The organism is Aquamicrobium terrae (genome assembly GCF_052978165.1).
This window is the reverse complement of the sequence record NZ_JBRKLZ010000001.1, coordinates 3,195,100-3,251,981: the sequence shown is the minus strand read 5'-3', so window position 1 is coordinate 3,251,981 and position 56,882 is coordinate 3,195,100. Positions and strand designations below refer to the sequence as shown.

The following is a 56,882-nucleotide window of genomic DNA, read 5'->3' as shown; positions in this document are numbered from 1 at the left end:
GCTGCACGCCCTCGCCCGACACGTCGCGGGTGATCGAGGGATTGTCGGACTTGCGCGAAATCTTGTCGATCTCGTCGATGTAGACGATGCCGCGCTGGGCGCGCTCGACATTGTAGTCGGCCGCCTGCAGCAGCTTCAGGATGATGTTCTCGACATCCTCGCCGACATAGCCCGCCTCGGTGAGCGTCGTGGCGTCGGCCATGGTGAAGGGAACGTCGATGATGCGGGCGAGTGTCTGGGCCAGCAGGGTCTTGCCGCAGCCGGTCGGGCCGATCAGCAGGATGTTGGACTTCGACAGCTCGACGTCGTTGCCCTTGCCGGCGTGAGCAAGGCGCTTGTAGTGGTTGTGGACGGCGACCGACAGTACGCGCTTGGCGTAGGGCTGGCCGATCACATAGTCGTCGAGAACCTTGATGATCTCCTGCGGCGTGGGCACGCCCTCGCGCGACTTCACCATCGAGGTCTTGTTCTCCTCGCGGATGATGTCCATGCACAGTTCGACGCACTCGTCGCAGATGAAGACGGTGGGCCCGGCGATCAGCTTGCGCACTTCGTGCTGGCTCTTGCCGCAGAACGAGCAATAGAGCGTGTTCTTGGAGTCACCGCCGCCGTTGCTGACCTTGCTCATCTTCCAGTCCTTTCATGACCGTCCGCCGGTGGCCTGGCCGGCGGGACGCACTCCCGGTGCTCCGAGGAAATTCGCCGCTGCCGGCTCCCCGGCTTCCCGCAACGCATTCCGTACGAAACACCAATCAGAAAACGTGGCAATGATTCCCGCAGCCCCATTTCGAAGCTAAGCCGTCGAAAATCAACATTGCCTTAACGTAGGCAATCGCGTGGGCTGTGGGAACAGCAAATTGTGGCCGAAATGCCGCAAACCTTCTCAAAAGCGTGTCATTTCCGCGCCTGGCACATATCAGGCCGAAGCAGTGTCCGCCTCGGCCGCCTCACGCGTGGAATGCACCTTGTCGATCAGCCCGAATGCCAGCGCCTCTTCCGCAGTCATGAAATGGTCGCGGTCGAGCGTTTTTTCAATGGTCTCGTAGTCCTTGCCGGTGTGCTTGACATAGACCTCGTTGAGACGGCGCTTGAGCTTGATGATGTCCTGCGCGTGGCGCTCGATGTCCGACGCCTGGCCCTGGAACCCCCCCGAAGGCTGGTGAACCATGATGCGCGCATTGGGCGTGGCGAAGCGCATGCTCGGCGCGCCGGCGCACAGGAGCAGCGAGCCCATCGAGGCGGCCTGGCCGATGCACAGCGTCGAAACGGCCGGCTTGATGAACTGCATGGTGTCGTAGATGGCCATGCCGCTCGTCACCACGCCGCCCGGCGAGTTGATGTAGAGCGAGATTTCCTTCTTCGGGTTCTCGGCCTCAAGGAACAGAAGCTGCGCGCAGACCAGCGTCGCCATGCCGTCCTCGACCGGACCGGTGATGAAAATGATGCGCTCCTTCAGGAGGCGCGAGAAGATGTCATAGGCCCGCTCGCCGCGATTGGTCTGCTCGACCACCATCGGAACGAGGTTCATGTAGGTTTCGATCGGGTCTTTCATGGATTGTCCTTGTCGAGAGGGGGACCGGGGCAAGGCCGGGATTGAATCGTTCTTCTTACTCATCCCGTAAATAGGATGGCGGCTCGCCCTTGCGCAAGGGCGAGACTGCGCCACAAGCCCGTTAAGGTTGCCGCTTAACGGGTCGGGCCGGCCAATCACCCCGCTTCGGCACGCAGCCAGCGCTTCAGGCCGTCGGTATCGCCGGTTTCCACCGCGCCCGCCACGCTTCGGCCGACGGCCGCGCCGAACTTGTAGCCATGGCCCGAACATGCCGACACGATCAGGCACCGGCCCTTTTCATGGGCATAGAAGGTTTCGTCCCCGGTGAAGGTGTAGGCGCAGGTCACGACATCGGTGACGCGGTATGCGCCGATCCGGGCGATGGGCGGGGAAAACAGGCTGAGGATCGCCTCGCCCTCCCCCTCGACAGGCTCACGGTTCCAGTCGGCGTCGCTGGTTTCGACCTTGTGCAGGCCGGAGCCGAATTTCAGGCCGGCCCCTCCCGTGGGCGGGACCATGTAGCCGTCGGTGTTGCCGCCGACATCGAGGATCACCGGGGCGGCGTCCCAGGCGGCCTTGAGATCGGCGGGCGGCTCGGCATAGGCGACCGCCGTGCGGTAGGTCGTCAGGTCCGCGCCCAGTTCGGGAAACAGTTTCAGCACCCAGGCGCCGGCGGTCACGACGACGCGGTCGGCCTGCGTGACGGACCCATCCGCCAGCGTCACGCGGCCGGCATCGGCCTCCACTTCGGTCACCTTGCTGTGCTCGTAGACATTGGCGCCCTTGCGGCGCAGCCAGGCCAGCAGGTCCGCCGCGATGCGGCGGCAATGCAGCGCGCCGCCCTCCTCGGAGAAGAAGGCGAAGCGGAACGTTCCGGCCTCCAGAAACGGCCAGCGCTCGACGGCGGCGCCGGGCTGGAGCAATTCGACCGGCCAGCCGCCCTGCTTCATCCCTTCGAGATAATCGTCGGCCTCGTCGCCCGGCTCGCGCGAGACGCACAGGAAACCGCGCGGATCGAGATGGCTGCGGCCGAGATCGGCCCACATTTCGTCCCACGCATCATAGGCTTCGGAAATCAGCCGCCCGTAGCCGGACTGGCTGCCATAGGCGCGGCGGATGATGCGGTGATGATCGCCGGAAGCGGCAAGCGGATTGGGAATGGGCCCCTGCTCGATCAGGGTCACGGCATGGCCGGCCTTGACCAGCGACCAGGCGCTCGACAGGCCCGCTATGCCCGCCCCGATGACAATGACCTGCATGTGCTTACCCTTCCAACGAAACCGGCCCGATGCCAGAACATACGGGCCGGCGTCGCTGCGGCAAGGGCGCAGGCGCGGGTTCAGATCTTCAGCGTGCGGTTTTCCTCGCGGCCGACCCCACGGACCTCGATGCGGTCGGCATATACCTCGACCACCGCATAGGCGGTGGTGTCGGGCGTATCGACCATGCCCTTGAAGTTGAGGAAATGCTTGCCGCCGGTCTCGCCGTAATTGCCGGCATGGTTGTGGCCGTTGAAATAGGCGACGAAATTATCGTAGCCGGTCAGCATCTCCACGATGCGCTCGGAATCCCACTGATTGTGCTCATTGGCCGGGTAGACCGGATAGTGGTTGAGCACGATCACCTTCTCGCCGGCGGCCTGCGCCTTCTTCATGGTCTCCTCGGCCCAGGCGAACTGCTCGTCGCTCAGCGAACCGTTCCAGGTCTGGGCATTGTCCGCCTCCCTGGCCTTCAGCTCTTCCAGCCTTTTCGCGGCCACTTCCCGGCGCGGGTCGCCTTCCGGCGGCGCGAAGGTGCTGACGTCGTTGCCGTCCAGCACGAGGAAGCGGTAGCCGCCGCCGGTGAAGTCATAATAGGCCTTTTCCATGCCCACGGTCCGGGTGACCGAGGTCAGGTATTCCTTGGCAATGTCATAGTCGTGGTTGCCGAGCACGAAGAAATGCTCGTGCCTGAGCTTGTCGTAAAGCGGCAGGATATGGTTGAAGCTTTCCCAGTGGCGGTCGATGATGTCGCCCAGCGTGGCCACGAACTGGAGGTCTTCCTTGTTGAACGCCTCGATGGCGTCGGAGAGCTTCCAAAGGCTGTTGGAATAGTAGCGGTTCATCTTCAGGTTCGGGACGACCGGCGCATATTGCGGGTCGGCGACGATGCCGAAGCGGAACAGTGGCGCCTCCTGCGCGACGGCGCGGGTGACGGTGAAGCCCGCGAAAGGCGTGAACAACGCGGCGGCAGCGCCGGCCTTGATGAGATTTCGACGAGTGACCATGACGGCCTCCTTGGCTTGTTGGAAGGACAAGCCGGAGCTAACCGCTGGCCATGACAGGCAGGTGACGCCGCCCGCCGTTTCAGAGGCGGATCACATATTCCTTGCGAGTCGTTTCAAGGACTTCCCAGCTTCCCTTGAAGCCGGGCCTGAGGACGAAGGAATCGCCGGCGCGCACGGTGCGCGCCTGACCGCCCTCCTCGGTGATCACCGAGACGCCGGACAGGATATGGCAGAACTCCCACTCGTCATAGGCGATGCGCCATTTGCCGGGCGTCGATTCCCAGATGCCGGCATAGAGGCCGCCATCGCGTTCCTCCACATTCCAGCTCCGGAATTGCGGATCGCCGGAAATGAGACGGTCCGGCGCGGGTGCGCCGGCCTCCGCCTCGATGCCGGCGATGTCGAGGGACAGGAACTTCGGCTCGCTCATGCCGACCGGGCTCCGGATTGCTGCGGAGCCCTGCCTGCATTTGGGCCTGTCCCTGGGCCTGCCATGAAGGTCAGGCCTTGGCCAGCGCCTGTTCGAGATCGGCGATGATGTCCTTGACGTCCTCGATGCCGACCGACAGGCGCACGACTTCGGGGCCGGCGCCGGCCGCCACCTTCTGCTCGTCGGAAAGCTGGCGGTGCGTGGTCGAGGCCGGATGGATGACCAGAGACTTGGTGTCGCCGATATTGGCCAGATGCGAGAACATCTCCAGCCCCTCGACGAATTTGACGCCGGATTCGTAGCCGCCCTTGAGGCCGAAGGTGAACACCGAGCCGGCGCCCTTGGGCGAATATCGCTGCTGAAGGGCGTGGTTCTTGTCGTCAGGCAGGCCCGGATAGGACACCCAGTCAATCTTCGGATGCTTCGACAGCCATTCCGCGACGGCCTGCGCATTGTCGCAATGCCGCTGCATGCGCAGCGGCAGCGTCTCCAGGCCGGTCAGGATCAGGAAGGCGTTGAACGGCGAGATCGCCGGGCCGAGATCGCGCAGGCCGAGCACGCGCGCGGCGATGGCGAAGGCGAAATTGCCGAAGGTCTGGTGCACGACGATGCCGCCATATTCGGGCCGCGGCTCCGACAACAGCGGATATTTGCCCGACTTCGACCAGTCGAAAGTGCCGCCGTCGACGATGATGCCGCCGATGGCGTTGCCATGGCCACCGATGAACTTGGTCAGCGAATGGACGACGATGTCGGCGCCATGCTCCAGCGGCCGCACCAGATAGGGCGAGGCCAATGTGTTGTCAACGATCAGCGGCAGGCCATGCTTGTGCGCGATATCGGCGATCGCCTGGATATCGACGAACTCGCCGCCGGGATTGGCAAGGCTCTCGATGTGGATCGCCTTGGTGCGCTCGTCGATCAGTTTCTCGAAGCTCGCCGGGTCATCGACATCCGCCCAGCGCACGTCCCAGCCGAAGCTCTGGAAGGAGGCGCCGAACTGGTTGATGGTGCCGCCGTAAAGCTTGCGGGCGGCGACGAAATTGTCACCCGATTGCAGCAGCGTGTGGAAGACGAGCAGGTGCGCGGCCTGGCCGGATGCCGTGGCAAGCGCGGCGGTGCCGCCTTCCAGCGCCGCGACGCGTTCCTCCAGAACCGCCTGGGTGGGGTTCATGATGCGAGTGTAGATGTTTCCGAACGCCTGCAAGCCGAACAGCGAGGCGGCATGGTCGGTGTTCTCGAAGACGAAAGAGGTGGTCTGGTAGATCGGAACGGCGCGCGCGCCGGTGGTCGGATCCGGCTTGGCGCCCGCATGGACGGCGAGCGTGTTGAAACCGGGGGCATTCTGCGACATTTCATTCCTCCAAGGCGGGCATATCGGAAACTCTTTGCTATCATTGTGAGCGGCAAGGCAAGTTGCAAAGCGCAAAACACCATACCCCCGAGCGCTTTGGAACGATAATCCCGATTTTCCGGAAAGTGTCGGAATAATATTCTTCATCCAGACACGGACGGGCCGATCCAGGCGTTACACGCCAGCGTTGAAAGTCTTTGCCCGAATGTGCTTCTCATAGGCGCCCATTCGAACGGAGCCGTGCCATGCCTGCCCAGACCACGCATCAACCGAGCCTGACCACGCAAGAAGCCAATGAGTTGCTGGGCTCCGTCTACCCGCAGCTCAACGAGGGCGGGCGCACATATGAGGTGCTCGATGTGTTCAGCGGCGGCTGCACGGTGCGGCTCAATGCCGACGAGCGTCATTTGCGGCCGGGCGGCACGGTGTCCGGCCCGACCCTGTTCACGCTGGCCGATATCGGCGGCTATGTGCTGGCGCTGACGCATGCCGGCGCCGACCCGCTGTCCGTCACCGTCAATCTCAACATCAACTTCATGCGCAAGGCCGGAATCGGGCCGATCGACGGCCACTGCCGCATCCTCAAGCTCGGCAGGAGCCTGATGGTGTTCGACATCGATATCGTGGCCGGTGCGGACGGACACAGCGTCTCCCATGCCACCGGCACCTATTCGATTCCGCCCAGCCGCAAAAACAACCCAGCATGAGCCGAGGCTGAACCGCCATGATATTCGACGTTCTGAACCTGATCGCCACGACCGTGCTGGCGGTCGCCGCTGTGTTCATAGCCCGCAACGCCAATTCCATTTCGCAGAACGCGAACGAGCTTGCCGACCATGCCAACGAGATTTCACGGCAGGCCGTAAAGCTGGAGGCCGACAAGCAACTCATCGAATGGGGCCAGCGCGTCTTGTGCTGCGCCTCCTCGCTCGTGGCGCTGCGGACCCTGAAAAAGGGCGAGATCGACAATGACGAATTCATCCAGAAGCGGCGGGAATTGCGGGCCACGCTGTTCGCGCTCAAGGAAGAGGGCCAGCTTTTCTTCCGCGTTTCCGGTGCGGTGGACGGCGCAGATATCCCGCCGGCCCTGAAAGCCGTCCACGAATTGACCGAACTGACGAACGGCAAGGTCTTCAGGCTCCCGTCCCAGGATTACGACGCCGACAGCGTCAGGGAACTGCGCACCGAGGTGCGGACGGTTATCGGGGACATCCAATCGCGCGTATCGGATCATTGGGTGAGGTAAAATAATACCTTAATTTCAACATACTGTTTTTGTTATAGTTTTTAAAATGGAAGGCAGTTTCGGTGGCTTGACGCCACCCTGCCCCTTCCCTATAAGCACGATGTAGACAGCGGCCTCGATCGGCCGCCGTTTTGTTATTGGCGGCCGCAGGCTTCCAATCCAAGCAACAAGAAACGCCGTGCAGGCCGCAAGGCAGGCAGGGTCCCAACTGGAAACAGAACCATGACAACCTTTTCGCAGAAGCCTGCGGACGTGGTGAAGAAGTGGGTGCTGATCGACGCCGAAGGTCTCGTCGTCGGCCGCCTCGCCTCTCTCGTCGCCAACCGTCTGCGCGGCAAGCACAAGCCCACCTTCACCCCCCATGTCGATGACGGCGACAACGTCATCATCATCAATGCCGACAAGGTGGTGTTCACGGGCAAGAAGTACACCGACAAGAAGTACTACTGGCACACCGGCCACCCCGGCGGCATCAAGGAGCGCACCGCGCGCCAGATCATCGAGGGCCGCTTCCCCGAGCGCGTCGTCGAGAAGGCTGTCGAGCGCATGATCCCGCGCGGCCCGCTCGGCCGTCGCCAGATGAAGAACCTGCGCGTCTATGCAGGCACCGAACACCCCCACACGGCCCAGCAGCCCGAGACGCTCGACGTCGGCGCGCTGAACGCCAAGAACAAGAAGGTCAAGTAATGGCTGAGCAGCTTTCCTCGCTCGCGGAACTGGGCTCCGTCGCCCAGACCTCGCAGCCCGCCGCGCCGGTCCATGTCCAGAAGCTCGACAAGTCGGGCCGCGCCTATGCCACCGGCAAGCGCAAGGACGCCATCGCCCGCGTCTGGGTCAAGCCCGGCTCCGGCAAGGTCGTCATCAACGGCAAGGAGTACGACAAGTACTTCGCGCGTCCGGTCCTGCAGATGATCCTGAACCAGCCGATCGTCGCGGCCAACCGCGTCGGCCAGTACGACGTCATCGCCACCGTTGCCGGCGGCGGCCTGTCCGGCCAGGCGGGCGCCGTGCGCCACGGCATTTCCAAGGCTCTGACCTATTACGAGCCGGAACTGCGCGGCGTGCTCAAGAAGGGCGGCTTCCTGACCCGCGACAGCCGCGTGGTCGAGCGCAAGAAGTACGGCAAGGCCAAGGCCCGTCGTTCCTTCCAGTTCTCGAAGCGCTAAGCAGCACGCTTTTCACTTCATCGAAAAGGCCGCCTTTCGGGCGGCCTTTTTGCTTTGGCGGCTCAAGCCACGCGCTCAGTTGATGCTCGCCGTTCGCCCGGCCATCTCGATGTCGCTTCCCTCATAGGGAACGCGGTAGCCGTTGGCGGCCAGCCAGTTTATGGCGGCACCCGGCTCGTCGGTCTGGATGATGGTGGCGCCCCGCTCCGCCCAGAACCCCCAGCTTTCCGCCGGCAGGCTGGCCAGCGTCGCAAGCTCGTCACCGCGCCCGCCGGCCAGGAAGCCGCCCGGCTTGTTGACGATGGCGTAGGTGTTGGCCCAGATATGCCAGTTGCCACGCACCGCGGCGGCGCGCATGCGTGTGGAAAACAGCGGCCCGCCGGTCTTCGTCAGGAACTCGGCGCCATCGCGCCAGTTGATCAGTTCCATGGCGCGCGAGGGCAAGGCGGACTGCACGGTCTCGACGAAACCGACATCGCGCACCGCATCGTCGGCGATGATGGGCATGAAATGCACGCCATCGCCCGTCGTGCGCAGCATGTCGCGTGCGCCGGCAAGGCGCTGCTCGTTCCATAGATTCTCCTTGATGACGACCTGCCTTACCATGCCGAGATTGCGCGCGACGGCGATCATGGCGGGAAACTCGTCCCTGCCCAGCTTGTTGTCGATGTTGACGAGGATACGCCCCTTGGCGGCGGACAGGAACTCCACCAGCGTGGGCACGAACTCGCCGGTGGCAACGCCGGTGCCTTCGACAACGAGGCGGCATTCCTTCAGTTCCACCAGCGTCCGGGGCGCCACCTCGCCCTTGCAGGTGGTGGTGCGGTCGAGCCAGCTATCGTGCATCACCACGAGGACGCCATCGGCGCTGCGGCGCACGTCCACCTCGACCATTTCCGCGCCGTCGGCGATCGAGGCCCGCAGCGCGGCCAGCGAATTCTCGGGATAGAGCGTCTTTCCGGCCCGCAGGCCGCCTGCCCTGTGCGCGACGATCATGACGTGATCGCGCCAGCGATTGGCCTGCTCGAACCGTTCCAGTATCTGGTCGACGCGATTCTCGCCGGCCATTGCCGCGCCGCCGGGCAGCAGGCAGATGAAGGCAAGCAGCAGGCGCATCCAGGACATTCGCATCAGAATCACTCCGCCGGACGTGTCGGGGTGTGATCTATGGGCTGGCCATGACGGGCGCGTGAACGAAGCCGGCTTATGCGGATATGAAAAAGGCCCCGTCGAGCGGGGCCTTCTTGCGAAATTCCGGGAATGAAACCGGGATCAGTTTCCGGCCTTGGCCTTTTCCTGCTCTTCCTTGAGCTTCTTGGCGAAGTCCTCGTTGTTCTTGGAAACGAACTCCTGGAGCTTCTTCTGGCGATCTTCCAGGTCCGACGCCTGCAGCGCCGGGCCTTCGAAGGCACCGGTGAAGCCCTCGAGCGAAATCTTGATCGGGTTCGGCTGATTCTGGAAGTTGATCGAGGTCAGCTGAATCTCGGAGCCCTTCTTGAACGAGGCGACGAGCTGGTCGGTCATCGGCACCTCAGCCACGCAACGGTCCGGGAAGCAGATGACATAGTCGAGCTTCTGGGCCTTGCCGCCGTCAACCTGGAGGGCGATGCCCGGAGGCACGAGGCGGCCGCTGGGCACGGTGACCTGGAAGACCTTGCGATTGACCTTGCCGCGCAGGTCGATCATGCTCACGCCGGTGACGAGCTGGCCATTGCCGGCGGTGACGATGTTCTGCACGTTGCAGATATCGACGTCTTCCTGCTTCGAACAGGCCTTGAACCAGCCCTGCGGAATCTGCTGGGCCGAAGCCTGCGGCAACCCGGTTGCGAGGAACCCGGCCACGCCAGCGGCCATGACCGACAGACGGTACGCTTTGGATTTCAGGCTGGACATAAGGTGCGCTTCCTCTCGACTTTGTGCCCGCGGCGCAAGCCCGACGCCGCACCGCAACGCTACCTGTTGCGTAAATGAGGCAACAGGATGGCTCGCGCGGCGTGTTACACTGCAAGCGTCGGCGAATCCAGCCCGCGGGGTGCATTTCTTGACTGTGACCACCGCATTTGCGCGCCACGTGGTAACTTCGCCACCGAATCACCACGCCGTGCACCGGAACCCGTCATGAGCCGAACCGCTTTCTGGCTGACCGCCGCCCTTTCGCTGCTGTCCATCGCACCCCAGAATGCCGCGGCGGAACCCCGCCACGCCCTCGCCATGCAGGGCGAGCCGGCGCTTCCGGCCGGTTTCACCCATTTCGGCTACGCCAACCCCGACGCGCCCAAGGGCGGCGAGGTCACCTATTGCGTGGTCGGCACCTTCGACAATCTCAATCCCTTCATCCTGAAAAGCCTGCGCACCACCGCGCGCGGCGTCATCGACACGATCTTCGGCAACCTCGTCTTCGAGCCGCTCATGCAGCGCAACATGGACGAGGCCTTCAGCCTCTACGGGCTGCTGGCCGAAAGCGTGGAGATGGACGAGGACCGCAAATGGATCGAATTCCATCTCGACCCGAATGCGAAATGGTCCGACGGGCAGCCGGTGACGCCGGAAGACGTGCTGTTCACCTACGACGTCTATACCGAGAAGGGCCGCCCCCCCTATTCCGACCGCATGAAGCGGGTGGAGAAGCTGGAGAAGACCGGCGAGCACAGCGTGCGCTTCACCTTCAACGAGCATGCCGACCGCGAATTTCCGCTCATCATCGCCGCAACGCCCATCGTGCCGAAGCATTTCTTCGACAAGGAAACCTTCGACCGCGGCACACTGAAGCCGGTTATCGGCTCCGGACCCTACATCATCGACCAGGTGGTGCCGGGGCAGCGCATCGTGTTTCGCCGCAACGCCGACTACTGGGGCAAGGACATCCCCACCAAGCGCGGCTTCGACAATTTCGACAAGATCACCATCGAATATTTCCTGAACGCCACCGCCCAGTTCGAAGCGTTCAAGAAAGGCATCTGCACCGCCTATGCCGGCCCGCTCTACACCGGCATGGGGCCGTTGCAGGTGGAGCGCGAGTTCGACTTTCCCGCCGCCAAGGACGGGCGGATCATCGTCAAGGCCTACGACCTCGGCATTCCGCCGGTGGTGACGGGTTTCCTGTTCAACACGCGGCTGTACAAATTCGCCGACCCGACCGTGCGGCGCGCGCTGGGCATGCTCTACGACTTCGAATGGGCCAACAAGAACATGTTCGGCGGCAAGCTCGCCCGCACTATGAGCTACTGGCAGGGCTCGGAGCTTTCCGCCCTCGGCCATCCGGCCAGCGAGAAGGAAAAGGCGCTGCTCGCCCCCTTCCCCGGCCGCGTGCCGCCGGATGTGATGGACGGCACCTGGCGCCCGCCGGTGAACGACGGATCGGGGCAGGATCGCGCCGCGCTGAAAGCCGCGCTCGACCTGCTCAAGAGCGTCGGCTTCAGGATCGAGAAGGGCGTGATGCTCGATCCGGACGGGCAGCCCTTCGGCTTCGAGATCCTCACCGCCTCGCAGGACGAGGAGCGGCTGGCGGCCCTCTACCAGCGCACGCTGGCCAAGCTCGGCATCGCCGTGACGATCCGGGCGCTCGACGGCGACCAGATCCAGTCGCGCAAGCAGCGCTTCGATTTCGAGTTGCTGATCGGATCGAGCGGCTTCAACAATTCGCTCTCGCCCGGCATCGAGCAGATCGGACGCTGGGGATCGGAGGCCGCCGATATCGAGGGCTCGTTCAACCTTGCCGGCGTCGCCGATCCGGCGGTCGACGCGGCCATCGAGGCGATGCTCAACGCGCGCGCCAAGGACGATTTCGTCGCGGCCGTGCGGGTGCTCGACCGGCTGCTGATCTCCGGCAATTACATGGTGCCGATGCAGCACAACCCGCAGCAGTTGATCGCCTACTGGAACAAGCTGGAGCATCCGGGCAAGGACCCGCTGTTCGGTTTCCAGTTGCCGACATGGTGGGTGAAATCGAACTGACATCCCGCGAAAGGAGCAGGCCATGACAGCATCCCCTACCGTCAGCATCGACGTGGTGTCCGATGTCGTGTGCCCGTGGTGCTTCATCGGCCAGAAGCGGCTCGACAAGGCGATTGCCGCGGCCGAGGGCATAGAAGTCGAAGTCAACTGGAGGCCGTTCCAGCTCGATCCGACCATACCGGCCGGGGGGTTGGACAGGCACGACTATATGCTGGGCAAGTTCGGCAGCGAGGATCGCATCCGCGAAATCCACGCCCGCATCGAGCCGCTGGGCGCCGCCGAAGGTATCGCCTTCGACTTCGACGCCATCAAGGTTTCGCCCAACACGCTCGACGCCCATCGTGTCATCCGCTGGGCCGGCGCGACGAGCCGGGAGGTGCAGGGCAAGCTGGTGCGGCGCCTGTTCAGCCTGTATTTCGAGCAGGGCGAGAATGTCGGCGATCCAGCGGTGCTGGTCGCCGCCGCACGGGAAGCGGGCATGGATGCCACGGTCGTGGAAACGCTGCTGTCCACCGACGCGGATGCCGACGCCGTGCGGGCCGAGATCGCCACCGCCTCGCGCATGGGCGTCACCGGCGTGCCGTGCTTCCTGCTCGAAGGCCGCTACGCCGTGATGGGCGCGCAGGAGGCCGAAACCCTCGCCGACGCCATAAGGCAGGTCGCGACGGCAAAAGCGCGCGGGGAACTGGACAGCGCCGGGTAATTACCCCTCCACAGATCCAGCTATCATGATCCCATGCCGCATCAGCCTGTCGCTCCGAAGAACCGCCGTTTTGCGCGCTCGATGCGGAAGGAGCCGACAGAGGCGGAGCACAAGCTCTGGCAAGAGCTTCGGGATCGACGGCTGGACAAGATGAAGTTCCGGCGGCAGGTGCCGATCGGACCCTATATCGTCGATTTCCTGTGTCTTGAAGCAAAGCTCATTGTCGAAATCGACGGCAGCCAGCATGCGAATTCGGTCTACGATGAAAATCGAGATGCCACTTTGAACGGGCTCGGCTTTCGCGTGCTCCGCTTCTGGAATGATGACATCATCGCTTATGCGCGCGATCCCGGCGCTGAAACCTTGGCGGTGAATTTTCAGGAGCGGTGACCGGAGCCGGGCGTATCGTCGAGGCTGCCCATTCCAAGCCCCCCGCCCATGCCGCCGCCTCCCATTCCCATGCCTCCGCCCATTCCACCGCCGCCGCGCCCGCCGGAGCCCTGCCCCTGCCTGCCTTCGCCCTTGCCGCGCCCGCCGGATCCGGACGGCCGCGTAGGACCCTGCATGGGGATAGACAGGTCGGCCGGGATGGGTCCGATGTCGAGCGCCTCGCGGATGAAATCGCGCAACGAAACGACAAGCTCATGCGTATGCACCGGGTGGCCGGCGACCAGTTCGCGCGCGGCACGTTCGGCCAGCCGCACCTGCTGCTCGGTGCCGAGCAGGATGATATCGGAAAGTGCTGCCTCCACCGCGTCGCGGATGCGCCGGGGACGGTCGGAGCCCGGTTCGGCATTCGGAACGACGACGCCGACCGTTTCCGCCGCCTCCCCTTCCTCATCCGGTACGGGTTCGGCGGCGGGTTGCTCCCGCCTGTGCAGGTCGCGCAGATGACGGGGATCGACCGTCAGGTCGCCGGTGAAGGAACCGCCCAGCACCTTGTAGGCGGCGATCAGCGTGCGCAGGCGCTCATTGATCTGGCGGTTCATCCGCTCCCGGCGCTGCTGGATGGTGAACATCATGATGAGCCGGATGCCCATGCTAATGAGCGTGAACAGCGCCAGCCCGACCACCGTGAACAGGATGCTCTGCCAGGAGCTGAAATCGAAATTGCGCAGCATCTGCCCTCCGCCCCCGAACTGCGCCGCATAAATCGGCGTCGGTTGCAAGAACTAGGGCAATTGCGCCTGCCGATCCAGCGCCCCTCAGGCGGCTGCGAGTTTCGCCAGTTGCGTCATCACCACCGCCGAGCCGGAAAGACGCTTGTCGGCATTCGGCCAGTCGCGGATGAAGACGACGCTCTGGTCCGGCCTGATCTTGGCCAGGATGCCCTGCTCGCCGATGAATCTGACCAGCCCGGCCGGGTTGGCAAAAGTCTTGTTGCGGAACTGGATGACGACGCCCTTCGGCCCCGCATCCAGCTTCTCGACATTGGCCTTGCGGCACAGCGCCTTGATGAAGACGATCTTGAGCAGGTGCTTGACCTCGTCCGGCAGCGGGCCGAAGCGGTCGATAAGCTCGGCCCCGAAGGCGTCGATCTCCTCCGGCGTCTCCAGGTCGCCGAGGCGGCGATAGAGCGCCAGCCGCAATTGCAGGTCGGGCACATAGCTTTCGGGGATCATCACCGCCGTGCCGATGGCGATCTGCGGCGACCAGCCGGTGTCGGTCGCCTCGCCGGAGTCCTTCACCTCGGCCACCGCCTCTTCCAGCATCTGCTGGTAGAGCTCGAAGCCGACCTCCTTGATGTGGCCCGACTGCTCCTCGCCCAGAAGATTGCCGGCACCGCGGATGTCGAGGTCGTGACTGGCGAGCTGGAAGCCGGCGCCCAGCGAATCCAGCGATTGCAGGACCTTGAGGCGGCGGTCGGCGGTGTCGGTCAGCTTCTTCTTGGCCGGCAGCGTGAACAGCGCATAGGCGCGCACCTTGGAGCGGCCGACGCGGCCCCGAAGCTGGTAGAGCTGGGCGAGGCCGAACATGTCGGCGCGATGGACGATCATGGTGTTGGCGGTCGGGATGTCGAGGCCGGATTCCACGATGGTGGTGGAGAGCAGCACATCGTACTGGCCTTCGTAGAAGGCGTTCATGATGTCGTCCAGCCGGCCGGGGGGCATCTGGCCGTGGGCTATGGCCACCTTCAGCTCCGGCACGGATTCCTTAAGGAAATCCTCGATTTCCGAAAGATCGCTGATACGCGGCACGACGTAAAAGCTCTGGCCGCCGCGATAGCGCTCGCGCAGCAGCGTCTCGCGGATGACCAGCGGATCGAAGGGCGAGATGAAGGTGCGCACCGCCATGCGGTCCACCGGCGGGGTGGCGATCAGCGACAGTTCGCGCACGCCCGTCAGCGCCAGTTGCAGCGTGCGCGGAATCGGCGTCGCCGACAGCGTCAGCACATGCACGTCGGTCTTCAGCTCCTTCAGCCGCTCCTTGTGCTTGACGCCGAAATGCTGCTCCTCGTCGATGATGAGCAGGCCGAGGTTCCTGAACTTTATGGAAGAGCCGAGCAGCGCATGGGTGCCGACGACGATGTCGATGGTGCCTTCCTCCAGCCCCTTCCTGGTTTCGGCCAGCTCCTTGGCGCCGACCAGCCGCGAGGCCTGCCGCACCTTGACCGGAAGCCCGGCGAAGCGCTGCGAGAAGGTCTTGAAATGCTGGCGTGACAGAAGCGTGGTCGGCACCACCACCGCCACCTGGAAACCTTCCAGAGCGGCGATGAAGGCCGCGCGCAACGCCACTTCCGTCTTGCCGAAACCGACGTCGCCGCACACCAGCCGGTCCATCGGCCGGCCGGCGGAAAGGTCTTCCATCACCGCGTCGATGGCCGTCTGCTGGTCGTCGGTTTCCTCGTAGGGGAAGCGGGCAGAGAACTCGCCGTAGATGCCTTCGGCCGGGATCATGGTTGGGGCGGCGCGCATCTGGCGCTCGGCCGCGATGCGGATGAGGTCGCCCGCCATGTCGAGCAGGCGTTTCTTCAGCCTTGCCTTTCGGGCCTGCCATGCGCCGCCGCCGAGCTTGTCCAGCGTGGCCTCGGCCGAATCCGAACCATAGCGCGACAGAAGCTCGATATTCTCCACCGGCAGGAACAGCCGGTCGTCGCCGGCATAGCGGATTTCGAGGCAGTCATGCGGCGCGCCGGCGGCCTGAATGGTCTTCAGGCCGACGAAACGGCCGATGCCGTGATCGGCGTGGACGACGATATCGCCGGCCGAAAGCGAGGCCGCCTCGGAAATGAAATCGGCGGCGCGCTTGCGCTTCTTCGAGCGGCGCACCAGCCGGTCGCCCAGAATGTCCTGCTCGGCAACGACGACCATGCCGTCGGTCTCGAAGCCGGTTTCGAGTTGCAGCACGGCCAGCGCCGCCTGCCCTTTCTCCAGCTTCTCGGTTTCGGAGAGCGTGGCGACGCGCTTAAGATTGCCGAGATGATGCTCGGCCAGGATCTGCCCCAGCCGGTCGAGCGAGCCTTCCGTCCAGCCGGCGATGACGACGCGGCGGCCGACGGCGCGCTGGTCGGAAATGTGCGTCACCGCCTCGGTGAAGACGTTGGCGTTGGGGTCGGCGCGCTCCTCGGCAAAGCTGCGGCCGGCCCGCGCCCCGGCGTGGAAAACCTTCCGGCCGCCCGCATCGGGTGCCGCGAAAGGCGTGAACTCGATAGCCTCGCGCCCGGCGGTCGCGGCGTTCACCTCGTCCGGCGAGAGATACATGAGCTGCGGCGCGACCGGCTTGTAGGGCACGGCATCCTTCAGCGCGCCGTCGGCCTGCTGCTTGCGCGCCTCGTAGTGGTCGAGGATCAGCGCGTGGCGCTCGGAAAGCGCCTCATGCGCCAGATGGTCGAACACCACCGGCACATCCGGCAGGTAGTCGAAGATCGTCTCCAGCCGCTCGTAGAAGAAGGGCAGCCAATGCTCCATGCCGGCAAAACGGCGGCCTTCGCTCACCGCCGCATAGAGCGCATCGTCGCGGGAGGGTGCGCCGAAGGCCTCGATATAGGCGCGGCGGAAGCGGCTGATGCTGTCGGCGGTCAGAGCCACCTCGCTCATCGCCTGCATCACCAGTTCGGCCCGCTGGCCGGTGGTGCGCTGACTGGCGACGTCGAAGGCGCGGATCGATTCCAGCGTGTCCCCGAAGAAATCGAGGCGCAGGGCTTCCTCCGCGCCGGGCGCAAAGAGGTCGAGGATGCCGCCGCGCACGGCGAACTCGCCCACCTCTCGTACGGTCGGCACGCGCTCGAAGCCGGAATTCTCCAGCCGCTTGACGAGCAGGTCCATGTCGACCTGATTGCCCGGCTTCGCCCGGAAGGTCTGCGCCTCGATCAGTTCGGCCGGCGGCACCCGCTGCAACAGCGCATTGGCGGTGGTGAGCACCACGGCGCGATGCGGTTTGGCGCGCAAGGCGACGATGGCGGCCAGCGCATCGAGGCGGCGCGCGGCTGCATCCGAGCCCGGGGAGACGCGATCGTAAGGCAGGCAGTCCCACGCCGGCAGTTCCAGAACCGGCAGGCCGGGATCGGCGAAAGCCAGCGCCTCGACGATGGCCGGCAGGCGCTGCCCGTCACGGGCCACGAAGACAAGCGGACGGTCCGGCGCGATCTCGCGCGCGGTTTCCGCCAGCGCGAAGGCCTCGTAGCCGTCGGCCACGCCATCAATGACGAAGGAGCCGGTGCCGCCCTTCGACAGGCCGATTTTCGGAATGAGGCTCATGAAGCGTATTTCTTCGGAACGTGGCGGTTTCGGTAGGCCAGACTTCAGATAGTTCAGACGGTGGCGGACGCAACCTTGCCGCGCCATTCCAGAACGCGATGCAGGATCGGCAGGCCGAGGCCGGCGGGAACCGGGTTCTGGCCGGTGATCCACGGCAGCAGTTCGGTGTCGTTGATCTCCAGCAGCCGCTCATACTGATCGAGGTCGTCGGCGCTCATGGTTTCGATCTCCGCATCCGCGAAGCTGCCAAGGATCAGGTCCATCTCGCGCATGCCGCGATGCCAGGAGCGAAACAGAAGCTTGCGGCGGCGCGCGTCCAGTCCTTCGCTTGTTCTCGACGTTCCGGTCATGGCAGCTCCTTTTCGCTCGCCGCGCATATAGCGTGGATAGAGGGCGGTGTCAGCCTTGCAACGCGGCGCGGAGTTTCTAATCTCCGGCGATGCGTCCTTCCCTGCTCGATCCGCTGTTCGCGCCCATAACCTCGCTGGCCGGCGTCGGCCCCAAGGTGGCGGCGCTGATCGAGCGCGTGCTGCCGGTCGATCTCGGCGACCGCGAGGCGCGCGCCGCCGATCTCCTGTTCGTGCTGCCGAATTCCGTGATCGACCGGCGCAGCCGGCCGGGCATCGCCAATGCGGCTCCCGGCGCCATCGTCACGCTCGACCTGACCATCGACCGTCACCAGCCCCCGCCGCGCGGCAACCGTTCGGTGCCCTATCGCATCTTCGCCCATGACGACACCGACGACATCACGCTGACCTTTTTCCACGCCCACGCCGCCTATCTGGAAAAGCAGCTTCCCGAAGGCGCGCAGGTGGTCGTCTCCGGCCGCATGGAGTGGTTCAACGGCCGGCCCTCGATGGTGCATCCGGATCATATCGCGCTGGCCGAGGAGGCGGCAAACCTGCCACTGGTAGAGCCGGTCTATCCGCTCACCGCCGGCCTGTCGGGCAAGGTGCTGCGCCGCGCCATCGGGCAGACGCTGGCGCGCGTGCCGGAACTACCGGAATGGCAGGACGCCGCCTTCATGCGCCGCCAGTCCTTCCCCGCATTCAACGCCGCGCTGGAGCGCATCCACAACCCCGAAACGCCGATGGACGCAGCGCCGGACAGCGCCGCATGGCGCCGGCTCGCCTATGACGAGTTCCTTGCCGGGCAGGTTTCGCTGGCGCTGGTGCGGGCTCGTGTGCGCCGGCTGTCCGGCCGGCCACTGACGGGTGACGGCCGGCTTGTCGAAGCGTTGCGCGCCGCCCTTCCCTATGCGCTGACCGGCTCGCAGGAAACGGCGCTCGCCGAAATCCATGCCGACCTCGCCGAACCGGAGCGCATGCTGCGCCTCCTGCAAGGCGACGTGGGCTCGGGCAAGACGGTGGTGGCGCTGCTTGCCATGGCGCGGGCGGTCGAAGCCGGCGGACAGGCGGCGCTGATGGCGCCGACCGAAATCCTTGCCCGCCAGCATTTTGCCACCATCGCACCGCTGGCCGCACGCGTGGGGCTCAAGGCCGCGGTGCTCACTGGCCGCGAAAAGGGGCGCGAACGCAGGGAGGTATTGGAAGGGCTTGCCGACGGGTCGATCCATATCGTCATCGGCACGCACGCGCTGTTTCAGGAGAGCGTGGCCTTCCGCAACCTCGTGCTGGCGGTGGTCGACGAGCAGCACCGCTTCGGCGTGCACCAGCGGCTGGCGATGACCGCCAAGGGCGACGCGCCCGACATGCTGGTGATGACCGCAACCCCCATTCCCCGCACGCTGGTGCTGACCGCCTTCGGCGACATGGACGTTTCGCGGCTCACCGAAAAACCGGCCGGCCGCCAGCCGATCCGCACCGTGACCCTGCCGCTGGAACGCTTGCCGGAACTGGTCGGGCGCATTCGCGACGCGGTGGCGGAAGGCCAGAAAGTGTACTGGATCTGCCCGCTGGTCGAGGAATCCGAAGAGGTCAAGCTGATGTCGGCGGAAGACCGTTTCGCTTCGCTGCAGCCCGTGTTCGGCGACCGGATCGGCCTCGTCCACGGCCGCATGAAGGGCGCCGAAAAGGACGAGGCCATGCGCGCCTTCAAGGACGGCGAGACGCGGGTTCTGATCGCCACCACGGTGATCGAGGTGGGCGTCGACGTGCCGGATGCCACCATCATCGTCATCGAGCATGCCGAGCGCTTCGGCCTTGCCCAGCTTCATCAGTTGCGCGGGCGGGTGGGGCGCGGCTCCAAGCCCTCCTCCTGCGTGCTGCTCTACAAGGACCCGCTGGGCGAGACGGCCAAGCGCAGGCTTTCGGTGATGCGCGAGACGGAGGACGGCTTCCTGATCGCCGAGGAGGATTTGAAACTGCGCGGCGAGGGCGAACTGCTCGGCACCCGCCAGTCCGGCACGCCGGGCTTCCAGATTGCCCGCATCGACACCCATGCCGACCTGCTGGAAGCCGCGCGTGACGACGCAAGGCTGATACTGGCCACCGATCCGGACCTGCAAGGCGCTCGCGGCGAGGCGCTGCGGCTCCTGCTCTACTTGTTCGGCAAGGACGAGGCCGTGCGCTTGCTGCGCGCCGGCTGAAGCTCTTCCAGTTTCGGGTTGGAAATGGTGACGGCCTCCGCATCCGGGCCGCGCCTGTGCTTCACCTTGGGCGCCACGAGGCCGGCCGAGACGATGAGGCGCGCGCCCTCCTCGATGCTCATGTCGAGCAGGACGATCTCGGACTTGCGCACATACATCAGGAAGCCGGTGGTCGGGTTGGGCGTGCAGGGCATGAAGACGCCGATCAGCGGGTCGCCGCCCCGGTCCAGCTTCTGGTTGATCTCGGTCTCCTTCTCGCCCGCGAGGAAGACCAGCGACCACACGTCCTTGCGCGGATACTCGACCATGCCGACCTGCTTGAACATGTCGCCCTTGTTGGACAGCACGGTCTCGAAGATCTGCTTGAGCGAGCGGTAGATGCCCCGCACCAGCGGCATGCGGCCGAGCAGGCGCTCGCTGAAATTGACGATGGCCCGACCGACGATATTGGCCGTGAGGAAGCCGATCAGCGTGATGAGCACCAGCGCCACGATGAGGCCGAATCCCGGAACCGCGAAGGGCAGATAGGTGTCGGGGCTGTAGCGGATCGGAATATAGGGCTTCACCCAGGAATCGACCCAGCCCACGAACGACCATGTCAGGTAGGCGGTGATCGCCAGCGGCGCGCAGACGATGAATCCGGTCAGGAAATAGTTCCTGAGCCGTGTCATTGCCGAGGTCTTGATGATGTCCGACATGCTCGCCCGCTTCGTTGCGCCGCAACATTAAGCGAGTGGCCGGCGCTTTGGAACACCGAAGTTGCCGGCTTGCACCGCCGCTGCCATGGCGCGCCTTAGAACCGGAAGGCCTACTCCACCGTCACCGACTTGGCCAAGTTGCGCGGCTGGTCGACGTCGGTGCCCATGAACACCGCCGTGTAGTAGGCCAGAAGCTGGATCGGCAGCGCGTAGACGATGGGCGAGATGATTTCCGGCACGTCCGGCAGGATGATGGTGTCCATCGTCTCGACCGTGGCGTTGGCCGCGCCCTTCTCGTCGGTGATCAGGATGATCCTGCCGCCGCGCGCTGCCACTTCCTGCATGTTGGAGACGGTCTTTTCGAAGATGCGGTCGTGCGGGGCGATGACGATCACCGGCATGGTCTCGTCGATCAGCGCGATCGGGCCGTGCTTCAGCTCGCCCGCCGCATAGCCTTCGGCGTGGATGTAGGAGATTTCCTTGAGCTTCAGCGCCCCTTCCATGGCCAGCGGATAGTTGGTGTCGCGGCCGAGATAGAGCACGTGCTTGTAGTGCGACAGCTCGCGCGCCAGCTTCTCGATCTGGCGTTCCACCTTCTGAAGAACCTGGTTGGTGTAGCGCGGCGTTTCCGAAAGGGCACGCACCAGCGCCTTCTCCTCCTCGGCGGAAACCGTGCCGCGCGCCGAGGCGGCACGCACGGCCAGCGACGCCAGAACCGAAAGCTGGCAGGTGAAGGCCTTGGTGGAGGCGACGCCGATTTCCGGGCCCGCCAGTGTCGGCAGCACCACGTCCGACTCGCGGGCAATGGTCGATTCGCGCACATTGACGACCGCGCCGATGGTCATGCCGGCTTTGCGGCAATAGCGCAGCGAAGCCAGCGTGTCGGCCGTCTCGCCCGACTGCGAGATGAACAGCGCGGCGTCGCGCGGCGACAGCGGCATCTCGCGATAGCGGAATTCGGAAGCGATATCGATGTCCACCGGCAGGCGGGCATAGCGCTCGAACCAGTATTTACCGATCAGGCCGGCAAGATAGGCCGTGCCGCAAGCCGAGATGGCGAGGCGGTCGATGGCGGCGAAATCGAACGGCATGTCGAGCTTCTTGGTCGCGCCGCCGGCGAAGTCGAGATAGTGGGCGAGCGTGTGCGAAATGACCTCCGGCTGCTCATGGATCTCCTTCTCCATGAAGTGGCGGTGGTTGCCCTTGTCGACCAGATAGGAGGTGCCGAGCGACTGCTGGCGGCGACGCTCGACCGCATTGCCGTCGATGTCGAAGATCGACACGCCGCCATGGCGCACCACGGCCCAGTCGCCGTCCTCCAGATAGGTGATGGAGTTGGTGAAGGGGGCCAGCGCAATGGCGTCGGAGCCGAGGAACATCTCGCCCTCGCCATGGCCGACGGCCAGCGGCGGGCCGTTGCGGGCGCCGACGATCAGGCCCTCCTCATCCTTGAACATGACGGCCAGCGCAAAGGCGCCCTGCAGGCGCTTCAGCGCGGCATGGGCGGCCTCGATGGGCGCGGCGCCACGCGCCAGTTCGCGCGCGACCAGATGGGCGACCACTTCGGTGTCGGTCTGGGAGGTGAATTCATAGCCGTCGGCGGCAAGTTCGTCGCGCAGCTCGGCGAAATTCTCGATGATGCCGTTGTGGACCACGGCCACGCCGCCGGAGAAATGCGGATGGGCGTTGGTTTCGTTCGGCACGCCATGGGTGGCCCAGCGGGTGTGGCCGATGCCGATGGTGCCCGACAGCGGCTCGTGCTTCAGGCGGCTTTCCAGGTTGACCAGCTTGCCCTCGGCACGGCGACGGGCCAGCTTGCCATCCTCGATGGTGGCGACGCCGGCCGAATCATAGCCGCGATACTCCAGCCGCTTCAGCGCGTCGACGATGAGCGGCGCGACCGGCGTCCGGCCCACGATTGCCACGATTCCACACATGCCTGCCTTACCCTTGTCCTGGACGATCCCAGCCGCTGCCTAGATAGAGCGACCGCAAACCGAAAATCAAATTGCGTTTCGCCGCGTAGCACGCCGTCGGTCAACCCCTACTTCTTGCCGGCGGCGTCGGCCCGCAATGCCCGCAGCGCGCGTGCCCTTTCCGGCAGCGTCTTCTGGCGAGCCCGGCCGAAGGCCAGCGCATCGTCCGGCACGTTTTCGGTGATGACCGAGCCGGAGGCGACATAGGCGCCGTTGCCGATGGAGATCGGCGCGACCAGCGCCGAGTTGGACCCGATGAAGGCGCCCTCGCCGATTTCGGTGAGGAATTTCGAGTAGCCGTCATAGTTGCAGGTGATGGTGCCGGCACCGATATTGGCTCCGGCGCCGATATGAGCGTCGCCGATATAGGTCAGGTGATTGACCTTGGCGCCCTTCTCCACCACCGCCTTCTTCACCTCGCAGAAATTGCCGACCTTGGCCTTCTCCTTGAGGTCCGTGCCCGGCCGCAGCCGGGCGAAGGGGCCGACCTCCGCACCGCAAGCCACTTTCGCGCCTTCCAGATGGCTGAAGGCGCGGATGGTCGCGCCGGAAGCCACATGGACGCCCGGCCCGAACCAGACGTTGGGCTCGACCAGCGCATCGGCCTCGATCAAGGTGTCATGGGAGAAGAACACGGTGTCGGGCGCAATCAGCGTCACGCCGGCCATCATGAAATCGCGGCGGCGGCGCTTCTGCCAGATGGCCTCGGCTTCGGCCAGTTCGGCGCGGTTGTTGATGCCCAGCGCGTTCTCGAAGCTCGCCTCGGTGGCAACGACATCGAGCCCCTTCCTGCCGGCAATCTCGACGATGTCGGTAAGGTAGTATTCGCCCTTGGCATTGGCGTTGCCGACGGCCTCCAGCAGTTCCAGCGCATGGGCACCGGCGATCGCCATCAGGCCGCTGTTGCAGAAGGTGATGCGGCGCTCCTCCTCGCTGGCATCCTTGTCCTCGCGAATGGCGACCAGCCGGCCGTCCCTTTCGATGAGGCGGCCATAGCCGGCGGGATTGTCGGTGCGGAAGCCGAGCACGACGACCGCAGCCCCTTCCGCCAGCCGGATGCGGGCCATGGTCAGCGCATCGGCATCGATCAAAGGGGTGTCGCCGAACATGACGAGCACGTCGTCATGGCCGCGCTCGATGGCCGGGCGCGCGACCAGCACCGCATGGGCGGTGCCGAGGCGTTCCTTCTGTTCAAAGATTTCGGCCTCCGGCGCAAAGCCCTCGGCGGCGGCGCGCAGCTTTTCGCCGCCATGGCCGACCACCAGCGCCAGATCGCCGGCGCCGGCTCCCTGGGCGGCGCGCGCGACATGGGCCACCAGCGGCAGGCCGGCAATTTTGTGGAGCACTTTGGGCAGGGCGCTTTTCATCCGCGTGCCTTCGCCGGCAGCAAGGATGATCGAAAGACAGGTTCGCTGGCTCATCAAGGATATAACCACATGCTGGGTTGCAAAGGACGAGGCTATGTAGCACCGCCCTCTTGCTGAACCAATGCGGTTAAATTCAGGTATGGGCAGGAATTATCCCAGTCGCCCGAGGACCGGGAACGTCTCCAGCAGCCAGAACGCCACGGTCTGGACGCCGCCGGTGAGGAAGAAGACGCCGGCGATGACGAGCAGCCCTCCGATCACCTTTTCCACCCGGCCGAGATGCACCCGGAAACGGCCGAGAAAGCGCATGAAGGCGCCCGAAAACAGCGCCGCGATCAGGAACGGAATGCCGAGGCCGAGCGAATAGGCCCCCAGAAGCAGAGCCCCCTCGCCCACGGTCTCGCGCCCGCCGGCAAGGGTGAGGATCGGCCCCAGCACCGGGCCGATGCATGGCGTCCAGCCGAAGGCGAAGGCCAGCCCCATGACGTATGCGGCGACTGCGCTGGCCGGCTTGCCCTGGCTCTGGAAGCGCGCCTCGCGCGACAAGAGCGGGATGCGGATCAGGCCGAGGAAGTTCAGGCCCATGATGATGATGAGGATGCCGGCGGCGAAGGCCAGCGGCTCCTGCCAGACCCGGAGCAGGCGGCCGATGGTGGAAGCGCCCGCGCCGAGCGCCACGAACACGGTGGAGAAGCCCAGCACGAAGGCAAGCGACGCCGCCACCAGAGGCGCCCGCGCGCCAGTCTTGGCGGTGGCAGCGGCCTCGCCGCGAAAATCGTCGACCGACACGCCTGCCATGTAGCAGAGATAAGGCGGCACCAGCGGCAGCACGCAGGGCGACAGGAACGACAGTGCCCCTGCCCCGACCGCGCTTACATATCCGATGTCCAGTGCCATGCCTGCTTCCCTGTCCGGTGCCGCGCCTATAGCCCCCAAGGGGCAGGCCCACCAATCACCATTTCGTGGCTGGCCGCCTTGGCCGGCCGGGGACAGTCTACACACGCACGGACAAAGAAGGGTGCGACCCGATTTCGCAGGCCTAGAGCATTTCAGGTTATGCCGGAATAGCCGCTCACCCTTAACCTCTCCCCGCAAGCGGGGAGAGGGAGAACATCGGCGTTGCGGCCATATTCCTTCTCCCCGTTCACGGGAAGAAGGTCCCGACAGGGGGATGAGGGGCGATTCAGCCCGAACCTGAACGACGCTATCCTTCCGGACTTCGTTTCGGCCGATTCCGAATTCAGGATCGATTTGCCTTAAGGCCCTTCGAGAGGGCCGGCTTGCGATTCCAGCGACCTCGCCGCGTCACCCCGCGATAAGGGGGCCAGTCAGCCGTGCCGGAGATCCTTGTGCTTGGGCTGATGCGAGGTTGCCGGGCGATCACCGCGAATTATGTCGCTGACCTCCACATAGGCCATTTCGATGAGGTAGGTGAGCATGTCGCACCGCTCCGCCTCCGCCATGGCGCGCAACTGGCCGAGCATGGACTGAAGATAATCAAGGGTTTCGGTTCGACGCTTGTTGTATGTATGGCGCATCGACATTCATCCTCCCCCAGCGAGCGAGTAAATCCACAGCGCTCGCTTGCCTGCGGATTCATCGAAAATCCTGCCAGGTTGCCGAGAACCATTCTAAGCCAACTCTATTATAAAGTGCAACATTGATTTTCAATCATCTCTAGGTTGCATGAAGCCGAGGCCGCCTGTTCGCGCTGCCTCTTGACCCGGCGCGAAAGCACGGCCATTTGACGGTACCTGAAGATTTTTCGTCGCGGCCGAGAAACACCTCTCCCGCCGCAGACCCAGCATACACGGTAAATATGGACGTCGTCGTCGTCGAATCGCCTGCCAAGGCGAAGACAATCAACAAATACCTGGGGCGCAACTACAAGGTTCTGGCCTCGTTCGGCCATGTCCGCGACCTGCCGGCCAAGGACGGCTCGGTGCGTCCCGACGAGGACTTCGCCATGTCGTGGTCGGTCGACGGCGCTTCCGCCAAGCGCCTCGCCGACATCGCCAACGCCGTGAAGGACGCCGACGGGCTGATCCTCGCAACCGACCCGGATCGCGAGGGCGAAGCCATTTCCTGGCACGTGCTGGAGGTTCTGCGCGCCAAGCGGGCGCTGAAGGACAAGCCGGTCAGCCGCGTCGTCTTCAACGCCATCACCAAGCAATCGGTGCTGGACGCGATGGCCAATCCGCGCCAGATCGACGCACCGCTGGTCGACGCCTATCTGGCGCGCCGCGCGCTCGACTATCTGGTCGGCTTCACGCTCTCGCCGGTCTTGTGGCGCAAGCTGCCGGGCGCCCGCTCGGCAGGCCGCGTGCAGTCGGTGGCGTTGCGCCTCGTCTGCGACCGCGAGGCCGAGATCGAGCGCTTCGTGCGCGAGGAATACTGGAACATCGCCGCCGTCCTCGGCACCCCGCGCAAGGACAGCTTCGAAGCGCGGCTGACCGCCTATGAGGGCAAGAAGCTCCAGAAGCTCGACATCAAGAACAAGGAACAGGCCGACGGCATCAAGGCGATGCTGGAAGGGGCGAGCTTCCGCGCGCTTTCGGTGGAAGCCAAGCCGACCAGGCGCAATCCGGCTCCCCCCTTCACCACCTCGACCTTGCAGCAGGCGGCCTCGTCGCGGCTCGGCTTCTCGGCCAACCGCACCATGCAGGTCGCCCAGCGCCTCTATGAGGGCATGGACATAGGCGGCGAGACGGCCGGCCTCATCACCTATATGCGAACCGACGGCGTGCAGATGGCGCCGGAAGCGATCTCGGCCGCCCGCGCCGCCATCGGCAAGGAATTCGGCGACAAGTACCTGCCGGAGAAGCCGCGCTACTACACCACCAAGGCCAAGAACGCGCAGGAAGCCCACGAGGCGATCCGCCCGACCGACTTCTTCCGCACGCCGGCCTCGGTGCGGCAATATCTGGATGCGGACCAGGCACGTCTCTACGAGCTGGTCTGGAAGCGCGCCATCGCCAGCCAGATGAACGCCGCCGAGATCGAGCGCACCACGGTGGAGATCGAGGCAGTGAACGGGGCAAGGACGGCCGGCCTGCGCGCGGTGGGTTCCGTCATCCGCTTCGACGGCTTCATCGCCGCCTATACGGACCAGAAGGAGGAAGACTCCGAGGACGAGGACAACCGCCGCCTGCCCGAAATCCGCGAGGGCGAGCAGCTTGCGCGCGAAGCCATCCAGGCCACGCAGCACACGACCGAGCCGCCGCCGCGCTATTCGGAAGCCTCGCTGATCAAGAAGCTGGAAGAACTCGGCATCGGCCGTCCCTCGACCTATGCGGCGACGCTGAAGACGCTGGAAGACCGCGAATATGTCGCCATCGACAAGCGCCGGCTGATCCCGCAGGCCAAGGGCCGGCTGGTGACGGCCTTCCTCGAAAGCTTCTTCGAGAAATATGTCGAATACGACTTCACCGCCTCGCTGGAAGAGAAGCTGGACGAGATTTCAGACGGCAAGCTCGCCTGGAAGGATGTGCTGCGTGACTTCTGGAAGGATTTTTCCGCCTCGGTCGACGACATCAAGGAGTTGCGCGTTTCCGACGTGCTCGATGCGCTGAACGAGGAACTGGCACCGCTGGTGTTCCCGGCCCGCGAGGACGGTTCCGATCCGCGTGCCTGCCCCAAATGCGGCAGCGGCCAGTTGTCGCTCAAGCTGGGCAAATACGGCGCCTTCGTCGGCTGCTCGAACTATCCCGAATGCGGCTATACGCGCCAGCTCGGCGAGAACGGCAATGGCGAGGCGGACGCCGGCGGCCTCGAGAACGGCACCAGGGTGCTGGGCAAGGACCCGTATACGGAAGAGGAAATCACCCTGCGCACCGGGCGCTTCGGCCCTTATGTGCAGCGCGGCGACGGCAAGGAGGCCAAGCGCTCCAGCCTGCCGAAGGGCTGGTCGGCGGCGTCCGTCGACCACAAAAAGGCGCTGGCGCTGCTGGCGCTGCCCCGCGATGTCGGCAAGCATCCCGAAACGGGCAAGATGATCTCCGCCGGGCTCGGCCGCTACGGGCCGTTCGTGCTGCATGACGGCACCTATGCCAATGTGGAATCCATCGAGGACGTGTTCTCCATCGGCCTCAACCGCGCCGTGACGGTGCTGGCGGAAAAACAGTCCAAGGGCCGTGGCGCACGGGGCGGCGGCACGCCGGCCGCGCTCAAGGAACTGGGCGATCATCCAGACGGCGGCGGCAAGGTCACGGTGCGCGACGGGCGCTACGGGCCCTATGTCAATTTCGGCAAGGTCAACGCCACCCTGCCCAAGGGCAAGGATCCCCAGTCGGTCACGATGGAAGAGGCGCTGGCCCTGATCGCCGAACGGGAAGCGAAGGGCGGCGGCGCCAAGAAGCCGGCTCGCAAGGCGGCGGCGAAGAAAACCACCACGGCAAAGAAAACCGCTGGCACGAAGAAAACCCCGGCGAAGAAAACCGCCGCAAAGAAGGAATAGGCCCTTGGCGCGCGGGATTCTCCGGACGGCACCACGGCGATCCCCGCGCTGGCGATACGAGGCGCGGGGCGAAAGACCAGTATCGGCCCTCGCGCGACGAAATCCTGCGCTACATCGCCGAAAACCCGGATCGCTCCGGCAAGCGCGAGATCGCCAGAGCCTTTGCGCTGCGCGGCGAGGATCGCGCCTGGCTGAAGGACATCCTGCGCGACCTGCAGGACGAGGGCCTGCTGGAAAAGAAGCGCAAGAGATTGCAGCGCCCCGGCAACCTGCCGACCATCGCCGTTCTCGACATATTCGGCCGTGACGACGATGGCGGGCTGCTGGCCCGTCCGGCCGAACAGGACGACAACGGCACGCCGCCGACCGTGGTCATCCGCGCGCCGCGCGGCGGCCCTGTGCCCGGCATCGGCGACCGTGTGTTGGCCAAGACCTTCGCCACCGGCAATGACGAGGGTCCGGCCTATACGGCTCGCGTGATCAAGATATTCGAGAAGCGCTCGCAGGCGGTGCTCGGCATCTTCCGCACGCTCTCCGACGGCACCTTCCGCATCGAGCCGGTCGAGCGGCGCCAGCCGGAACTGATCGTCGACAAGGAATTCCGCAACGGCGCCAACAATGGCGACCTGGTCGAGGTCGAGCCGTCGCGCACGCCGCGCTACGGCCTGCCCAAGGCCAAGGTGATCGCGGTTCTCGGCTCGCCGCTCAATGAGAAGGCGATCTCCATGATCGCCATCCACGCCCACGACATCCCCCACATCTTCCCGCCCGAGGTGCTGGCCGAGACGCAGGCGCTCAAGCCGGTCACCCTGGAAGGGCGTGAAGACTGGCGCGACCTGCCGCTGATCACCATCGATCCGGCCGACGCCAAGGACCATGACGACGCCGTCTATGCCGAACCGGATACGGACGAGAAGAATCCCGGCGGCATGATCGTCACGGTCGCCATCGCCGACGTCGCTTCCTATGTGCGGCCGGGCACGGCGCTCGACCGCGAGGCGCTGAAACGCGGCAATTCAGTCTATTTCCCCGACCGGGTGGTGCCGATGCTTCCCGAGCGCATCTCCAACGATCTGTGCTCGCTGCGCGAAGGCGAGGACCGGCCGGCCATGGCGGTGCGCATGACGTTTTCGGCCGAGGGCCGCAAGATCCGCCACGCCTTCCACCGGGTGATGATGAAATCGGCGGCGAAGCTCGCCTATCCGCAAGCCCAGGCAGCCATCGACGGCATGCCGGACGAGAAGACCGCGCCGCTGCTCGACACGGTATTGAAGCCGCTGTGGCAAGCCTATGCCGTGCTGAAGCGCGGCCGCGACTCGCGCCAGCCGCTCGAGCTCGACCTGCCGGAACGCAAGATCCTGCTCAAGCAGGACGGCACCGTCGACCGCGTCATCGTGCCGGATCGCCTCGACGCCCACAAGCTGATCGAGGAGTTCATGATCCAGGCCAATGTGGCCGCGGCCGAGACGCTGGAAGGCAGGAAACAGCCGCTGATCTACCGGCTCCATGACGGCCCGACGCTCGCCAAGCAGGAGGCGCTGCGCGAATTCCTGCACAGCATCGGCCTGTCGCTGGCGCGCGGCGCGCAGATGCGGCCCTCGCAATTCAACGGCATATTGGCGCAGGTGCGCGACACCGACAGCGAAGCGCTCGTCAACGAAGTGGTTCTGCGTACCCAGAGCCAGGCCGAGTACGGGCCGGACAACATCGGCCATTTCGGCCTCAACCTGAAACGCTATGCGCATTTCACCTCGCCGATCCGGCGCTATGCCGACCTTACCGTGCACCGCGCGCTGATCGCGGCGCTCGGGCTGGGCGCGGGCGGCCTGACCCGCGACGAGGAGTCGCGGCTGGCCGAAACGGCGGCGCTCATCTCCACCGCCGAGCGTCGTGCCATGGCGGCGGAACGCGAAACCGTGGACCGGCTGATTGCCGCGCATCTGGCGGAACATATCGGCGACAGTTTCCAGGCCCGCATATCCGGTGTGGTGAAGGCGGGACTTTTTGTCCAATTGCCGCAATATGGCGCAGATGGTTTCATCCCGGTGTCATCCTTGGGTGGCGATTACTATATATATGACGAAACGGCACGATCGCTGTTTGGAGAACGAAGCGGGAAAGGCTACCAGCTCGCGGACAGCGTCGAGGTCCGTCTCGTCGAAGTGGCCCCGATGGCCGGTGCCATGCGCTTCGAAATGCTGAGCGAGCCCAAACCCCTGCCCGGTTCCACGCGGTCGTATCACAAGGCGAAAGGCCGCAACCGCGCCTTGAAGAATCGACCAGGCCCGCGTGGCAGGAGACGATGACATGACCACAGGCACCACCGAGCAACACGTATTCGGCGGCGAGCAGCAGGCGCGCCGGCCCGCCCGGCCCCTGGGCGAGGCGATCAAGCGCGGCCTGCTTGGGCGCTGCCCGAACTGTGGCGAGGGCAAGCTGTTCCGTGCCTATGTGAAATCCGTCGATGCCTGCTCCGTCTGCGGCGAGAAACTGAACCATCACCGCGCCGACGATCTGCCCGCCTATCTCGACATCGTGGTGGTGGGCCATATCGTCATCGCCGGCTTCATGGCGGTGGAAATGCGCTATGTGTGGCCGATGTGGCTCCACTTCGCCGTCTGGGTCCCCCTGACCCTCATTCTGGCCCTCATCATGCTCCAGCCGATCAAGGGCGCGGTGATCGGGCTGCAATGGGCGCTCTACATGCACGGTTTCGGCGGCGAACCCGACCATTTCGAACCCCATCCGGAGCTGTAGCTCAAGCATCGCCGGAACCGCCGGTGGCGCAATGCCAAATCCGAAAACGGCCCTTCCGTCATGCGCGGCTTTCGGCTAGGTCGGTTGCCATGCAAGGGATGACCAAAGCAGAAGTCGACAAGGTCGAAGGCGCCGAGATGGAAACGAAGGCGCCGCCGCTGCGCCCCCGCGACGCGGCGACACTTCTTCTGCTCGATCGGCAGGGCGACGAATTCCGGGTCCTTATGGGCCGGCGTCATTCCAGCCACGTGTTCATGCCGGGGAAATTCGTCTTTCCCGGCGGCCGTACCGACCCCAGCGACGGCCGCATCCCGGTGGCCGACGGCCTGCTGCCCGAGGAAGAGGCCAAGCTCACCTTGCGAGCCAGCCGCGCGACGCCGACCCGTGCCCGGGCCATCGCGCTGTCGGCGATCCGCGAGACTTATGAGGAAGCCGGCCTGCTGATCGGCAACAGGGGCGCCTTCGCCACCTCGAGGCCGGATTGGCAGGGCTTTGCCGAAAACGGCGTCATGCCCTCGCTCCGGGGCCTGCGCTTCGTGGCCCGCGCCATTACGCCGCCCGGCCGGGTGCGGCGCTTCGACACCCGCTTCCTGGCCGCGTGGCGCGACGACGTCGCCGTGGAACTGCCGCAGGGCGGGCCGACCAACGAACTGGAGGAACTGGTCTGGCTGCCGCTCGAAGAAGCCCGGCACGCCGATGTGCCGACCATCACGCGCACCATTTTGGGGGAGGTGCAGAAGCGTCTGGCCGACGATCCGGGGCTGCATCCCGGCGGGCCCGTGCCCTTCTATCGCATGCTCAACCACCGCTTCGTGCGCGATCTCCTCTGACCGGACCTACTGCGTTGCCACTCAACCGTTTCCTTCCGTCGACCATCCGCCGGACATTCACGTCATGCCGGACAACCGCACGATGACCGCAGAGGCGGAGGCCCGCGACGACGGGCACGTGCAATGGCTGCCGATGATCGCGGCAATCGCGGCGATCAGCGTCGTCGGCATCGCCATCGGGCTCGGCATGCCGCTGCTTTCCATAATCCTGGAAACCCGGGGCCATTCCGCGTCGATGATCGGCCTCAACACGGCCATCGCCGGCATCGCTTCCATCGTCGCCGCGCCGCTGGCCACGCCGCTCGCCACCCGCTTCGGCGTGGCATTGACGATGCTCGCCATGATCGCGATCGGGGCCCTGGCCTTTGTCGGCTTCTACTTCGCGCCGTTCTTCTGGATGTGGTTTCCGTTGCGCGCCCTGCTGCATCTGTCGCTGACGGTGTTGTTCATCCTTTCGGAGTTCTGGATCAGCACCTCGGCGCCGCCGCATCGGCGGGGCCTGGTTCTGGGCATCTACGCCACCGTGCTGTCGCTCGGGTTCGCGGCCGGCCCCTGGCTGTTCTCCAAGCTTGGAAGCGGCGGCTTTCTGCCATTCGGCACCACCGTTGCCCTGGTCGCGCTCGCGGCCATCCCGATCATCGCCGCGCGCCGCGAAAGCCCGCCGATCCATGTCGACGGAGAAACGAAAACCGGCTTCCTGCGCTACATCTGGCTGGTGCCGACGGCAACCGCGGCGGTTCTGGTGTTCGGCGCGGTGGAGACGGGCGGCTTCGCGCTGTTTCCGGTCTACGGCAACCGCATCGGCTATTCGGAAGCCGACGCCGCCCTGCTGCTCACCATGATCGGCCTCGGCAACGTGCTCATGCAGATTCCGATCGGCATGATCAGCGACAAGGTTTCGGACCGCCGCTACCTGCTGCTGCTGTGCGCCAGCGTCGGCCTCGTCGGCACCGCCTTCATGCCGCTGTTCGCCCAGAACTGGCACCTGATGGCCGGCCTCCTGTTCCTGTGGGGCGGCGTGGTGGCGGCCCTCTACACCGTCGGCCTTGCCCATCTCGGCTCGCAACTGTCCGGCCATGAGCTGGCCTCGGCCAATGCCGCCTTCGTGCTGTGCTACGGCATCGGCATGGTGCTCGGCCCCCAGGCCATCGGCATCGGCATGGACCTGTTCGGCCCGCCCGGTTTCGGCTGGTCGCTGGCCCTGTTCTTCGGCGCCTACATGACGCTCGCCATCGGGCGCATGCTGCTGCGATCACGCAGGTGACGAAGACCTCCACACTGCCGGCTGACGACGCATCGCGGCCATGGCATCCATTTGAACTCGGCCGGCATCTGCAAGATGTGCAGGAACCCTGGTGCATCGTCGGCGGTTGGGCGCTCGACCTGTGGCATGGCCGGCAAACGCGCGATCACGACGATATCGAGTTCTCCATCCTGCGCGGCGACGTGAATATCTTTCGCGACGCCCTCTCTCCCTTGCAGTTCTGCACGGCCGGGAGCGGAATGGTCGAGCACCTGCCGCCACATCAGCAACCACCGCCGCAGATCTTCCAGATATGGTGTCTGGACGCCGTCGAACGCTGCTGGCGCGCCGACATGATGCTCGAGACGGGCGACGCTGAACTATGGGTGTACAGGCGTGACGAGCGCATCCGCCGTCCCCGCCGGGGACGTCGTTGCGACCACGACGGACGGCCTGCACTATCTGAAGCCGGAAGTCGTCCTGTTGTTCAAGGCAAAGCATATGCGGGCGAAGGACGAGGCAGACTTTGCAAGCGCCCTGCCCCGGATGGAGACTTCCGAGCGGATATGGCTGAAGCAATGCCTCGACCTCGTTCATCCCGGCCATCCTTGGGCCGGAGCCCTGTCGTGCTGAATGGAGAAGGCAGCGCCCCCAATGATGGCCGTCGGGGGTTGCGTTCCGGCCGTTTTCCTATATAGACGCCCCCAATCTGCCGGTCCCGATTGGGGGCTGAACGGAGGGCCGTGGGCTTTTTGCAAGCCTTCGACAGGAAGCCTGAAGTGCTTCTGCCTCCCGTGTCTCCGCTCTCGACCGTCTCGTCCATGCTCCTTTCTTCCCCGTTTCCGGGTCAAGAGAAGTTGCAGAGGCTCTAGCCGTCGGGAACCGGGAGAGAAACGAAGAAAGGCAAGACAATGGCTCTTTACGAACATGTGTTTCTTGCCCGGCAGGATTTGTCGCAGCAGCAGGTCGATGAGCTCGTTGAACGTTTCAAGGGCATCATCTCCGAAGGCGGCGGCTCGGTTGGCCGGGTCGAGAACTGGGGACTGAAGTCCCTCACCTACCGGATCAAGAAGAACCGGAAGGCTTACTACACGCTGATGGACCTCACCTGCCCGCCCGCGGCTCTCAACGAGCTGGAGCGCCAGATGGGCCTGTCGGAAGACATCCTGCGCTTCATGACCATCAAGGTCGAGCAGCACGAGGAAGGCGCGTCGGCCATGATGCAGAAGCGCGAGGAGCGCTCCGAGCGTGGCAATTTCGGCGACCGTCCGCGCTTCGGCGACCGTGATCGTGGCGATCGCGGCGGCGACCGCGACCGTGGTGATCGGGGCCCGCGCCGTCCGCGCGAAGGCGAAGGAGAGTAATCGATGGTCGATATCAACCAGATCCCGACCCGGCGTCCGTTCCATCGCCGCCGCAAGACCTGCCCGTTCTCCGGCGCCAACGCCCCGAAGATCGACTACAAGGACGTGCGTCTGCTGCAGCGCTACATTTCCGAGCGCGGCAAGATCGTGCCTTCGCGCATCACCGCCGTCAGCCAGAAGAAGCAGCGTGAGCTCGCCAAGGCGATCAAGCGCGCCCGCTTCCTCGGCCTGCTGCCCTATCTGGTGCGCTAAAAATTTCCGGAGCGGGCGGCTTGCCGTCCGCTCCGCCCAGCCGTGACGGGCACGGTTGAGGCCATATGCAAATCCCGGGTTGGGGCCGCCTCGTCGTCCCCTAACTGCCTCGGACAGGCAGGACAGCGAACAGGGCGCACCGCGCCATCGACCTTTCCTGACTGTCCCTTTCGAATCGGCCCCATGGCCGACTGTTTGTTTTTGCCGCATTTATGCGACGCCAAATGTTTCCATTTGGCTGCAAAATGCTCAAGGGTCTGAAAGGACAAGAACATGGAAGTCATCCTTCTCGAACGCATCGCGCGCCTCGGCCAGATGGGCGACACCGTCAAGGTCAAGGACGGTTTCGCGCGCAATTTCCTCCTGCCGAAGGGCAAGGCCCTGCGCGCCAACGAGGGCAACAAGAAGAAGTTCGAAGCCCAGCGCGCCCAGCTTGAGGCCCGCAACCTGGAGCGCAAGTCCGAAGCCCAGGCGATCGCCGAGAAGCTCGACGGCACCAGCTTCATCGTCGTGCGCTCCGCCGGCGAGACCGGCCAGCTCTACGGTTCGGTGTCGACCCGCGACATCGCCGACTTCCTGGCGGCCGAAGGCTTCAACGTCGCCCGCAACCAGGTCGAGCTGAACCACCCGATCAAGACCATCGGCCTCACCAACATCGCCATCGCGCTGCACCCGGAAGTCGAGGTCACCATCACCCTCAACATCGCCCGTTCGACCGACGAGGCCGAGCGTCAGGCCCGCGGCGAGACGCTGACCACCGCCGAGGCGATCTATGGCGAGGACATCAACGAGAACGCCCGTCCGGACAATTTCTTCGATCCGAACGCCGAGATCGAGGAAGGCGAGGAAGAGGCGTAAGCCTCGGCCTCAGCCTTTTCTGGACCAAGAACCCGGGCCTTGCCCGGGTTTTTTTATGCCAGATGAGAACTTTTCAAACCGGCCGCAATTTTGCAAGATTGCACTCCAGTGCTGTCTTGGACCGTTTCACCGTTCCACGGAAGCGATGAAGCCGTCCAACTCTTTGGCAAAGGACAATCCCGGATTCGCCCTCCCGGCATCCGGAATTGCGCAGGAAGAGGCTGGCGATGAACATTCTGCTGCAACGGATAATCGACAAGGTCGTCCACACCGGGAACCTAACGGTGACCGGTCCGGGCGGCGCGACACGAACCTTTGGCGACGGCACCGGCGACAAGGTGCATATCGTCATCCACACCAGACGGGCCGAACGCGCCATCGCATTGCATCCGTCGCTGGCGATTCCCGAGGCCTTCATGGAACAGGAACTCGACTTCGTCGAAGGCGACGTGCTGAGCTTCCTCTATCTCGTCTATCGCAATGTCGGCATAACCTGGACCGATTCGAACTGGGGCAAGCTGCTCAACACCGCGCGCCTCGCCTTCCGGCCCCTGCAGCAGCTCAACACCCACCGCCGGTCGAAGCGGAATGTCGAGCATCACTACGATCTGTCGGGCGAGCTCTACAAGCTCTTCCTCGACGACGACATGCAGTATTCCTGCGCCTATTTCGAACGGCCGGACATGTCGCTCGACGAGGCGCAACTGGCCAAGAAGCGGCACATCGCCGCCAAGCTGCGCATCAAGCCGGGCCAGACCGTGCTCGACATCGGCTGCGGCTGGGGCGGCCTTGGCCTCTATATCGCCAAGACCTTCGAGGCCGACGTGCTCGGCGTCACCCTCTCCAGCGAGCAGCATCAGGTGGCCACCGAGCGCGCGCAGGCCGAAGGGCTCGACAGTCACGTCCATTTCGAGATCCGCGATTATCGCGACCTGTCGGAGCGCTTCGACCGCATCGTGTCGGTCGGCATGTTCGAGCATGTCGGCATCACCCAGTACCAGACATTCTTCGACAAATGCGCCACGCTCCTGAAGCCGGACGGCGTGATGCTTTTGCACACGATCGGCCGCACCGCGCCGCCGACCACCACCAACGCCTTCATCCGCAAGCATATTTTCCCCGGCGGCTACATACCCGCCCTGTCGGAGATCATGCCGGCCATCGAGAAATCCGGGCTCGCAATCACCGATGTCGAGATCCTGCGGCTGCACTATGCCGAGACGCTCAAGCACTGGCGCGAGCGCTTCCTCGCCAACCGCGACAAGGTCAAGGCGATCTATGACGAGCGCTTCTGCCGCATGTGGGAGTTCTACCTGTCGGGCTCGGAGGCCTCGTTCCGCTGGCAGGACCTGGTGAATTTCCAGATCCAGCTCACCCGCAAGAACGACGCGCTGCCGATCACCCGCGACTACATCTCCAAATGCGAGAAGGCGCTGGAAATGCACGAAAGGGCGCATGGCAGGGAGATCGCGGCCGACAAGCCGGCGCAGAAGAAAGCTGCGCCGTCACGCAACAGGAAGATCACCGGGAAGTCGTAAGGCACCTCCGCACCGTTCGCTTCTTGGCATGGGACGGTGGCCTTTCCGGGCCCGTGAACAGGTCACGGCATGGATTCCCGACACTTTGCGCTCCCTGCGGTCGCTTCAAGGTGGGGAATGACGGATGTGCTTATACTTTTCCGTCATTCCCAGCCTTGCAATGAGCGAAGCGAATGGAGAGTGTCGGGAATCCATGCCGGAGCATGGGCAAATCTCTCGACGGTTCCAGATTGCGCCATCGGCAGATCGGACTTGCCAACCTTCCTGCAGACGGTGAATAAGGCTGCGCCCCGCCAGCAGGAACCGGATATGGCCTATGTGATCTACGCCGCTGCCGCGCTTGCCGAGATTGCCGGCTGCTTCGCCTTCTGGGCCTGGTGGCGGCTCGGCAAATCGGTGCTGTGGCTGGCGCCGGGCATGGTCTCGCTCATCCTGTTCGCCTGGCTTCTGGCGCAGGTGGACAGCGCCGCGGCCGGGCGCACCTATGCGGCCTATGGTGGCATCTATATCGCGGCATCGCTGGGCTGGCTGTGGCTCGCCGAAGGCCTGCGGCCCGACAAGTGGGACATCACGGGCGCGCTCATCTGCCTTGCCGGCGCCTCGCTCATCCTGCTCGGCCCGCGCGGGGCCTGACGGTGCAACTGCCCCCGCCCCTGCGAACGGCCGTCGATGCGCTGCTGGAGCAGACGCCTGTTTCCGCCCTGAAACAGGCCGCACGGACGCTTTCCGGGCGCTACCGGGCGGAAGTGCGCGACGGGCGCCTGCACATGAGCGAAGAGCTTGCGGTGAAGGCCTATCTCGCCACCCGCCTGCCCGCCACCTATGCGGCCGTGCGTGCCAGCCTCGAGGCGCTGGCCGAGACGAGGCCGGACTGGTCGCCCCGAACCCTGCTCGACGTGGGAGCCGGCCCGGGCACCGTCCTGTGGGCGGCGGCCGATGCGTGGCCCGAGCTTGCGGAAGCCACCCTCGTGGAAGCCAGCGAGCCGGCGCGCCGTGCCGGACAGCATCTGGCCGCGCAGCTTTCCCTGCCAAGCCACTGGAAAGACGGCGACGCGACCCGGGACCTTGCCGGCCTTGCGCCGGCCGATCTCGTCACCTGCGCGTATGTGCTGGACGAACTGGAGCCGGCAGCGCTTTCCGCGCTGGTCGATCGACTATGGGCATTGGCCGCCGATACGCTCCTCTTCGTCGAGCCCGGCACGCCGGCCGGCTGGCGGCGCATCCTTGCCTGCCGCGCCCGACTGATCGAAGCCGGCGCGCATGTGATGGCGCCCTGCCCCCATGCCGCGCCCTGCCCGCTCGTCGAGCCGGACTGGTGCCATTTCTCGCGCCGTGTCGCCCGCTCGCGTCTGCATCGTCTCGCCAAGGACGCCGATGTGCCGTGGGAGGACGAGAAATTCGCCTATCTTGCCGTTTCGCGTCACCCGGTTCCCCAGTCCGCCATGCGCGTACTTGCCCCGCCAAGGGCCGGGTCCGGCAAGGTCGAGCTGAAGCTGTGCCGGCCCGATGGCAGCGCCGGCACGCGGCTGTTCACCAAGCGCGACGGCGAGGTTTTCAAGCAAGCGAAACGCGCCGGCTGGGGCGATCCGCTGTCCCAATAGTCGCCGATGTTCTTGATATGTTCGATGGCTGGTGCTAGAGTTCGGCCTTCGTTTTCGAGTCAACCCGGTCCTGCCAGAAATCGACCGCCTGCCGGCATCCTTCTGTGGATGGAGCGCATTGGCTGTGGATCATGGGCGTAGGAGGTAGATTGTCGGAGATGGGGCGACTCAGGCAACCCTTCGTCTGCTAACCACAGGCTCCTGAAATCCGAGGGAATCATGGCAGAGGCAGCACGCAAACTGGCGACGGCGGAAACGCCGCTCTACCGCGAGGCACCGAACAACATCGAGGCCGAGCAGGCGCTGCTGGGCGCCATGCTCGTCAACAACGATTCCTTCTACCGGGTCTCCGACTTCCTCAAGGCCAACCATTTCTACGAGCCCCTGCACCGCAAGATCTTCGAGGTCGCGGCGGAACTCATCCGCATGGGCAAGATGGCCAACCCGGTGACGATGAAGACCTTCCTGCCCGCCGACGAGAAGGTGGGCGACATGACGGTCGTTCAGTACCTTGCCCGGCTGGCGGCGGAGGCGGTCACCGTCATCAATGCCGCCGACTATGGCCGCGCCATCTACGACCTCGCCACGCGCCGGGCGCTGATCACGGTCGGCGAGGACATGGTCAACATCGCCTATGACGCGCCGGTGGACATGTCGCCGGCCGAGCAGATCGAGGACGCCGAGCGGCGGCTGTTCGAGCTGGCCGAGACCGGCCGCTACGACGGCGGCTTCGAGAGCTTCTCCGACGCCATCAAGACCGCCGTCGACATGGCCAACGCCGCCTATATGCGCGACGGCGGCCTTTCCGGCATCGCCACCGGGCTGCGCGACCTCGACAAGCGCATGGGCGGCCTGCAGGCATCGGACCTGATCGTGCTGGCGGGGCGTCCCGGCATGGGCAAGACCTCGCTCGCCACCAACATCGCCTTCAACATCGCCGAGGCCTACCAGCCGGCCCAGCAGGCGGACGGCTCGTTCAAGGCCGCAAACGGCGGCGTGGTCGGCTTCTTCTCGCTCGAAATGTCGTCCGAGCAGCTCGCCACCCGTATCATTTCCGAGCAGACGGAAATCTCCTCCTCCAAGATCCGGCGCGGCGAGATTTCGGAGATGGACTTCGAGAAGCTGGTGGCCTGCTCGCAGACCATGCAGAAGATACCGCTGTTCATCGACCAGACCGGCGGCATCTCCATCGCCCAGCTCGCGGCGCGCGCACGGCGGCTGAAGCGCCAGCGCGGCCTCGACGTCATCGTCATCGACTATATCCAGCTCATGCAGGGCTCTTCCGCCAAGGCCAGCCAGGGCCGCGTGCAGGAGGTGACCGAGATCACCACCGGCCTCAAGGCGCTGGCCAAGGAACTCGGCGTGCCGATCATCGCGCTGTCCCAGCTCTCGCGTCAGGTGGAAAGCCGCGACGACAAGCGCCCGCAGCTTTCGGACCTGCGCGAATCGGGCTCCATCGAGCAGGACGCCGACGTGGTGCTGTTCGTCTATCGCGAGGAATATTACCTCAAGAACAAGGAGCCCAAGCTCGGCACCGAGGACCACATCAAGTGGGAAAACGAGATGAACGAGGCGCGCGGCAAGGCCGAGGTGATCGTCGCCAAGCAGCGCCACGGACCCACGGGCACGGTGCAGCTCGGCTTCCAGGGCGAGTTCACGCGCTTCTTCGACCTGGCCGAGGACAGCCACCTGCCGGAAAGGTTCGAGTAAGGCTTTTGCTTTTCCCGCAAACTACCCCTCTCTGGCCTGCCGGCCATCTCCCCCACAAGCGGGGAGAGACGCTGTCGCCATGGCTTTCGCCAATCTCCATGGCTGCGAAGGAGAGCGGGAGGCTGAAGCTGCCGGTCTCCCCCCTTGTGGGGGAGATGGCCGGCAGGCCAGAGAGGGGTATGCTGGCGCGGCACTTCCGCACCTCCCCATCATCTCCCGCGTGCCGCCATGGCTAAAGCGCCGCGCACCCAGTTCATCTGCCAGAATTGCGGGGCCGTGCATCAGCGCTGGGCCGGCAAATGCAATTCCTGCGGCGAGTGGAACACGCTGATCGAGGAAGGCACGGCCGGCGGCATCGGTGCCGGCCCCGCATCGCTGCGCAGCGTGCGCAAGGGCCGCGCCGTCGCGCTCACCTCGCTGGACGGCGACATCGAGGACGCGCCGCGCATCATCTCCGGCATCGGCGAACTCGACCGCGCCACCGGCGGCGGGTTCGTTCGCGGTTCCGCCCTGCTGGTCGGCGGCGATCCCGGCATCGGCAAGTCCACGCTGCTGACGCAGGCCGCCGCCGCGCTTGCGAGACAGGGCCACCGCATCGTCTACGTCTCGGGCGAAGAGGCGGTGGCGCAGATCAGGCTGCGCGCGCAGCGGCTGGGCGTGGCGCATACGCCCGTCGAACTCGCCGCTGAAACAAATGTCGAGGACATCCTCGCCACCGTCGCCGACGGCAAGCGGCCGGACCTCGTCATCCTCGATTCGATCCAGACATTGTGGACGGACCTTGCCGATTCCGCGCCCGGCACGGTCACGCAGGTGCGCGCCTCGGCCCAGGCGCTGATCCGCTATGCCAAGTCCACGGGCGCGGCCGTGGTCATGGTCGGCCACGTCACCAAGGAAGGCCAGATCGCCGGCCCGCGCGTGGTCGAGCACATGGTCGACGGCGTGCTCTATTTCGAGGGCGAAGGCGGCCACCATTACCGCATACTGCGCACGGTGAAGAACCGTTTCGGGCCGACCGACGAGATCGGCGTGTTCGAGATGTCCGACAAGGGTTTGCGGGAAGTCGCGAACCCCTCCGAACTGTTCCTCGGGGAACGCCACGCCAAGTCGCCGGGTGCTGCCGTGTTCGCCGGCATGGAAGGCACGCGGCCGGTTCTGGTCGAGATACAGGCGCTCGTCGCCCCCTCCCCGCTCGGTACGCCGCGCCGCGCCGTGGTCGGCTGGGACAATGCCCGTCTTTCGATGGTTCTGGCCGTTCTGGAGGCGCATTGCGGCGTCCGCTTTTCGCAGCATGACGTCTATCTCAACGTCGCCGGCGGCTATCGCATTTCGGAGCCGGCGGCCGACCTTGCCGTCGCAGCCGCCCTGGTTTCCTCCCTCACCGGTCTTGCCCTGCCGGCCGATTGCGTCTATTTCGGCGAAATCAGCCTTTCGGGCGCCATCAGGCCGGTTGCGCATGCGCAGCAGCGCCTGAAGGAGGCCGAAAAGCTGGGGTTTGCGAGAGCGGTTCTGCCGCTGGCAGGGTCCAGAGGCGGTGAGGAAGTTTCCGGCGGGATGGGGGCCGGGTCTTTCCGGCCCGCCGAGCTTGCCGACCTTGTGGCACGCATAGCCGGCTCGCGCCGCAGCCGTGCCCCGGACGACGAATGATGCGGCTCATGAAGTGGGGCGAAGACCATGCCGATTACGCTGCTTGACGGAATCCTCGTCGGCTTCACCCTCGTATCCGCGATGCTCGCCATGGTGCGCGGCTTCTCGCGCGAGGTGCTGTCCATCGCCTCCTGGGCTGCCTCGGCGGCAGCGGCCTATTTCTTCTACAAGCCGGTCCTGCCCTATGTGCAGCCCTATATCGAGAACGAAAAGATCGCCATGGCGGCGGCGGCGGCCATCGTGTTCGTCATCGCGCTGATCGTGGTCACGGTCATCACCATGAAGATCGCGGATTTCATCATCGATTCCCGCATCGGCGCGCTCGATCGCACGCTGGGCTTCCTCTACGGCGCGGCCCGCGGCATCCTCGTGGTGGCCGTCGGCTTGCTGTTCTTCAACTGGCTGGCCGGGGATCGGGCACCGGCATGGGTGGCCGACGCCAAGTCGCGGCCGCTGCTGGAATCGGTCGGCGCAAAGCTCGAAAGCCTGCTGCCCGAAGACCCGGAGAACGCCATATTGAAGCGCCTCAACCGCGACGGCCAGGTGCCCGAAGGGGGGGCCGGAGCGCCGCCCGCACCGGAAGCGCCCGTTGCGCCGGAAGCCGGCCAGGACGATGGCGCAGGCGCGCCGCCCGCCGAAGACGCCAACTAACCACGTGATCCGGAAACTGCGACGAACTTCTGCGTTGCCCCGGACCGGCCGAGGTTCTATATACCAGCTTTAGCGGAGCTTGAGCTTATGGCGAATGAACTTGGCGCGCTCGCGGCTGAAGCCGACGATAAGTTGCATGAAGAATGCGGCGTGTTCGGCATTCTCGGCCATGAGGACGCCGCCGCGCTGACCGCGCTCGGCTTGCACGCCCTCCAGCATCGCGGACAGGAAGCGGCGGGCATCGTTTCCTACCACGACCGGCGCTTTCACTCCGAGCGGCATATGGGCCTCGTCGGCGACCATTTCACCGACGCCGCCACGCTGCACCGGCTGCCCGGCAACCGCGCCATCGGCCATGTGCGCTATTCCACCACGGGCGAGACGATCCTGCGCAACGTGCAGCCGCTGTTCGCGGAACTGGAAGTGGGTGGCATCGCCATCGCCCACAACGGCAATTTCACCAACGGCATCACGCTGCGCAAACAGTTGATCGCCTCGGGCGCCATCTTTCAGGCGACTTCCGACACCGAAGTCGTGCTGCACATGATCGCGCGTTCGCGCCACTCCTCCTCCTCCGACCGCTTCGTGGACGCCATCCGGCAGGTCGAAGGCGGCTACGCCATGCTGGCCCTGACGCGCACCAAGCTCATTGCCGCGCGCGATCCGATCGGCATCCGCCCGCTGGTGATGGGCGAACTCGACGGAAAGCCGATCTTCTGCTCGGAGACCTGCGCGCTCGACATCATCGGCGCGAAATATATCCGCGACGTGGAAAACGGCGAAATCGTCATCTGCGAGATCCAGAAGGACGGTTCCATCACCACCCAGGCGATCAAGCCGGAAAAGCCCCAGCCCGAGCGGCTGTGCCTGTTCGAATATGTCTATTTCGCGCGGCCGGATTCGGTGGTCGGCGGCCGCAGCGTCTATGTGGCGCGCAAGAACATGGGCATGAACCTGGCCGGGGAAGCGCCGGTCGAAGCCGACGTGGTGGTGCCGGTTCCGGACGGCGGCACGCCGGCGGCGCTCGGCTTCGCGCAGGCGAGCGGCATTCCTTTCGAATACGGCATCATCCGCAACCATTATGTCGGCCGTACCTTCATCGAGCCGACGCAGCAGATTCGCGCGCTCGGCGTGAAGCTGAAACATTCGGCCAACCGGGCGATGATCGAGGGCAAGCGTGTGGTGCTGGTGGACGATTCCATCGTGCGCGGCACGACCTCGGTCAAGATCGTGCAGATGATCCGCGACGCCGGCGCGACGGAAGTGCATCTGCGCGTGGCAAGCCCGATGATCTACCACCCGGATTTCTACGGCATCGACACGCCGCACGCCGACAAGCTGCTCGCCAACCAGCATAAGGACCTCGACTCCATGTGCCGCTATATCGGCGCGGATTCGCTGGCGTTCATTTCCATCGATGGACTTTACAAGGCGGTCGGCGGCGAGCCTCGCGACCCGCAAGCTCCCGCTTTCACCGATCATTATTTCACGGGCGAGTACCCGACCCGCCTCGTCGATCAGGATGGCGAGAGCAATGTGCATACGCTGTCGCTGCTGGCCAGCAACGGCTGACCGCTTGCGGACATTTCGGGGCGGACATTTCGGGGCAGGCAATTAGAGGACAGGCATGAGCATCGACCTTACCGGCCGGACGGCCGTGGTCACCGGCGCTTCGCGCGGCATCGGCTATTTCATCGCGAGGGACCTGGCCGCGGCGGGGGCGCATGTCGTCGCCGTGGCGCGCACGGTGGGCGGACTCGAGGAACTCGACGACGAGATCAAGGCCGAGAAAGCGCGCACCGGCAAGGGCGAAGCCACGCTGGTGCCGCTCGACCTGGCCGACATGGAGGGCATCGACCGGCTCGGCGGCGCCATCCATGAGCGCTGGGGCAAGCTCGACATACTGGTCGCCAATGCCGGCGTGCTCGGCGTCATCGCCCCGCTCGGCCATGTCGAGGCCAAGGTGTTCGAGAAGGTGATGGCCATCAACGTCACCTCCACATGGCGGCTGATCCGTTCGGTCGATCCGCTGCTGCGCCAGTCGGACGCGGGACGTGCCATCGTGCTGTCCTCGGGTGCGGCGCATTCGGCCCGCGCCTTCTGGGGACCTTACGCCGCGTCCAAGGCCGCCGTGGAGGCCATGGTGCGGTCATGGGCGGACGAGACGCGCAACTATCCGCTGCGCGTCAACGCGGTGGACCCCGGCGCGACCCGCACCGCCATGCGCGCGCTGGCCGTGCCCGGAGAGGACCCGAACACGCTGCCGCACCCTTCCGAGATCGCCGCCCGCATCGTGGGCCTGGCCAGCCCGGACCTGACCCGCACCGGCGAGATCTATCAGGCCAAGCACGATCGCTGGGTGTCCTACCGGATGCCTGAATAGCCCGTTTCCCCACACGAAGTCGTGACTGGCCGACCCTGTGGCGGCCTCATATCGTTTTCCGGCACCAATCCCGTCATCAAGCCGGAGGACACCTTCATGCGTAAATTCCTGATTGTGGCCGCCCTGACGCTCGCCGCCGGCGGCACGGCGCTGGCCCAGGACAATTCGATGAGCTTCTTCGTCACCAGCCAGGGCTCCGGCAAGGGCGCCGACCTGGGCGGCCTCGACGGAGCCGACGCGCATTGCGCCGCGCTCGCCGAAGCGGCCGGCGTCAGCGGCAAGACGTGGCGCGCCTATCTCTCGTCGGCCGACACGGATGCACGCGACCGCATCGGCGCAGGCCCATGGGTCAACGCCAAGGGCGAGAAGATCGCCGACGATGTCGCCTCCCTGCATGGCGACAGCAACAACATCACCAAGCAGACGGCGCTGAACGAGAAGGGCGAGATCATCAACGGTCGCGGCGACAGCCCCAACCGCCATGACATCCTTACCGGCTCCAATCCGGACGGCACCAGGGCCGAGGGCAAGACCTGCGGCGACTGGACGATGAGCGGGGCCGAAGGCGAGGCCATCGTCGGCCACTCCGACCGCATGGGGCTCGACGACTCGGATGCGGCGAAGTCGTGGAACTCCTCGCATGCCTCGCGCGGCGGCTGCAGCCAGGAAGCCTTGCAGGGAACCGGCGGTGACGGCCTGTTCTACTGCTTCGCGGCCAACTGAGCAGAAACCTCACCACGGGGCATGGCGGCCGCAGGCAAGGACTTCAGCCCCGCCCCCACTTTCGAAAGCCGGCGCCAGGGCCGGCTTTTTTCTTTCCCGGCCGCTTTATTCTCTTCGTGGAAACCCGACAAGCGCTGTTGACGGACACGGGCGTTCGGTTAACTTCCGGGCGTAATCGGCGCGAACCTTTGCTGAAACAAGCGGGAGCAAACCGCATGGTCCTGACCCTCGCGCTACTGGCCGCCATAGCCCTTGTCTGGTGCCTGACCGCCATAGTCGAGAAAATCCGGCACGGATTGAGCACGGCGCAAGCGGTGCTGTATGCGCCGTTCAAGCTTGCCTATCGCATCTCGGATGCCCGAATCGGCATCGCGCGGGGTGCGCAGGCGCCCGTCATCTATGTCGTCAGCCATCAGTCGCGCCTCGATCCGGCATTGACGCTCTCGCTGCTGCCGGACGACACCTTGCATATTCTGGACCCGGTTTCGGCGAAATCGGTATGGCTGGAGCCGTGGCGGGAGCTGGCCCGCACCATCGCCTTCAACGCCGAGCATGTCTTCGTCTCGCGCCGGCTGGTGCGGGTGCTGAAAGGACGCGGGCGGCTGGCCGTCTACATTCCCGAAGCGGTCGAACCGGACATCCGCTCCTTCAGGCTCTATCGGGCCGTGATCCGCATTGCCATGCAGGCGGATGCCCGCATCGTGCCGATCTTCATCGGCGGCGCACAGGCCCTGCCCTTCCAGATAGACGGCAAGGCACCGGCGCCGCGCCGCTGGTTCCCGCGATTGTCGGTCTCGGTTCTGGAGCCGATGACGGCTCCGGAACTGGTCGCGCGCAACGGCAGCCCGGCCGCCAGCAACGCCAATGCGCTGTTCGACCGCATGGCCGAGGCGCGCCTCGCCACGACCGAGCCCGACCTCACCCTGTTCCAGGCCGTCCGCGACGCAGCCGAGCTTTTCGGGCCCGGCCGTGTCGTGGTGGAGGACGCCACGGGAAGCCGGCTGAGCTACCGCACCTTGCTTGCCGGTGCGCGCATCCTCGGCACCCGCTTTGCAAAGCTCGCCAAGCCTGGCGAGGCCGTCGGCGTGATGCTGCCCAACACCAGCGGGGCCGTGCTCTCCCTGCTCGGGCTTGCCTCGGCCGGACAGGTGGCGGCGCTGGTCAACTACACATCCGGCCCGGCCAACGTCACCGCAGCCTTGCGCACAGCGGCAATCCACACCGTGATCTCGTCACGCGTCTTCGTGGAGAAGGCAGGGCTTGCAGACGTCGTGCAGGCCGTGGAGGCCGCAGGCGCGAAGCTTCTGTGGCTGGAGGACCTGCAAGCCGGCATCAGCGGGCTGGACAAGGCGGCCGCCGCGCTGTTGTGGCGATACCCCCTGCATCGGCAGAAGGCAGAAAAGCCGGCCGTCATCCTGTTCACCTCGGGTTCGGAGGGGGCACCGAAGGCGGCGGTGCTGTCGCATCGCAACCTGATCGCCAACGCCATGCAGGCCGAGGCGCGCGTCACCATCACCACCAGCGACATCGCGCTCAACGTGCTGCCGATGTTCCACTCCTTCGGCCTCACCGCCGGCACCATCCTGCCGCTGGTCACCGGCATGCGGCTGTTCCTCTACCCGTCGCCCCTGCACTACAAGCTCATTCCCGAAGTCGCCCGACGCCTCAAGCCGACGGTGATGTTCGGCACCGACACCTTCCTGGCGCAATATGCCCGCACCGCCTCCGACGGCGATTTTTCCAGCCTGCGCTTCGTTGTTGCGGGCGCCGAAGCAGTGAAGCCGGAAACGCGCCGGGTCTGGCGCGAGCGCTTCCACACCGCCATCATCGAGGGCTACGGGCTTACCGAGGCGGCGCCGGTGGCGGCGGTCAACACCGCCATCCATAACCGCGAGGGCACCGTGGGCCGGCTGCTGCCCGGCATGCGCATGCGCATCGAGCCTGTCGAGGGCGTCGCCGAGGGCGGGCGGCTGTTTCTCTCCGGCCCCAATGTCATGCTGGGCTACATGACGGCCGAGCGGCCCGGCGAGCTTCAGCCGCTGGCCGATGGCTGGCAGGACACGGGCGACATCGTGAAGGTCGACCGCGAGGGCTTCATCACCATCACCGGACGCGCGGCCCGCTTCGCCAAGATCGCCGGCGAGATGGTTTCGCTGGGCGCGATCGAGATGCTGGTGCAATCGCTGTGGCCGGAGGAGCGGCATGCCGTCGTCGCCGTTCCCGACCGCCGGCGCGGCGAACGCATCGTGCTCGTCACCACGGCGACGCAGGCCGATGCGACAAGCCTGCGCAGGCTTGGCAAGCAGGCCGGCATAGCCGAGCTTGCGGTGCCGGGCGATATCGTCAAGGTCGCGGAAATCCCGGTGCTCGGCTCCGGCAAGACCGACTATGTGGCGACCCGCGATCTCGCCGTCGAGCGCCTGAACGCCGGCAGCGCTGCCTGATCAGTCCCCGGGCCTTGCGTCCACATCCGGCGGCAGTTGGGCCTCGCCCTCGCGCTTGGCGCGGCGCGAATAGGCCAGCACGGAGAGCGGCAGGAAGATCAGATAGGCCACGACCGAAGCGGTAAGCGTGTACCAGGGGTAGCTCACCAGCAGCAGGAAGAAGAGCACGATGGCCAGGATGACCAGCAGCATGCGGTCGCCCGGTATCTTGAGGCTCTTGCCCGAATAGACCGGCAGGCGGCTGACCAGCAGGAAGGCCACCACCACGGTGAAGCCGGTGGCGAGGAAGGCGCCGTAGCGCGTCGGCTCGACGCCGATGAAGGACAGATAAAGCGGCAGCATCACCACCGCCGCCCCGGCCGGGGCCGGCACGCCGACGAAATACTCGGCCTGCCATGCCGGCCTGTCGTGGACTTCCTCGAGCACGTTGAAACGGGCCAGCCGCATGCCGCAGGCAATGGTAAACAAAAGCGCCGCGATCCAGCCGGGAGACCCGGCCCGGTCGAGCAGGAAAGCATAGAGCACGAGGGCGGGCGCGACACCGAAATTGACGATATCGGCGATGGAATCCATCTGGGCGCCGAATTTGGAGGTCGCCTTGAGCAGGCGCGCCACGCGTCCGTCGAGCCCGTCGAGGAAGGCGGCGATCAACACCATCACCACCGCCGTCTCGAAACGCCCCTCGAAGGCGAAGCGGATGCCCGACAGGCCGGCGCAGATGGCCAGCACCGTCAGCAGGTTCGGGAAAACCATGCGCAGCGGGATTTCGCGAATGCGAGGCCCCCCGGAACCGTGCGCCTCGAACTTCTTGAAGGACGGGTTCATCGGGCCGGACTTCTAGGAGACGCGGACCACGGGCGCGCTCGCCCGTCCGCCGAACTCTGCCAGCACCGTCTCGCCGCCCACCGCCGTCTGGCCGATCGCCACACGCGGCACCGCGCCTTCCGGCAGGTAGACATCGACGCGCGAGCCGAAGCGGATCAGGCCGAAGCGCTCGCCGGCGGCGATATCGGAGCCGGTCTCGGCCCAGCACAGGATGCGGCGGGCCACCAGTCCGGCGATCTGCACCGCCGCGATGGTGCCGTGCGGGCTGTCGATGACCACGCCGTTGCGCTCGTTCTCGCTGCTCGCCTTGTCCAGTTCGGCATTGAGGAACTGGCCCGGGCGATGCTCGATACGGGTGATGCGGCCACGCACCGGAGAGCGGTTCACGTGGCAGGAAAAGACGTTCATGAACACCGAGATGCGGGTCATCTCGGCGCCGCCGAAGCCCAGTTCCTGCGGCGGCACGGCCGGACCCACGGCGGTGACCACGCCATCGGCGGGGCTGATCACCAGGCTGTCGTCAACCGGCGTGACGCGTTCGGGATCGCGGAAGAAATAGATGCACCAGGCGGTGAGGATCGCGCCCACCCACAGCAGGAAGCTGGAGAAGTAGCCGACCGCCAGCGTCACCACCGCGAAGATGGCGATGAAGGGATAGCCCTCGCGATGGATCGGCACGAACGCCTTCCTGATCGTGTCGATGAGTTGCATCGTTGCTGGACGGGCTCCGTTTTCAGTGGGTGCCTCTCTAGCGGAAACCCACCCGAGCCGCAATGCAACAATGCGTCAGCGTCCCGGATGAGCCGACGCGGAACGCACCGTCAAATGACCTCCGGCGTGCGCTGCCGCACGACAACGCCCATCTCGTCCGTCTCGCGGGCGATGCGCAGCCGCTCCTCGGCCTCGGTCGCCTCGCGCTGGCGATCCCACATCGAGGCATAGAGGCCACCCCTGCGCAACAGGGCCGAATGCGTGCCGCGCTCCTCGATCCGGCCGTCCTTCAGCACGATGATCTCGTCGGCGGTGATGACGGTGGAAAGCCGGTGGGCGATGACGATGGTGGTACGGTCGCGGCTGACCAGATCGAGCGCCGACTGGATTTCCTGCTCGGTATGGCTGTCGAGCGCCGAGGTCGCCTCGTCGAGAATGAGGATCGGCGGGGCCTTCAGGATGGTGCGGGCAATCGCCACGCGCTGCTTCTCGCCGCCGGAGAGCTTCAGGCCGCGCTCGCCGACCATGGTCTTGTAGCCGTCCGGCAGACCCTCGATGAAGGGGCCGATCTGGGCCAACTCGGCGGCGCGGCGCACTTCCTCCTCGGAAGCATCGATGCGGCCATAGCGAATGTTGTAGGCGATGGTGTCGTTGAACAGAACCGTGTCCTGCGGCACCATGCCGATGGCCGCGCGCAGGCTTTCCTGAGAGACGTCGCGCACATCCTGCCCGTCGATCAGGATCGCGCCGGACTGCACGTCATAGAAGCGGAACAGCAGGCGCGAGATGGTGGACTTGCCGGCGCCGGAAGGGCCGACGATGGCCACCGTCTTGCCGGCCGGCACCTCGAAGCTGACCCCTTTCAGGATCTGGCGGTTCGGCTCGTAGGAAAACTGGACGTCGCGGAACTCGACCTTGCCGGACCCCACCGCCAGCGGCACGGCATCCGGCCGGTCGACCACTTCCGCCTGCACATCCAGCAGGTCGAACATCTGCTCGATATCGGTCAGCCCCTGCCTTATCTCGCGGTAGATGAAGCCGATGAAGTTGAGCGGCACGGAAAGCTGCATCAGCATGGCGTTGACGAAGACGAAATCGCCCACCGTCTGGGTACCGGCCTGCACCTCCAGCGCCGACATGGCCATGACCACCGTCATGCCGATGCCGAAGATCACGCCCTGGCCGAAGTTCAGCCAGCCGAGCGAGGTCCAGATGCGGGTGGCGGCGGCTTCGTAGCGCGCCATCGAGCGGTCGAAGCGCTCGGCCTCCATCCTCTCATTGCCGAAATATTTCACCGTCTCGAAGTTGAGCAGCGAATCGATCGCCTTGGTGTTGGCGTCGGTGTCGCTGTCGTTCATGTCGCGGCGGATGTCGATGCGCCAGTCGCTCGCCTTTACCGTGAACCAGGTGTAGAGCCACACGGTGATCGCCACCACGGCCACATATTTCCAGCCATAGGCGACCGCGAAGATGATCGCCGTCAGGGCGAACTCCAGCACGGTCGGCACACTGTTCAGCACCGTGAAGCGCACGATGGTCTCGATGCCCTTGGTGCCACGCTCGATGATGCGCGACAGGCCGCCGGTGCGCCGCTCCAGATGGAAGCGCAGCGACAGGCGGTGCATGTGCACGAAGGTGCGATAGGCGAGCTGGCGCACGGCGTACTGGCCGACGCGGGCGAACAGCGCGTCGCGCAACTGGTTGAAGCCGACCTGAATGACGCGGATGACGTTATAGGCGACCACCAGCATGACGGGCGCGGCAAGAACCGCCGGCAATGGCGGCGGGGTATGCGCATCGCCGGCCAGCGCATCGGTCGCCCATTTGAAGAAATAGGGAACGGCAATCAGCGTCAGCTTGGCCGCGACCAGAAGCACCGTCGCCCAAACGACGCGGGCCTTGAGATCGGCGCGGTCCGACGGCCACATATAGGGCCACAGGTTGACCAGCGTGTTGAAGGTGGAGCCGGAATCGGCAGAAACGGTTTTTTCAGTCACAAATTCAATGCCTTGTAAAAGACGGCTGCAATGCTTCGCAAGGAGTCTCGGTTCAGCAATCGGTACAGGAGGAGGCGAAACAGGCCAGTTCCGCCGCCACTGCCTTGAGCGCGGGACGGTCTATGGCGTATCGGGAGCGCTGGCCATCGGCCTCGAAACGCACGAGCCCGGCCGAGACCAGTATCTTGAGATGCTGGGAAACCGTCGATTGCGCCAGGTCGAGGCGTCCCACCACATCGCCGCAGCAGCAGGAGTTCGCCCCGGCAAGATGGCGCAGGATCTCGATGCGAGCCGGATGCGAAAGCGCGGCCAGACGCGCGGCAAGCTCGGCGTCGGCCAGCCTTTCGCGGTTGTCCTTGCAGTGCGGGGAAGATTTCATCGTATATCGACGATAAACGATGACAACGGTTCACGCAACCGCCCAAGGAAAGAAAGCGATGCCATGACACCGCTTTCGTGGAAGGCCTGGCCTAGATGTCGGGCTATTGCGGCGGCACGGTGATGCGGTCGCCCATCGCACCGAAATCGGCCTCTTCGCCCTGCTCCGACTTTTCAGGCACCTTGAACACCTGTCCCGGCCAGATGCGGTCCGGATCGCTGATCTGCTCCTGATTGGCCAGGTAGATGGTCGAATAGCGCACGCCCTGGCCATAGACACGGCGGGAGATGTGCCACAGCGTATCGCCACGGCGGATGATGACGGAGCCGTCCGCATGTTCGAGCTTGGGCGCCACGGTGGTGGCCGGCTGACCCGGCTCCGCCTCCGTACCGCCCGCGGCGGGCGAACCGGAAGGCGCGACCGCCGCGACCGTTTCGCCCGGCTCGCGCTGGAAGGGCACCGTCGCGCGCGCCACGACCTTGTCGCCATCCGCCACATCGAGGCCATCGACGCGGATGGTGTATTCGCCGACCGGGAGATCGCGACTGGCCTCGACGAGGAAATGGCCGTCCGGCGAAGTCAGGGCTTCGCCAAGCAGGATTTCATTGGCATAGGCGCGCACCTTGCGGCCGGCATCGGCCCGGCCGGCGACGAACACCTTGCCGCCATCGATCTCGACAGCCTCGACCACGACAGCCGGGCCGCCGGCAATATCCGCAGCCGGCGCCTTCTCATCCGCTGTCGGGGTTTCGGCGGCAGATTCGCCCGATTGCGGCGCGGCCGTGTTCGCAGCGCCCTCTGCGGCCGGCGGCGTAAGGGGCTTCGGCACGGTCAGCAATTGCGCGGCCTTGCCCGGCTCCTCGACCATGGCCAGCACCTGCCCGTCCGGCTTCTCGGGAACCGACACGACAGCGGTCTGCGTGGACATGGCCACATTGCTGTCCGGCTCGGTGGCGCGCAGCACGATCTGATGGTCGCCGGCGTCCAGCGGGTCGTCGAGCACGATGGCGAAGGCGCCATCCGCCCCGGCGACAGCCTTGCCGAGCACTGTCGACCCGTCGACAAGCTCGATCGTCGAGCCGGGAGCGGCCTTGCCGGCCACGACCGTGGAGCCGTCGCCCTCAACGCGCAGCAGGTCGAAGGTCGGAACCGTCACGCCCTCGGGCGCGGGCTGCGTGGCGGATGCCTCGTCGGTGCCTGCGCCGGAAGACGTCTGCGCGCCCGTATCGGCCTGGGCGGGTTCGTTGCCGGCGGCCGGTTCCGCCTGTGAACCGGCAGCGGGCGCCGACGTCTCGCCACCTGCCGGAGCAATTGCGGCCTGCGGCTGGGTGACCTCGGCGGGCGCCCGGCCAAGATAGGGATCGAGGGCACCTGAAAGATAGCCGACGAAACCCGCGACGACGACAGCCGCAGCGGCAAACAGAAATGCCTTCAACCCGTTGCTCTTCATTGCCCTGCCTGCCCCTCACTGCCCCAGCGTGACGAATTTCCGCGAAAATGTCATCACGCATTATCTCATTGTTGGAACATGATCTTTTCCGGACAGCGGATTCCGTTTCCGAGCACCATGTTCCCGCGCGATCTATCCTGTTTTATGGCAACGGACAAGAAAAACACCGGAGCAGGCTTGACCACCGCCGCAACCGCTAGCACCAATCCGATATGAACACGATTCGATCCGTCTGCGTCTATTGCGGTTCTTCCCCGGGCCACGACAAGACCTATGTCGAGGCCGGGCGCACGCTCGGCCGCGCGCTTGCCCATTCGGGCCTGCGGCTCGTCTATGGCGGCGGCACGAAAGGCATCATGGGAGCCGTTTCCGAAGGCGCCATGCGCGCCGGCGGCAAGGTGCTCGGCATCATCCCGCGCTTCCTGATGAACAAGGAAGCGACCGAAAGCGGGCTGGACCGGCTGGACGAGGTCGTCATCACCGACAACATGCATGAGCGCAAGCAGCGCATGTTCGAGGAATCCGACGCCTTCGTCGCCCTGCCCGGCGGCATCGGCACGGTGGAGGAAATCGTCGAGATGATGACCTGGGCGCAGCTCGGCCATCACCGCAAGCCGATGGTGTTCGCCAATATCGGCGGTTTCTGGAATCCGATGCTGACCCTGCTGGACCACATGCGGGGCGAGGGTTTCATCCATACGGCCCACCAGGTGCAGCCGCTGGTGGTGGACGAGGTGGGGTCGATCGTGCCCGCCATCCTGTCCGCCGCCTCGGCGACGGGCACGCCAACGGAGGGCGTTCCCTCCATCATCGAGAAGATGTAGGGCTCTAAAACGCTTCAAGCTGTTGCTTTAAGCGTGTCGCTATCCCGAAACCGGTTCCCACTTTCGGGCGACATGCCTTATTTTCCGCGCAGGGTCGACCAGGTGTAGATCGCCAGCGCGGTCCAGATGAGCCCGAAGGCCACGAGTTGAGCCGTCCCGAAAGGCTCGTTGAACACGAACACGGCAATCAGGAACACCATGGTCGGCGCGATGTATTGCATCAGGCCGAGCGTGGAGAGCCGCAACGCCTTGGCGCCGAAGGCGAACATAAGCAGCGGCACCGCCGTGACCGGCCCGCAGCCGAGCAGCACCGCCGTGTCGAACCCGGTGCCGGACACCAGATGGTCCGTGCCGTTGGCGATCAGCCAGACGATGTAGGCACCCGCCGGGACAGCCAGGATCATGACTTCCAGCAGGAAGCCCTGGCTCGGGCCGATGGGCAGGGTCTTGCGGAAGAAGCCGTAGGCGGCGAAGGTGATGGCCAGAGCCAGCGACACCCAAGGCAGCGTGCCGTTCTCATAGGTCAGAATGGCGACGGCTATGGCCGCCAGGGCTACCGCCGCGGTCTGGACACGGTTCAGCCGCTCACCCAGCAGCAGGGCGCCGATCATGACGTTGACCAGCGGGTTGATGTAATAGCCGAGCGCCGTCTCGATGGTGCGGTCGACGGCGATCGCCCACACATACAGGCTCCAGTTCATGGTGATGATGCAGGCCGTCAGCCCGGCCATCGCCAGCATGCGCGGCGAACGCAGCGCCGCCTTGAAATCCGCCGTGCGCCCCAGCCAGACCAGCACTATGGCGGCAAGCGGCACCGACCACAGGATACGATTGGCGATCACTTCCATCAGCGGCAGGTGGGCGACCAGCTTCATGTAGAGCGGCAGTATGCCCCACAGCAGATAGGCGCCGAATCCCAACGCGAAACCCCGCCGAACCGCAGCCTCGGTTTCTCCCGGCTTGTCGATCACACCTGTCGTCATCTCGCCCATATGGACCGGCCCGACGCGGAGAACCATTTCAAACTTCTCATGGTTCAATCGTCTTTCGTTGATGGATCAACCGCAACGGGTGCCGGTGAGGGCCGGGCGTCACCTATTCGGCAGCGACCTGTCCCGCCAGCTCGCGGTTCTTCATCAGCTTGAAGACGATGGAATCCATCAGCGCCTGGAACGATGCGTCGATGACGTTGTCGGAGACGCCGACCGTCCACCAGCGGGCGCCGCTGGCGTCCTGCGATTCGATCAGCACGCGGGTGATGGCCTCGGTGCCGCCGTTCAGGATACGCACCTTGTAATCGACCAGCTCCAGATCCTCGATCTCGCTCTGGTAGCGGCCGAGATCCTTGCGCAGCGCGATGTCGAGCGCGTTGACCGGTCCATGGCCCTCGGCCACCGACATGCGCGTCTCGCCTTCCACCACCACCTTGACGATGGCTTCCGAGACGGTCTTGATCTGGCCATTGGCGTCAAAGCGGCGCTCGACCATGCAGCGGAAGCTTTCGACGCTGAAGAAATCCGGCACGGTGCCCAGCGTGCGGCGGGCCAGAAGCTCGAAGCTGGCGTCCGCCCCTTCATAGGCATAGCCTTCGGCCTCGCGCTCCTTGACCATGGCAACGAGCGTGTCCAGTCGCGGATCGTCGCGCGAGACCTCGATGCCGCGCCGCTTCAGTTCGACAAGGAAGTTGGCCTTGCCGCCCTGGTCCGAAACCATGACCTTGCGGCGGTTGCCGACGCTTTCGGGCTCGACATGCTCGTAGGTGCTGGGCTCCTTGGCCAGCGCCGAGGCATGGATGCCGGCCTTGGTGGCGAAAGCGGACGCGCCGACATAGGGCGCCTGCGCATTGGGCGCGCGGTTCAGCAACTCGTCGAAGCCGCGCGACAGGTGCGCGATGGTGGCCAGCCGCTCCGGCGCGATGCCCGTCTCGAAGCGATCCGCATAGGTCTTCTTCAGGGCAAGCGTCGGGATCAGGGTGACGAGGTTGGCGTTGCCGCAGCGCTCGCCGATGCCGTTCAGCGTGCCCTGGATCTGGCGGGCGCCCGCCTCCACCGCCGCCAGCGAGTTGGCCACGGCCTGCCCTGTGTCGTCATGGGCGTGGATGCCGAGATGGCTGCCGGGAATGCCGGCCGCGATCGCCTTGCGCACGATCTCGCGAATCTCGGCCGGCTGGGTGCCGCCATTGGTGTCGCACAGCACCACCCAGCGCGCGCCGGCCTCATAGGCGGTGCGGGCGCAGGCCAGCGTGTAGTCCGCATTGGCCTTGAAACCGTCGAAGAAATGCT

At 65.3% G+C, this 56,882-nt stretch carries 51 protein-coding genes and 1 pseudogene (2 of these 52 only partly in view); 29 read left to right on the top strand and 23 right to left on the bottom strand.

Annotation, left to right across the window (positions count from 1 at the left end; genetic code table 11):
* From clpX to ACVCNR_RS15995, 6 genes are all read right to left on the bottom strand, one after another.
* Positions 1-628, bottom strand: the start of a protein-coding gene (gene clpX, locus ACVCNR_RS16020; protein ID WP_447075458.1) for an ATP-dependent Clp protease ATP-binding subunit ClpX. 647 nt of this gene lie to the left of the window's left edge; only the first 628 of its 1,275 coding nucleotides appear in the window; its start codon is at positions 626-628; its stop codon lies off the left edge, out of view.
* A gap of 288 nt (positions 629-916) precedes the next feature.
* On the bottom strand, positions 917-1,552 hold the full coding sequence (locus ACVCNR_RS16015) for an ATP-dependent Clp protease proteolytic subunit (protein ID WP_447075457.1): 636 nt from the start codon (positions 1,550-1,552) through the stop codon (positions 917-919).
* 155 nt (positions 1,553-1,707) lie between these two features.
* Positions 1,708-2,811, bottom strand: a complete 1,104-nt coding sequence (locus tag ACVCNR_RS16010) for an NAD(P)/FAD-dependent oxidoreductase (protein ID WP_447075456.1) — start codon at positions 2,809-2,811, stop codon at positions 1,708-1,710.
* 80 nt (positions 2,812-2,891) lie between these two features.
* Positions 2,892-3,818: a metallophosphoesterase gene (locus ACVCNR_RS16005; protein WP_447075455.1), complete on the bottom strand. Its 927-nt coding sequence runs from the start codon at positions 3,816-3,818 to the stop codon at positions 2,892-2,894.
* Positions 3,819-3,897: 79 nt separating this feature from the next.
* On the bottom strand, positions 3,898-4,248 hold the full coding sequence (locus ACVCNR_RS16000; RefSeq protein WP_447075454.1) for a cupin domain-containing protein: 351 nt from the start codon (positions 4,246-4,248) through the stop codon (positions 3,898-3,900).
* 70 nt (positions 4,249-4,318) lie between these two features.
* Positions 4,319-5,602: an O-acetylhomoserine aminocarboxypropyltransferase gene (locus ACVCNR_RS15995; protein WP_354192704.1), complete on the bottom strand. Its 1,284-nt coding sequence runs from the start codon at positions 5,600-5,602 to the stop codon at positions 4,319-4,321.
* A 245-nt stretch (positions 5,603-5,847) separates the two neighbouring features.
* On the opposite strand from ACVCNR_RS15995, the gene ACVCNR_RS15990 reads away from it, so the two are divergent.
* The 4 genes from ACVCNR_RS15990 (at position 5,848) to rpsI (ending at position 8,014) form a co-directional block, all read left to right on the top strand.
* The gene (locus ACVCNR_RS15990; protein WP_354192705.1) at positions 5,848-6,309 is read left to right on the top strand and encodes a PaaI family thioesterase; all 462 of its coding nucleotides are present in this window, start codon (positions 5,848-5,850) and stop codon (positions 6,307-6,309) included.
* A 17-nt stretch (positions 6,310-6,326) separates the two neighbouring features.
* Positions 6,327-6,848: an SHOCT domain-containing protein gene (locus tag ACVCNR_RS15985; protein ID WP_354192707.1), complete on the top strand. Its 522-nt coding sequence runs from the start codon at positions 6,327-6,329 to the stop codon at positions 6,846-6,848.
* Between the two features lie 222 nt (positions 6,849-7,070).
* On the top strand, positions 7,071-7,535 hold the full coding sequence (rplM, locus tag ACVCNR_RS15980) for a 50S ribosomal protein L13 (RefSeq protein ID WP_354192708.1): 465 nt from the start codon (positions 7,071-7,073) through the stop codon (positions 7,533-7,535).
* Positions 7,535-8,014, top strand: coding sequence for a 30S ribosomal protein S9 (gene rpsI, locus ACVCNR_RS15975; RefSeq protein WP_354192709.1), 480 nt, complete (start codon positions 7,535-7,537; stop codon positions 8,012-8,014). The genes rplM and rpsI overlap by 1 nt, the downstream gene beginning before the upstream one ends.
* Before the next feature lie 75 nt (positions 8,015-8,089).
* Here the strand turns inward: rpsI and ACVCNR_RS15970 are convergent, their stop codons facing one another.
* Positions 8,090-9,145 (bottom strand): glycerophosphodiester phosphodiesterase family protein, encoded by a 1,056-nt coding sequence (locus ACVCNR_RS15970; protein ID WP_447075453.1) that lies wholly within the window; start codon positions 9,143-9,145, stop codon positions 8,090-8,092.
* 141 nt (positions 9,146-9,286) lie between these two features.
* Positions 9,287-9,907 (bottom strand): invasion associated locus B family protein, encoded by a 621-nt coding sequence (locus tag ACVCNR_RS15965; protein ID WP_354193046.1) that lies wholly within the window; start codon positions 9,905-9,907, stop codon positions 9,287-9,289.
* A 225-nt stretch (positions 9,908-10,132) separates the two neighbouring features.
* On the opposite strand from ACVCNR_RS15965, the gene ACVCNR_RS15960 reads away from it, so the two are divergent.
* From ACVCNR_RS15960 to ACVCNR_RS15950, 3 genes are read left to right on the top strand one after another with little or no spacing between them, the layout of a single operon-like run.
* The gene (locus ACVCNR_RS15960; protein WP_447075452.1) at positions 10,133-11,968 is read left to right on the top strand and encodes an extracellular solute-binding protein; all 1,836 of its coding nucleotides are present in this window, start codon (positions 10,133-10,135) and stop codon (positions 11,966-11,968) included.
* A 22-nt stretch (positions 11,969-11,990) separates the two neighbouring features.
* Positions 11,991-12,671: a DsbA family oxidoreductase gene (locus ACVCNR_RS15955; protein WP_447075451.1), complete on the top strand. Its 681-nt coding sequence runs from the start codon at positions 11,991-11,993 to the stop codon at positions 12,669-12,671.
* A gap of 33 nt (positions 12,672-12,704) precedes the next feature.
* The gene (locus tag ACVCNR_RS15950; RefSeq protein WP_447075450.1) at positions 12,705-13,061 is read left to right on the top strand and encodes an endonuclease domain-containing protein; all 357 of its coding nucleotides are present in this window, start codon (positions 12,705-12,707) and stop codon (positions 13,059-13,061) included.
* On the opposite strand, the gene ACVCNR_RS15945 is transcribed toward ACVCNR_RS15950, so the two are convergent.
* The 3 genes from ACVCNR_RS15945 to ACVCNR_RS15935 form a co-directional block, all read right to left on the bottom strand.
* Entirely contained in the window at positions 13,049-13,792 is a 744-nt protein-coding gene (locus ACVCNR_RS15945) for a hypothetical protein (RefSeq protein WP_447075449.1), read from the bottom strand. The genes ACVCNR_RS15950 and ACVCNR_RS15945 overlap by 13 nt on opposite strands.
* Positions 13,793-13,876: 84 nt before the next feature.
* Positions 13,877-17,368, bottom strand: a complete 3,492-nt coding sequence (gene mfd, locus ACVCNR_RS15940) for a transcription-repair coupling factor (RefSeq protein WP_447075448.1) — start codon at positions 17,366-17,368, stop codon at positions 13,877-13,879.
* Positions 17,369-17,421: 53 nt separating this feature from the next.
* Positions 17,422-17,718, bottom strand: coding sequence for an FAD assembly factor SdhE (locus tag ACVCNR_RS15935; RefSeq protein ID WP_354192717.1), 297 nt, complete (start codon positions 17,716-17,718; stop codon positions 17,422-17,424).
* A gap of 89 nt (positions 17,719-17,807) precedes the next feature.
* Between ACVCNR_RS15935 and recG the strand changes: the two genes are divergently transcribed.
* On the top strand, positions 17,808-19,916 hold the full coding sequence (gene recG / locus ACVCNR_RS15930; protein ID WP_447075447.1) for an ATP-dependent DNA helicase RecG: 2,109 nt from the start codon (positions 17,808-17,810) through the stop codon (positions 19,914-19,916).
* Here recG and ACVCNR_RS15925 read toward each other — a convergent pair.
* The 5 genes from ACVCNR_RS15925 to ACVCNR_RS15905 form a co-directional block, all read right to left on the bottom strand.
* Positions 19,868-20,614, bottom strand: a complete 747-nt coding sequence (locus ACVCNR_RS15925; protein WP_354192719.1) for a DUF502 domain-containing protein — start codon at positions 20,612-20,614, stop codon at positions 19,868-19,870. The genes recG and ACVCNR_RS15925 overlap by 49 nt on opposite strands.
* Before the next feature lie 110 nt (positions 20,615-20,724).
* On the bottom strand, positions 20,725-22,551 hold the full coding sequence (gene glmS / locus ACVCNR_RS15920; RefSeq protein ID WP_354192720.1) for a glutamine--fructose-6-phosphate transaminase (isomerizing): 1,827 nt from the start codon (positions 22,549-22,551) through the stop codon (positions 20,725-20,727).
* A 107-nt stretch (positions 22,552-22,658) separates the two neighbouring features.
* Positions 22,659-24,011 (bottom strand): bifunctional UDP-N-acetylglucosamine diphosphorylase/glucosamine-1-phosphate N-acetyltransferase GlmU, encoded by a 1,353-nt coding sequence (gene glmU, locus ACVCNR_RS15915; protein ID WP_447075446.1) that lies wholly within the window; start codon positions 24,009-24,011, stop codon positions 22,659-22,661.
* 96 nt (positions 24,012-24,107) lie between these two features.
* On the bottom strand, positions 24,108-24,854 hold the full coding sequence (locus tag ACVCNR_RS15910; protein ID WP_354192723.1) for a cytochrome c biogenesis CcdA family protein: 747 nt from the start codon (positions 24,852-24,854) through the stop codon (positions 24,108-24,110).
* A gap of 431 nt (positions 24,855-25,285) precedes the next feature.
* Complete coding sequence (locus tag ACVCNR_RS15905) at positions 25,286-25,495, bottom strand: hypothetical protein (protein WP_354192724.1); 210 nt, start codon at positions 25,493-25,495, stop codon at positions 25,286-25,288.
* A 281-nt stretch (positions 25,496-25,776) separates the two neighbouring features.
* Here ACVCNR_RS15905 and topA point away from each other — a divergent pair, with 281 nt between their 5' ends.
* The 20 genes and pseudogenes from topA to ACVCNR_RS15805 all read left to right on the top strand — a co-directional run bounded on the left by topA (position 25,777) and on the right by ACVCNR_RS15805 (position 48,414).
* Positions 25,777-28,413: a type I DNA topoisomerase gene (gene topA / locus ACVCNR_RS15900; protein ID WP_447075445.1), complete on the top strand. Its 2,637-nt coding sequence runs from the start codon at positions 25,777-25,779 to the stop codon at positions 28,411-28,413.
* On the top strand, positions 28,410-30,719 hold the full coding sequence (gene rnr, locus ACVCNR_RS15895) for a ribonuclease R (protein ID WP_447075715.1): 2,310 nt from the start codon (positions 28,410-28,412) through the stop codon (positions 30,717-30,719). Before topA ends, rnr begins: the two co-directional genes overlap by 4 nt.
* Position 30,720: 1 nt before the next feature.
* Positions 30,721-31,170: a DUF983 domain-containing protein gene (locus tag ACVCNR_RS15890; protein ID WP_354192727.1), complete on the top strand. Its 450-nt coding sequence runs from the start codon at positions 30,721-30,723 to the stop codon at positions 31,168-31,170.
* 89 nt (positions 31,171-31,259) lie between these two features.
* Complete coding sequence (locus tag ACVCNR_RS15885) at positions 31,260-32,000, top strand: NUDIX hydrolase (protein ID WP_447075444.1); 741 nt, start codon at positions 31,260-31,262, stop codon at positions 31,998-32,000.
* Positions 32,001-32,082: 82 nt separating this feature from the next.
* A complete protein-coding gene (locus ACVCNR_RS15880; RefSeq protein WP_354193048.1) occupies positions 32,083-33,264 on the top strand; it encodes an MFS transporter in 1,182 nt (393 codons plus the stop codon).
* Positions 33,261-33,395: pseudogene (locus ACVCNR_RS15875) on the top strand (amino acid transporter); the annotation flags it as partial. The gene ACVCNR_RS15880 and the pseudogene ACVCNR_RS15875, both read left to right, overlap by 4 nt.
* A 244-nt stretch (positions 33,396-33,639) precedes the next feature.
* Complete coding sequence (locus ACVCNR_RS15870; protein ID WP_447075728.1) at positions 33,640-33,876, top strand: hypothetical protein; 237 nt, start codon at positions 33,640-33,642, stop codon at positions 33,874-33,876.
* A 278-nt stretch (positions 33,877-34,154) separates the two neighbouring features.
* Positions 34,155-34,607 (top strand): 30S ribosomal protein S6, encoded by a 453-nt coding sequence (gene rpsF / locus ACVCNR_RS15865; RefSeq protein ID WP_354192731.1) that lies wholly within the window; start codon positions 34,155-34,157, stop codon positions 34,605-34,607.
* Between the two features lie 3 nt (positions 34,608-34,610).
* Positions 34,611-34,859, top strand: coding sequence for a 30S ribosomal protein S18 (gene rpsR / locus ACVCNR_RS15860; protein WP_035025637.1), 249 nt, complete (start codon positions 34,611-34,613; stop codon positions 34,857-34,859).
* 273 nt (positions 34,860-35,132) lie between these two features.
* Entirely contained in the window at positions 35,133-35,717 is a 585-nt protein-coding gene (gene rplI, locus ACVCNR_RS15855; RefSeq protein ID WP_354192732.1) for a 50S ribosomal protein L9, read from the top strand.
* 227 nt (positions 35,718-35,944) lie between these two features.
* The gene (locus ACVCNR_RS15850; protein ID WP_447075443.1) at positions 35,945-37,255 is read left to right on the top strand and encodes a cyclopropane fatty acid synthase; all 1,311 of its coding nucleotides are present in this window, start codon (positions 35,945-35,947) and stop codon (positions 37,253-37,255) included.
* A gap of 309 nt (positions 37,256-37,564) precedes the next feature.
* Positions 37,565-37,888 carry a YnfA family protein gene (locus ACVCNR_RS15845; protein WP_447075442.1) on the top strand — a complete coding sequence of 108 codons (324 nt, stop codon included), beginning with the start codon at positions 37,565-37,567 and terminating at the stop codon, positions 37,886-37,888.
* A gap of 2 nt (positions 37,889-37,890) precedes the next feature.
* Positions 37,891-38,856, top strand: a complete 966-nt coding sequence (locus tag ACVCNR_RS15840) for a small ribosomal subunit Rsm22 family protein (protein ID WP_447075441.1) — start codon at positions 37,891-37,893, stop codon at positions 38,854-38,856.
* A 219-nt stretch (positions 38,857-39,075) separates the two neighbouring features.
* Entirely contained in the window at positions 39,076-40,566 is a 1,491-nt protein-coding gene (locus ACVCNR_RS15835; protein ID WP_354192738.1) for a replicative DNA helicase, read from the top strand.
* Between the two features lie 228 nt (positions 40,567-40,794).
* The gene (radA, locus tag ACVCNR_RS15830) at positions 40,795-42,213 is read left to right on the top strand and encodes a DNA repair protein RadA (RefSeq protein ID WP_447075440.1); all 1,419 of its coding nucleotides are present in this window, start codon (positions 40,795-40,797) and stop codon (positions 42,211-42,213) included.
* Between the two features lie 27 nt (positions 42,214-42,240).
* A complete protein-coding gene (locus ACVCNR_RS15825) occupies positions 42,241-42,864 on the top strand; it encodes a CvpA family protein (protein WP_354192740.1) in 624 nt (207 codons plus the stop codon).
* Between the two features lie 87 nt (positions 42,865-42,951).
* Entirely contained in the window at positions 42,952-44,436 is a 1,485-nt protein-coding gene (gene purF, locus ACVCNR_RS15820; protein ID WP_354192742.1) for an amidophosphoribosyltransferase, read from the top strand.
* A 55-nt stretch (positions 44,437-44,491) separates the two neighbouring features.
* Positions 44,492-45,247, top strand: coding sequence for an SDR family NAD(P)-dependent oxidoreductase (locus tag ACVCNR_RS15815; RefSeq protein ID WP_354192743.1), 756 nt, complete (start codon positions 44,492-44,494; stop codon positions 45,245-45,247).
* A 96-nt stretch (positions 45,248-45,343) separates the two neighbouring features.
* The gene (locus ACVCNR_RS15810; protein ID WP_354192744.1) at positions 45,344-45,970 is read left to right on the top strand and encodes a hypothetical protein; all 627 of its coding nucleotides are present in this window, start codon (positions 45,344-45,346) and stop codon (positions 45,968-45,970) included.
* Positions 45,971-46,185: 215 nt separating this feature from the next.
* Positions 46,186-48,414, top strand: a complete 2,229-nt coding sequence (locus tag ACVCNR_RS15805) for an AMP-binding protein (RefSeq protein ID WP_447075439.1) — start codon at positions 46,186-46,188, stop codon at positions 48,412-48,414.
* On the opposite strand, the gene pssA is transcribed toward ACVCNR_RS15805, so the two are convergent.
* The 5 genes from pssA to ACVCNR_RS15780 form a co-directional block, all read right to left on the bottom strand.
* Entirely contained in the window at positions 48,415-49,239 is an 825-nt protein-coding gene (gene pssA, locus ACVCNR_RS15800; RefSeq protein WP_354192746.1) for a CDP-diacylglycerol--serine O-phosphatidyltransferase, read from the bottom strand. It abuts the gene before it with no gap.
* Positions 49,240-49,251: 12 nt separating this feature from the next.
* Entirely contained in the window at positions 49,252-50,013 is a 762-nt protein-coding gene (locus ACVCNR_RS15795; RefSeq protein ID WP_354192747.1) for a phosphatidylserine decarboxylase, read from the bottom strand.
* A gap of 47 nt (positions 50,014-50,060) precedes the next feature.
* Positions 50,061-51,947, bottom strand: a complete 1,887-nt coding sequence (locus tag ACVCNR_RS15790; protein ID WP_354192748.1) for an ABCB family ABC transporter ATP-binding protein/permease — start codon at positions 51,945-51,947, stop codon at positions 50,061-50,063.
* A 52-nt stretch (positions 51,948-51,999) separates the two neighbouring features.
* Entirely contained in the window at positions 52,000-52,326 is a 327-nt protein-coding gene (locus ACVCNR_RS15785; protein ID WP_354192749.1) for an ArsR/SmtB family transcription factor, read from the bottom strand.
* A gap of 103 nt (positions 52,327-52,429) precedes the next feature.
* Positions 52,430-53,776, bottom strand: a complete 1,347-nt coding sequence (locus tag ACVCNR_RS15780; protein WP_447075438.1) for an Ig-like domain-containing protein — start codon at positions 53,774-53,776, stop codon at positions 52,430-52,432.
* 212 nt (positions 53,777-53,988) lie between these two features.
* On the opposite strand from ACVCNR_RS15780, the gene ACVCNR_RS15775 reads away from it, so the two are divergent.
* Positions 53,989-54,600, top strand: a complete 612-nt coding sequence (locus ACVCNR_RS15775; RefSeq protein ID WP_354192752.1) for an LOG family protein — start codon at positions 53,989-53,991, stop codon at positions 54,598-54,600.
* Positions 54,601-54,677: 77 nt separating this feature from the next.
* Here ACVCNR_RS15775 and rarD read toward each other — a convergent pair whose 3' ends face one another.
* Complete coding sequence (gene rarD, locus ACVCNR_RS15770; protein WP_447075714.1) at positions 54,678-55,583, bottom strand: EamA family transporter RarD; 906 nt, start codon at positions 55,581-55,583, stop codon at positions 54,678-54,680.
* Between the two features lie 112 nt (positions 55,584-55,695).
* A protein-coding gene (gene cimA, locus ACVCNR_RS15765) for a citramalate synthase (protein WP_447075437.1) crosses the window boundary here: on the bottom strand, positions 55,696-56,882 show its 3' portion. It continues 439 nt past the right edge of the window; the window shows 1,187 of its 1,626 coding nt (coding positions 440-1,626); the start codon falls outside the window, past its right edge; the stop codon is at positions 55,696-55,698.

What these genes read in the sequence shown, in the direction of transcription:
- ACVCNR_RS16005 (WP_447075455.1), bottom strand. Translation starts at nt 3,818, where the DNA reads ATGGTCACTCGTCGAAATCTCATCAAGGCCGGCGCTGCCGCCGCGTTG.
- ACVCNR_RS16015 (WP_447075457.1), bottom strand. Translation starts at nt 1,552, where the DNA reads ATGAAAGACCCGATCGAAACCTACATGAACCTCGTTCCGATGGTGGTC.
- ACVCNR_RS15815 (WP_354192743.1), top strand. Translation starts at nt 44,492, where the DNA reads ATGAGCATCGACCTTACCGGCCGGACGGCCGTGGTCACCGGCGCTTCG.
- pssA (WP_354192746.1), bottom strand. Translation starts at nt 49,239, where the DNA reads ATGAACCCGTCCTTCAAGAAGTTCGAGGCGCACGGTTCCGGGGGGCCT.
- ACVCNR_RS15805 (WP_447075439.1), top strand. Translation starts at nt 46,186, where the DNA reads ATGGTCCTGACCCTCGCGCTACTGGCCGCCATAGCCCTTGTCTGGTGC.
- ACVCNR_RS15780 (WP_447075438.1), bottom strand. Translation starts at nt 53,776, where the DNA reads ATGAAGAGCAACGGGTTGAAGGCATTTCTGTTTGCCGCTGCGGCTGTC.
- ACVCNR_RS15970 (WP_447075453.1), bottom strand. Translation starts at nt 9,145, where the DNA reads ATGCGAATGTCCTGGATGCGCCTGCTGCTTGCCTTCATCTGCCTGCTG.
- ACVCNR_RS15810 (WP_354192744.1), top strand. Translation starts at nt 45,344, where the DNA reads ATGCGTAAATTCCTGATTGTGGCCGCCCTGACGCTCGCCGCCGGCGGC.
- ACVCNR_RS15960 (WP_447075452.1), top strand. Translation starts at nt 10,133, where the DNA reads ATGAGCCGAACCGCTTTCTGGCTGACCGCCGCCCTTTCGCTGCTGTCC.
- recG (WP_447075447.1), top strand. Translation starts at nt 17,808, where the DNA reads ATGCGTCCTTCCCTGCTCGATCCGCTGTTCGCGCCCATAACCTCGCTG.
- ACVCNR_RS15845 (WP_447075442.1), top strand. Translation starts at nt 37,565, where the DNA reads ATGGCCTATGTGATCTACGCCGCTGCCGCGCTTGCCGAGATTGCCGGC.
- rpsF (WP_354192731.1), top strand. Translation starts at nt 34,155, where the DNA reads ATGGCTCTTTACGAACATGTGTTTCTTGCCCGGCAGGATTTGTCGCAG.
- rplM (WP_354192708.1), top strand. Translation starts at nt 7,071, where the DNA reads ATGACAACCTTTTCGCAGAAGCCTGCGGACGTGGTGAAGAAGTGGGTG.
- rarD (WP_447075714.1), bottom strand. Translation starts at nt 55,583, where the DNA reads ATGACGACAGGTGTGATCGACAAGCCGGGAGAAACCGAGGCTGCGGTT.
- ACVCNR_RS15965 (WP_354193046.1), bottom strand. Translation starts at nt 9,907, where the DNA reads ATGTCCAGCCTGAAATCCAAAGCGTACCGTCTGTCGGTCATGGCCGCT.
- ACVCNR_RS15775 (WP_354192752.1), top strand. Translation starts at nt 53,989, where the DNA reads ATGAACACGATTCGATCCGTCTGCGTCTATTGCGGTTCTTCCCCGGGC.
- mfd (WP_447075448.1), bottom strand. Translation starts at nt 17,368, where the DNA reads ATGAGCCTCATTCCGAAAATCGGCCTGTCGAAGGGCGGCACCGGCTCC.
- rpsI (WP_354192709.1), top strand. Translation starts at nt 7,535, where the DNA reads ATGGCTGAGCAGCTTTCCTCGCTCGCGGAACTGGGCTCCGTCGCCCAG.
- ACVCNR_RS15945 (WP_447075449.1), bottom strand. Translation starts at nt 13,792, where the DNA reads ATGCTGCGCAATTTCGATTTCAGCTCCTGGCAGAGCATCCTGTTCACG.
- ACVCNR_RS15890 (WP_354192727.1), top strand. Translation starts at nt 30,721, where the DNA reads ATGACCACAGGCACCACCGAGCAACACGTATTCGGCGGCGAGCAGCAG.
- ACVCNR_RS15985 (WP_354192707.1), top strand. Translation starts at nt 6,327, where the DNA reads ATGATATTCGACGTTCTGAACCTGATCGCCACGACCGTGCTGGCGGTC.
- ACVCNR_RS15880 (WP_354193048.1), top strand. Translation starts at nt 32,083, where the DNA reads ATGACCGCAGAGGCGGAGGCCCGCGACGACGGGCACGTGCAATGGCTG.
- glmS (WP_354192720.1), bottom strand. Translation starts at nt 22,551, where the DNA reads ATGTGTGGAATCGTGGCAATCGTGGGCCGGACGCCGGTCGCGCCGCTC.
- ACVCNR_RS15905 (WP_354192724.1), bottom strand. Translation starts at nt 25,495, where the DNA reads ATGCGCCATACATACAACAAGCGTCGAACCGAAACCCTTGATTATCTT.
- ACVCNR_RS16000 (WP_447075454.1), bottom strand. Translation starts at nt 4,248, where the DNA reads ATGAGCGAGCCGAAGTTCCTGTCCCTCGACATCGCCGGCATCGAGGCG.
- ACVCNR_RS15850 (WP_447075443.1), top strand. Translation starts at nt 35,945, where the DNA reads ATGAACATTCTGCTGCAACGGATAATCGACAAGGTCGTCCACACCGGG.
- ACVCNR_RS15995 (WP_354192704.1), bottom strand. Translation starts at nt 5,602, where the DNA reads ATGTCGCAGAATGCCCCCGGTTTCAACACGCTCGCCGTCCATGCGGGC.
- ACVCNR_RS15910 (WP_354192723.1), bottom strand. Translation starts at nt 24,854, where the DNA reads ATGGCACTGGACATCGGATATGTAAGCGCGGTCGGGGCAGGGGCACTG.
- ACVCNR_RS15935 (WP_354192717.1), bottom strand. Translation starts at nt 17,718, where the DNA reads ATGACCGGAACGTCGAGAACAAGCGAAGGACTGGACGCGCGCCGCCGC.
- purF (WP_354192742.1), top strand. Translation starts at nt 42,952, where the DNA reads ATGGCGAATGAACTTGGCGCGCTCGCGGCTGAAGCCGACGATAAGTTG.
- ACVCNR_RS15955 (WP_447075451.1), top strand. Translation starts at nt 11,991, where the DNA reads ATGACAGCATCCCCTACCGTCAGCATCGACGTGGTGTCCGATGTCGTG.
- ACVCNR_RS15990 (WP_354192705.1), top strand. Translation starts at nt 5,848, where the DNA reads ATGCCTGCCCAGACCACGCATCAACCGAGCCTGACCACGCAAGAAGCC.
- glmU (WP_447075446.1), bottom strand. Translation starts at nt 24,011, where the DNA reads ATGAGCCAGCGAACCTGTCTTTCGATCATCCTTGCTGCCGGCGAAGGC.
- ACVCNR_RS15825 (WP_354192740.1), top strand. Translation starts at nt 42,241, where the DNA reads ATGCCGATTACGCTGCTTGACGGAATCCTCGTCGGCTTCACCCTCGTA.
- rpsR (WP_035025637.1), top strand. Translation starts at nt 34,611, where the DNA reads ATGGTCGATATCAACCAGATCCCGACCCGGCGTCCGTTCCATCGCCGC.
- ACVCNR_RS15785 (WP_354192749.1), bottom strand. Translation starts at nt 52,326, where the DNA reads ATGAAATCTTCCCCGCACTGCAAGGACAACCGCGAAAGGCTGGCCGAC.
- ACVCNR_RS15885 (WP_447075444.1), top strand. Translation starts at nt 31,260, where the DNA reads ATGCAAGGGATGACCAAAGCAGAAGTCGACAAGGTCGAAGGCGCCGAG.
- ACVCNR_RS15925 (WP_354192719.1), bottom strand. Translation starts at nt 20,614, where the DNA reads ATGTCGGACATCATCAAGACCTCGGCAATGACACGGCTCAGGAACTAT.
- rplI (WP_354192732.1), top strand. Translation starts at nt 35,133, where the DNA reads ATGGAAGTCATCCTTCTCGAACGCATCGCGCGCCTCGGCCAGATGGGC.
- radA (WP_447075440.1), top strand. Translation starts at nt 40,795, where the DNA reads ATGGCTAAAGCGCCGCGCACCCAGTTCATCTGCCAGAATTGCGGGGCC.
- topA (WP_447075445.1), top strand. Translation starts at nt 25,777, where the DNA reads ATGGACGTCGTCGTCGTCGAATCGCCTGCCAAGGCGAAGACAATCAAC.
- ACVCNR_RS15835 (WP_354192738.1), top strand. Translation starts at nt 39,076, where the DNA reads ATGGCAGAGGCAGCACGCAAACTGGCGACGGCGGAAACGCCGCTCTAC.
- ACVCNR_RS15950 (WP_447075450.1), top strand. Translation starts at nt 12,705, where the DNA reads ATGCCGCATCAGCCTGTCGCTCCGAAGAACCGCCGTTTTGCGCGCTCG.
- ACVCNR_RS16010 (WP_447075456.1), bottom strand. Translation starts at nt 2,811, where the DNA reads ATGCAGGTCATTGTCATCGGGGCGGGCATAGCGGGCCTGTCGAGCGCC.